The 57,671-nt window shown below is 43.9% G+C and carries 52 protein-coding genes and 4 tRNA genes (2 of these 56 running past the window's edge); 26 read left to right on the forward strand and 30 right to left on the reverse strand.

Going from position 1 to position 57,671, the window contains the following annotated elements:
• The 4 genes from trpD to recR form a co-directional block, all read right to left on the reverse strand.
• A protein-coding gene (gene trpD, locus AC59JT_RS09750; protein ID WP_497398220.1) for an anthranilate phosphoribosyltransferase crosses the window boundary here: on the reverse strand, positions 1-808 show its 5' portion. Its footprint begins 182 nt before the window's first position; only the first 808 of its 990 coding nucleotides appear in the window; its start codon is at positions 806-808; its stop codon lies beyond the left edge, outside the window.
• 252 nt (positions 809-1,060) lie between these two features.
• On the reverse strand, positions 1,061-1,876 hold the full coding sequence (locus AC59JT_RS09755; protein ID WP_497398222.1) for an SDR family oxidoreductase: 816 nt from the start codon (positions 1,874-1,876) through the stop codon (positions 1,061-1,063).
• Positions 1,860-2,696 carry a glycosyltransferase family 2 protein gene (locus AC59JT_RS09760; protein WP_497398224.1) on the reverse strand — a complete coding sequence of 279 codons (837 nt, stop codon included), beginning with the start codon at positions 2,694-2,696 and terminating at the stop codon, positions 1,860-1,862. The genes AC59JT_RS09755 and AC59JT_RS09760 overlap by 17 nt, the downstream gene beginning before the upstream one ends.
• A 3-nt stretch (positions 2,697-2,699) precedes the next feature.
• Positions 2,700-3,317, reverse strand: coding sequence for a recombination mediator RecR (gene recR / locus AC59JT_RS09765; RefSeq protein WP_497398226.1), 618 nt, complete (start codon positions 3,315-3,317; stop codon positions 2,700-2,702).
• 189 nt (positions 3,318-3,506) lie between these two features.
• Between recR and AC59JT_RS09770 the strand changes: the two genes are divergently transcribed.
• From AC59JT_RS09770 to AC59JT_RS09785, 4 genes are all read left to right on the forward strand, one after another.
• On the forward strand, positions 3,507-4,994 hold the full coding sequence (locus AC59JT_RS09770; protein ID WP_497398228.1) for a sodium:solute symporter: 1,488 nt from the start codon (positions 3,507-3,509) through the stop codon (positions 4,992-4,994).
• Positions 4,995-5,073: 79 nt separating this feature from the next.
• A complete protein-coding gene (locus tag AC59JT_RS09775; RefSeq protein WP_497398230.1) occupies positions 5,074-5,781 on the forward strand; it encodes an LOG family protein in 708 nt (235 codons plus the stop codon).
• Between the two features lie 92 nt (positions 5,782-5,873).
• Positions 5,874-7,103, forward strand: a complete 1,230-nt coding sequence (locus AC59JT_RS09780; RefSeq protein WP_497398232.1) for a TCR/Tet family MFS transporter — start codon at positions 5,874-5,876, stop codon at positions 7,101-7,103.
• Between the two features lie 59 nt (positions 7,104-7,162).
• Entirely contained in the window at positions 7,163-8,413 is a 1,251-nt protein-coding gene (locus tag AC59JT_RS09785; RefSeq protein WP_497398234.1) for a TCR/Tet family MFS transporter, read from the forward strand.
• Here AC59JT_RS09785 and AC59JT_RS09790 read toward each other — a convergent pair.
• Together AC59JT_RS09790 and AC59JT_RS09795 are read right to left on the reverse strand one after the other, a co-directional pair.
• Positions 8,387-8,983 carry a DUF502 domain-containing protein gene (locus AC59JT_RS09790; protein WP_497398236.1) on the reverse strand — a complete coding sequence of 199 codons (597 nt, stop codon included), beginning with the start codon at positions 8,981-8,983 and terminating at the stop codon, positions 8,387-8,389. The two genes, AC59JT_RS09785 and AC59JT_RS09790, sit on opposite strands and share 27 nt — an antisense overlap.
• A 15-nt stretch (positions 8,984-8,998) precedes the next feature.
• A complete protein-coding gene (locus AC59JT_RS09795) occupies positions 8,999-11,464 on the reverse strand; it encodes a bifunctional UDP-N-acetylmuramoyl-tripeptide:D-alanyl-D-alanine ligase/alanine racemase (RefSeq protein ID WP_497398238.1) in 2,466 nt (821 codons plus the stop codon).
• A 58-nt stretch (positions 11,465-11,522) separates the two neighbouring features.
• On the opposite strand from AC59JT_RS09795, the gene AC59JT_RS09800 reads away from it, so the two are divergent.
• The 3 genes from AC59JT_RS09800 to AC59JT_RS09810 all read left to right on the forward strand — a co-directional run bounded on the left by AC59JT_RS09800 (position 11,523) and on the right by AC59JT_RS09810 (position 12,354).
• Positions 11,523-12,005 (forward strand): regulatory protein RecX, encoded by a 483-nt coding sequence (locus tag AC59JT_RS09800; RefSeq protein ID WP_497398240.1) that lies wholly within the window; start codon positions 11,523-11,525, stop codon positions 12,003-12,005.
• Positions 12,006-12,128: 123 nt separating this feature from the next.
• A tRNA-Gly gene (locus tag AC59JT_RS09805) sits at positions 12,129-12,201 on the forward strand.
• Positions 12,202-12,269: 68 nt separating this feature from the next.
• A tRNA-Leu gene (locus AC59JT_RS09810) sits at positions 12,270-12,354 on the forward strand.
• A 133-nt stretch (positions 12,355-12,487) separates the two neighbouring features.
• On the opposite strand, the gene AC59JT_RS09815 is transcribed toward AC59JT_RS09810, so the two are convergent.
• Positions 12,488-13,381, reverse strand: a complete 894-nt coding sequence (locus AC59JT_RS09815) for a helix-turn-helix domain-containing protein (protein ID WP_497398242.1) — start codon at positions 13,379-13,381, stop codon at positions 12,488-12,490.
• 177 nt (positions 13,382-13,558) lie between these two features.
• Here AC59JT_RS09815 and AC59JT_RS09820 point away from each other — a divergent pair, with 177 nt between their 5' ends.
• The 8 genes from AC59JT_RS09820 (at position 13,559) to AC59JT_RS09855 (ending at position 18,195) form a co-directional block, all read left to right on the forward strand.
• Entirely contained in the window at positions 13,559-14,377 is an 819-nt protein-coding gene (locus tag AC59JT_RS09820) for an aldo/keto reductase (protein ID WP_497398244.1), read from the forward strand.
• An 8-nt stretch (positions 14,378-14,385) separates the two neighbouring features.
• The gene (locus AC59JT_RS09825) at positions 14,386-14,814 is read left to right on the forward strand and encodes a cupin domain-containing protein (protein WP_497398246.1); all 429 of its coding nucleotides are present in this window, start codon (positions 14,386-14,388) and stop codon (positions 14,812-14,814) included.
• A 22-nt stretch (positions 14,815-14,836) separates the two neighbouring features.
• Entirely contained in the window at positions 14,837-15,304 is a 468-nt protein-coding gene (locus AC59JT_RS09830) for a nuclear transport factor 2 family protein (RefSeq protein WP_497398248.1), read from the forward strand.
• Between the two features lies 1 nt (position 15,305).
• On the forward strand, positions 15,306-16,109 hold the full coding sequence (locus AC59JT_RS09835) for an SMP-30/gluconolactonase/LRE family protein (RefSeq protein WP_497398250.1): 804 nt from the start codon (positions 15,306-15,308) through the stop codon (positions 16,107-16,109).
• A 6-nt stretch (positions 16,110-16,115) separates the two neighbouring features.
• Positions 16,116-17,246, forward strand: a complete 1,131-nt coding sequence (locus tag AC59JT_RS09840; protein WP_497398252.1) for a PQQ-dependent sugar dehydrogenase — start codon at positions 16,116-16,118, stop codon at positions 17,244-17,246.
• Between the two features lies 1 nt (position 17,247).
• The gene (locus AC59JT_RS09845; RefSeq protein ID WP_497398254.1) at positions 17,248-17,637 is read left to right on the forward strand and encodes a c-type cytochrome; all 390 of its coding nucleotides are present in this window, start codon (positions 17,248-17,250) and stop codon (positions 17,635-17,637) included.
• 332 nt (positions 17,638-17,969) lie between these two features.
• Positions 17,970-18,042 (forward strand) — tRNA-Gly (locus AC59JT_RS09850).
• Positions 18,043-18,110: 68 nt separating this feature from the next.
• A tRNA-Leu gene (locus tag AC59JT_RS09855) sits at positions 18,111-18,195 on the forward strand.
• A 118-nt stretch (positions 18,196-18,313) separates the two neighbouring features.
• Here the strand turns inward: AC59JT_RS09855 and AC59JT_RS09860 are convergent.
• From AC59JT_RS09860 to AC59JT_RS09875, 4 genes are all read right to left on the reverse strand, one after another.
• Entirely contained in the window at positions 18,314-19,240 is a 927-nt protein-coding gene (locus tag AC59JT_RS09860; RefSeq protein WP_497398256.1) for a zinc metalloprotease, read from the reverse strand.
• Positions 19,241-19,409: 169 nt separating this feature from the next.
• A complete protein-coding gene (locus tag AC59JT_RS09865) occupies positions 19,410-21,194 on the reverse strand; it encodes a sugar-binding protein (RefSeq protein ID WP_497398258.1) in 1,785 nt (594 codons plus the stop codon).
• Between the two features lie 132 nt (positions 21,195-21,326).
• Positions 21,327-22,130: a response regulator transcription factor gene (locus tag AC59JT_RS09870; protein WP_497398260.1), complete on the reverse strand. Its 804-nt coding sequence runs from the start codon at positions 22,128-22,130 to the stop codon at positions 21,327-21,329.
• Complete coding sequence (locus AC59JT_RS09875; protein WP_497398262.1) at positions 22,115-25,249, reverse strand: ligand-binding sensor domain-containing protein; 3,135 nt, start codon at positions 25,247-25,249, stop codon at positions 22,115-22,117. The genes AC59JT_RS09870 and AC59JT_RS09875 overlap by 16 nt, the downstream gene beginning before the upstream one ends.
• A 222-nt stretch (positions 25,250-25,471) precedes the next feature.
• Here AC59JT_RS09875 and AC59JT_RS09880 point away from each other — a divergent pair, with 222 nt between their 5' ends.
• The 4 genes from AC59JT_RS09880 to AC59JT_RS09895 all read left to right on the forward strand — a co-directional run bounded on the left by AC59JT_RS09880 (position 25,472) and on the right by AC59JT_RS09895 (position 33,375).
• The gene (locus AC59JT_RS09880) at positions 25,472-28,531 is read left to right on the forward strand and encodes a SusC/RagA family TonB-linked outer membrane protein (RefSeq protein ID WP_497398264.1); all 3,060 of its coding nucleotides are present in this window, start codon (positions 25,472-25,474) and stop codon (positions 28,529-28,531) included.
• Between the two features lie 15 nt (positions 28,532-28,546).
• Positions 28,547-30,079 carry a RagB/SusD family nutrient uptake outer membrane protein gene (locus tag AC59JT_RS09885; protein WP_497398266.1) on the forward strand — a complete coding sequence of 511 codons (1,533 nt, stop codon included), beginning with the start codon at positions 28,547-28,549 and terminating at the stop codon, positions 30,077-30,079.
• An 8-nt stretch (positions 30,080-30,087) separates the two neighbouring features.
• Positions 30,088-31,257 carry a cellulase family glycosylhydrolase gene (locus tag AC59JT_RS09890; protein ID WP_497398268.1) on the forward strand — a complete coding sequence of 390 codons (1,170 nt, stop codon included), beginning with the start codon at positions 30,088-30,090 and terminating at the stop codon, positions 31,255-31,257.
• Between the two features lie 282 nt (positions 31,258-31,539).
• Positions 31,540-33,375 carry an SPFH domain-containing protein gene (locus AC59JT_RS09895; RefSeq protein WP_497398270.1) on the forward strand — a complete coding sequence of 612 codons (1,836 nt, stop codon included), beginning with the start codon at positions 31,540-31,542 and terminating at the stop codon, positions 33,373-33,375.
• 46 nt (positions 33,376-33,421) lie between these two features.
• On the opposite strand, the gene AC59JT_RS09900 is transcribed toward AC59JT_RS09895, so the two are convergent.
• The 6 genes from AC59JT_RS09900 to AC59JT_RS09925 form a co-directional block, all read right to left on the reverse strand.
• A complete protein-coding gene (locus AC59JT_RS09900; protein WP_497398272.1) occupies positions 33,422-33,991 on the reverse strand; it encodes a hypothetical protein in 570 nt (189 codons plus the stop codon).
• Positions 33,992-34,004: 13 nt separating this feature from the next.
• Positions 34,005-34,346 (reverse strand): HopJ type III effector protein, encoded by a 342-nt coding sequence (locus AC59JT_RS09905; RefSeq protein ID WP_497398274.1) that lies wholly within the window; start codon positions 34,344-34,346, stop codon positions 34,005-34,007.
• A 51-nt stretch (positions 34,347-34,397) separates the two neighbouring features.
• Positions 34,398-35,144: a DUF4488 domain-containing protein gene (locus AC59JT_RS09910; protein ID WP_497398276.1), complete on the reverse strand. Its 747-nt coding sequence runs from the start codon at positions 35,142-35,144 to the stop codon at positions 34,398-34,400.
• A gap of 117 nt (positions 35,145-35,261) precedes the next feature.
• Positions 35,262-35,444: a hypothetical protein gene (locus tag AC59JT_RS09915; protein WP_497398278.1), complete on the reverse strand. Its 183-nt coding sequence runs from the start codon at positions 35,442-35,444 to the stop codon at positions 35,262-35,264.
• Positions 35,434-36,606, reverse strand: coding sequence for a PepSY-associated TM helix domain-containing protein (locus AC59JT_RS09920; RefSeq protein ID WP_497398280.1), 1,173 nt, complete (start codon positions 36,604-36,606; stop codon positions 35,434-35,436). Before AC59JT_RS09920 ends, AC59JT_RS09915 begins: the two co-directional genes overlap by 11 nt.
• Positions 36,607-36,635: 29 nt before the next feature.
• Positions 36,636-39,071: a TonB-dependent receptor domain-containing protein gene (locus AC59JT_RS09925; RefSeq protein WP_497398282.1), complete on the reverse strand. Its 2,436-nt coding sequence runs from the start codon at positions 39,069-39,071 to the stop codon at positions 36,636-36,638.
• Between the two features lie 203 nt (positions 39,072-39,274).
• Between AC59JT_RS09925 and AC59JT_RS09930 the strand changes: the two genes are divergently transcribed.
• Positions 39,275-39,886: an FISUMP domain-containing protein gene (locus AC59JT_RS09930; protein WP_497398284.1), complete on the forward strand. Its 612-nt coding sequence runs from the start codon at positions 39,275-39,277 to the stop codon at positions 39,884-39,886.
• 94 nt (positions 39,887-39,980) lie between these two features.
• Here the strand turns inward: AC59JT_RS09930 and AC59JT_RS09935 are convergent, their stop codons facing one another.
• From AC59JT_RS09935 to AC59JT_RS09955, 5 genes are all read right to left on the reverse strand, one after another.
• The gene (locus tag AC59JT_RS09935; RefSeq protein ID WP_497398286.1) at positions 39,981-40,907 is read right to left on the reverse strand and encodes a bestrophin family protein; all 927 of its coding nucleotides are present in this window, start codon (positions 40,905-40,907) and stop codon (positions 39,981-39,983) included.
• Between the two features lie 18 nt (positions 40,908-40,925).
• Entirely contained in the window at positions 40,926-41,426 is a 501-nt protein-coding gene (locus AC59JT_RS09940; RefSeq protein ID WP_497398288.1) for a hypothetical protein, read from the reverse strand.
• Positions 41,427-41,522: 96 nt separating this feature from the next.
• On the reverse strand, positions 41,523-42,878 hold the full coding sequence (locus AC59JT_RS09945) for a sensor histidine kinase (RefSeq protein ID WP_497398290.1): 1,356 nt from the start codon (positions 42,876-42,878) through the stop codon (positions 41,523-41,525).
• The gene (locus AC59JT_RS09950; protein WP_497398292.1) at positions 42,875-43,558 is read right to left on the reverse strand and encodes a response regulator transcription factor; all 684 of its coding nucleotides are present in this window, start codon (positions 43,556-43,558) and stop codon (positions 42,875-42,877) included. The genes AC59JT_RS09945 and AC59JT_RS09950 overlap by 4 nt, the downstream gene beginning before the upstream one ends.
• Positions 43,559-43,570: 12 nt before the next feature.
• A complete protein-coding gene (locus AC59JT_RS09955; RefSeq protein ID WP_497398294.1) occupies positions 43,571-44,179 on the reverse strand; it encodes a DUF1349 domain-containing protein in 609 nt (202 codons plus the stop codon).
• Positions 44,180-44,480: 301 nt separating this feature from the next.
• Here AC59JT_RS09955 and AC59JT_RS09960 point away from each other — a divergent pair, with 301 nt between their 5' ends.
• Together AC59JT_RS09960 and AC59JT_RS09965 are read left to right on the forward strand one after the other, a co-directional pair.
• Positions 44,481-45,134, forward strand: coding sequence for a metal-dependent transcriptional regulator (locus tag AC59JT_RS09960; protein WP_497398296.1), 654 nt, complete (start codon positions 44,481-44,483; stop codon positions 45,132-45,134).
• A gap of 86 nt (positions 45,135-45,220) precedes the next feature.
• The gene (locus AC59JT_RS09965) at positions 45,221-46,795 is read left to right on the forward strand and encodes a carbohydrate-binding domain-containing protein (RefSeq protein ID WP_497398298.1); all 1,575 of its coding nucleotides are present in this window, start codon (positions 45,221-45,223) and stop codon (positions 46,793-46,795) included.
• A 68-nt stretch (positions 46,796-46,863) separates the two neighbouring features.
• Here the strand turns inward: AC59JT_RS09965 and AC59JT_RS09970 are convergent, their stop codons facing one another.
• The 7 genes from AC59JT_RS09970 to AC59JT_RS10000 form a co-directional block, all read right to left on the reverse strand.
• Positions 46,864-49,437, reverse strand: coding sequence for a PKD domain-containing protein (locus AC59JT_RS09970; protein WP_497398300.1), 2,574 nt, complete (start codon positions 49,435-49,437; stop codon positions 46,864-46,866).
• A 635-nt stretch (positions 49,438-50,072) separates the two neighbouring features.
• Positions 50,073-50,486, reverse strand: a complete 414-nt coding sequence (locus tag AC59JT_RS09975; RefSeq protein ID WP_497398302.1) for a DUF4890 domain-containing protein — start codon at positions 50,484-50,486, stop codon at positions 50,073-50,075.
• A gap of 4 nt (positions 50,487-50,490) precedes the next feature.
• Complete coding sequence (locus AC59JT_RS09980) at positions 50,491-50,850, reverse strand: response regulator (protein ID WP_497398304.1); 360 nt, start codon at positions 50,848-50,850, stop codon at positions 50,491-50,493.
• 135 nt (positions 50,851-50,985) lie between these two features.
• A complete protein-coding gene (gene rpmA, locus AC59JT_RS09985) occupies positions 50,986-51,438 on the reverse strand; it encodes a 50S ribosomal protein L27 (RefSeq protein WP_497398306.1) in 453 nt (150 codons plus the stop codon).
• Positions 51,439-51,532: 94 nt separating this feature from the next.
• Positions 51,533-51,841, reverse strand: coding sequence for a 50S ribosomal protein L21 (rplU, locus tag AC59JT_RS09990; protein ID WP_497398308.1), 309 nt, complete (start codon positions 51,839-51,841; stop codon positions 51,533-51,535).
• Positions 51,842-51,913: 72 nt separating this feature from the next.
• Positions 51,914-52,333 carry a hypothetical protein gene (locus tag AC59JT_RS09995; RefSeq protein ID WP_497398309.1) on the reverse strand — a complete coding sequence of 140 codons (420 nt, stop codon included), beginning with the start codon at positions 52,331-52,333 and terminating at the stop codon, positions 51,914-51,916.
• Positions 52,334-52,431: 98 nt separating this feature from the next.
• The gene (locus AC59JT_RS10000; protein ID WP_497398311.1) at positions 52,432-53,814 is read right to left on the reverse strand and encodes a dicarboxylate/amino acid:cation symporter; all 1,383 of its coding nucleotides are present in this window, start codon (positions 53,812-53,814) and stop codon (positions 52,432-52,434) included.
• Positions 53,815-53,872: 58 nt separating this feature from the next.
• Between AC59JT_RS10000 and AC59JT_RS10005 the strand changes: the two genes are divergently transcribed.
• Genes AC59JT_RS10005 through AC59JT_RS10015 form a run of 3 tightly spaced genes read left to right on the forward strand, consistent with a single transcriptional unit; the run spans position 53,873 to position 55,527 of the window.
• Entirely contained in the window at positions 53,873-54,400 is a 528-nt protein-coding gene (locus AC59JT_RS10005) for a hypothetical protein (protein WP_497398313.1), read from the forward strand.
• Between the two features lie 49 nt (positions 54,401-54,449).
• Positions 54,450-54,950 carry an RNA polymerase sigma factor gene (locus tag AC59JT_RS10010; protein WP_497398315.1) on the forward strand — a complete coding sequence of 167 codons (501 nt, stop codon included), beginning with the start codon at positions 54,450-54,452 and terminating at the stop codon, positions 54,948-54,950.
• Positions 54,937-55,527, forward strand: coding sequence for a hypothetical protein (locus AC59JT_RS10015; RefSeq protein WP_497398317.1), 591 nt, complete (start codon positions 54,937-54,939; stop codon positions 55,525-55,527). Before AC59JT_RS10010 ends, AC59JT_RS10015 begins: the two co-directional genes overlap by 14 nt.
• A 208-nt stretch (positions 55,528-55,735) precedes the next feature.
• Here AC59JT_RS10015 and AC59JT_RS10020 read toward each other — a convergent pair whose 3' ends face one another.
• Positions 55,736-56,491 carry a carboxypeptidase-like regulatory domain-containing protein gene (locus tag AC59JT_RS10020; RefSeq protein WP_497398319.1) on the reverse strand — a complete coding sequence of 252 codons (756 nt, stop codon included), beginning with the start codon at positions 56,489-56,491 and terminating at the stop codon, positions 55,736-55,738.
• Positions 56,492-56,769: 278 nt separating this feature from the next.
• Here AC59JT_RS10020 and AC59JT_RS10025 point away from each other — a divergent pair, with 278 nt between their 5' ends.
• On the forward strand, positions 56,770-57,671 hold the beginning of the coding sequence (locus tag AC59JT_RS10025) for a TonB-dependent siderophore receptor (protein ID WP_497398321.1). 1,543 nt of this gene lie beyond the right edge of the window; the window shows 902 of its 2,445 coding nt (coding positions 1-902); the start codon lies at positions 56,770-56,772; the stop codon falls past the right edge of the window.

The following is a 57,671-nucleotide window of genomic DNA, read 5'->3' on the forward strand; positions in this document are numbered from 1 at the left end:
ATATGCCTGCCGATTCGGAAACGGTACTGCCGCCTTCAATGTCTTTTTCGCTCAGCCGCTCAAAGCCTAAACCTTCAATGGTATGGATCTTTTCGCCGGCTGGTGTAAATGTCTTAAAATCGCAGGTTAATGATATTTCGTCATAACCATCCAGCGCATTTAGTATTGTATATTTTCTGTCAGATCGTTGGTACAAATAAGCATACATCCGCGCCAGCTCCAAATTATAAACACCTACCAGTTGGTTTTTAGGCCTGGCGGGATTAACCATGGGGCCCAGCATATTGAAAAAGGTTTTGATACCCAGTTCGCGGCGAATGGGTGCCACATGTTTCATAGCCGGGTGGAAAAGCGGCGCGTGCAGGAAGCAGATGTTTGCTTTATCTAAACTGCGTTTCAGCTTATCCATATCGTTGGTAAACTGGTAACCCAAATGCTCCATTACATTTGACGAGCCGCAGCCTGATGACACACCGTAGTTACCATGCTTGGCGACCTTATAACCAGCTCCCGCTACAACAAATGATGCGAGGGTAGATATATTAAAAGTGTCTTTACCATCGCCGCCGGTGCCGCAAAGGTCTACCACTTCGTTGCCCTCCAGGTCTACGGGTACGCAAAGGTCAAGCATCGCGTCGCGGAAACCTTCCAGCTCGTTTACGGTAATGCTGCGCATGCAGTAAGCCGTCATGAAAGCGGTTATTTGCGAGTTATTGTATTTGCCTTGCGATATGGCGGTTAGTATTTCTTTGGCCTCATCGCGGGTGAAAGTTTTGTTCTCAAAAAGATGGTTTAATATCTGTTTCATATCAGGGGGTCCCTAAAAGGGATTGTTTTAAAGCCTTAAACGATAATAATAAAAAAGGGTTACCTGTATGGCAACCCTTCGTTAATATCATATAGTATATGGTACGGTATTGCCTTACGATCTCTCGTTAAGCCACCACCAATTGTTATTTAAGTCTTTAATTTTCATTACGTGCAACAAATATGAATATCGTTTTTTATAAATGCAAATGGAATGTTGATTTAATCGATAGATTATGTTAATGGACCTAGACTATTTCAAAAGGGGATCTTTTTCCTTCGCAAAAACATTATACACCAGCTTATCTAAAACAGCCGGCACCAGTTTGCTTAGCAGAACAGTAAGTTTGCCCTGTCCCGTCATCACTAATGTCCTGGCACGTTGCTCTACCCCATCAACAATCAGCTTAGCTACCTCTTCCGATGTCATCATTTTTTCTTCGTGCAGGGTGCTTTCGCCTTGTTGCTTGCCTTCTTTGTTTAGGGCCGTGTTACGGATGTTTGACGCGGTAAAACCCGGGCAGGCGGTCATTACATGCACGCCGGTTTTTAAATTCTCTACACGTAGCGAATCCAGGAAACCATTCATCGCGAATTTAGATGCCGAATAGCCCGAACGTCCCGGCAGGCCCTTATAGCCCGCAATAGACGATACACCTACGACGGATCCTTTTGATTTCAGCAATTCGGGCATGGCAAATTTGGTGCAATACACCATCCCCCAAAAGTTAACATCCATTAGCTGTTTTAGTACTTCCACATCAGTATCCTTAAACAAAGCCCGCATAGAAATACCCGCGTTGTTGATCAAAACGTCAATCTTTCCAAAAGTGATTACAGTTTGTTTAATGAGGTGTTCACAATCGCTTTCGGCGGTTACATCGCATTGCACGGCAAGGGCTTTGATGTTGTATTGTTTTTCCAGCTCCTGCGCTATTTCGCACAGGGTAACGTATTGCCTGGCGCCTAAAACCAGGTTAGCGCCGCGGCGGGCAAATTCATGGGCTAAAGCTTTACCGATGCCCGAAGAAGCGCCGGTTATAATAACAATTTTATCTTTCAACTTCATATTGTGCCTGGTACAGCTGTATGCCTGCCGGTACTTTTATTTCTGGCAGTTTAAACAGGTACTTTGTGGCGAAGATAATCATAGCACCATAAAAATGCTTGATATATTGCCAGCTAAATTTAGACAGCAGCCGGCTTTTAAAGTTGATGATATATGTTTTTGGAAAATAGTAATTTTTGTAACCGGCTAAACGCATACGGTATGAAAGATCAACATCATAGCCGAACATAAAAAAACGTTCGTCAAACAAACCTACCTCGTTCAATGCCGAGCGGCGCATAAACATAAAAGCACCGTTCAACACATCGATCTCCGATGTTTGAAACTCCTCTACCCACTCTTTATGATTACGATTGGTTAAGCGCGATTTTACGAAGTGTTTAGCCAAACCGGTAAATTTAAAAAACGCTGCCCAAGCTTTGGTTAGTCCGCGTTTTGATTCGGCCAGGAAGCTACCTTGCGGACCCAACATCCTTACGCATAATCCGCTGGCATCATTGTGCGCATCCATAAACTCTACGGCCCTATCTAAAGTTTCCTTGCCGCAAATAGTATCCGCATTGACTAATAAAACATACGCGCCTTTGGACATTTGTATACCTTTGTTAGCGGCTTTGGCCACGCCTTCATGAACTGTATTAGCTATTACCTGTAATTGCGGAAACTCCGATTGGAGCATTGTTATGGAGTTGTCGGTTGACGCGTTATCAACCACAATTATTTCGTTATTGATATTGCCAGCGGCCTTTATTAAAGAATTTAACGACAGCTTAAGCAAATCACAATGGTTATGATTTACAACAATTACAGATAGTTTCATACATTACTTGGTTAGTGAATTTTCATATGGAACACGTGTAGCGATAGACCGCCCGAGGGTGATCTCATCCACATACTCCAATTCACCTCCAAAAGCTATGCCACGGGCAATGGTTGAAATACTAATGTTGAAATGTTTTAATCGTTTGTGCAGGTAGAAGATGGTGGTATCACCTTCCATAGTTGCGCTAAGCGCGAAAATTACTTCTTTTACATCGCCGGCGTTAATCCGTTCTACCAGGCTATCCACTTGCAGATCTGACGGCCCAACGCCATCCATTGGCGATATTAAGCCACCCAGCACATGGTAAACGCCATTGTACTGGCTGGTATTCTCAATAGCCATCACATCGCGGGTATCCTCTACAACGCAGATCAAACCACGATCACGCTTATGCGATGCGCAGATCTCGCATTTAGGCTGATCGGATATATTGTGGCAAACCTCGCAAAACTGTATTTCGTTGCGTAATGTCGAAATAGCGTGGCTGAATTTCTGAACGTCCTGCTTATCCTGGTTTAACAAATGCAAAACCAGGCGTAAAGCGGTTTTCTGCCCTACTCCCGGTAGTTTTGAAAATTCGGCAACGGCGTTCTCAAGAAGTTTTGAGGAGAAATTCATTTTGCGAATTTAATAAATAATGGGTAAATCGCTTAGGGTTGGCGGCAATAATAGCACGCCTCTCCCACGCGTCATTGCGAGGTACGAAGCAATCTCTACCAAGTACAGGCCAGGCAGGTTTGATTAGCAAGTGAAGAGATTGCTTCGTACCTCGCAATGACGATGTAGACCAATTAACATTATAAATATATGTCACCCGGAATATTACTCTCTTTTATTATAGGTTACTTTCTTGTCTTACTGATTATTTCGTGGCTGACATCACGCAATTCATCAGACAACGACACCTTCTTCGTAGCCAATCGAAACTCTAAATGGTATTTGGTAGCATTTGGAATGATAGGCACGGCACTGAGCGGTGTTACCTTCATATCCGTACCGGGTAAAGTTGGTGCGCCAAGCGGCGACCAATTTGCCTACTTCCAGTTTATATTGGGTAATGCGGCGGGGTTTATTGTTACAGCTACGGTTTTACTGCCTTTGTATTATCGCATGAAGCTTACCTCCATCTACAGCTATATAGAGCACGCTTTAGGCACCTGGAGCTATAAAACCGCTGCCGGAATATTTTTGGTGAGCCGTACCATTGGCTCGGCGTTTAGGTTGTATTTAGTGGTGATCGTGTTACAGCATTTTATATTTGACAGTTATGGAGTGCCATTCGCGATTACCGTGTTGATATGTTTGTTATTGATATGGGCCTACACCTATAAAGGCGGCCTAAAAACCATCATCATTACCGATAGCTTACAAACCTTATTCCTGGTATCATCGGTTTTCCTGTCGATATATTTTATCTGCGACGCGTTGAACTACAGTATATTTGAAGCTGCCGAAGCGGTTAAAAATAGCAGCTACTCTAAAATATTTTTCTTTGATGATTTCATGACCAGCAGGTTTCATATCACCAAACAGTTCATCGGCGGTATGTTCATAACCATCGGCATGACGGGCTTAGACCAGGACCTGATGCAGAAAAACCTGAGCTTAAAAAACATCCGCGAAGCGCAAAAAAACATGTTCAGCTTTATAGCGGTATTTGTGGTGATCAATATATTCTTCCTGTGTGTTGGCGCGCTGCTGTACATGTATGCCACCAAAAACGGTATCGCTGTTGAAAAAACAGATTACCTGTACCCTACCATCGCCTTACAACATTTAGGTTTGGTACCGGCCGTAGTTTTTATGTTGGGACTAACCGCGGCTACCTTCGCTACTACAGATTCGGCCTTAACCGCACTAACCACATCTTTCTGCGTCGACTTCCTAAACTTCAACAAAGGCAAGGACGTGAACAGCCCTAAAATGGTACGCACACGCCATTTGGTGCATATCGCTTTTTCGGGGTTGATGTTTTTAACGATCATCATTTTCAATTCCATTAATGATAAAGCGGTGGTAACGGCCATATTCGCGGTAGCATCCTACACTTACGGGCCTTTACTAGGCTTATACGCTTTCGGCTTGTTTATGAGTGGCCGACAGGTGCGCGATAAGCTGGTGCCTTTCATCTGCCTGGTATCGCCGGCAGTATGTTATTATTTAAGCAACAACTCATTGGAGGTATTAGGCTATAAATTTGATAACGAACTGATACTTGTAAACGGCCTGATAACGTTTATAGGGTTGCTAATAACTTCAACAAAGAAAACCGAACAAACCGCAAGCATCGCGTAAGCAAACACAACAACATTTTTATTGTATAATATAACGACTAAGGATTCTTGACTAAAGACTCCCGACTAACAAGAAAGACATGACCGGCGAAGAAAAAATAAGAAACGCTTTTGAAAACAAAAACTGGCAGGAAATTAAGGTAACCGACTCCTGGCAGATATTTAAAATAATGGCCGAATTTGTTGACGGCTTTGAGAAACTGGCCAAAATAGGCCCCTGCGTATCCATCTTCGGATCGGCACGTACCAAGAACGAGAACATTTACTACAAACTGGCCGAAGATACCGCCCGCCTGCTTACAGAGCGCGGCTACGGCGTAATATCAGGCGGCGGTCCGGGTATTATGGAGGCCGCCAATAAAGGCGCCTACGAAGCAGGTGGTAAATCAGTGGGACTAAATATCGAGTTGCCGTTTGAGCAATTTCACAACCGGTATATTGATCGTGATAAAGTGTTGGAGTTTGATTACTTTTTCATTCGCAAGGTAATGTTTATGAAATACTCGCAGGGCTTTATTGTGCTGCCGGGTGGGTTCGGTACGCTGGATGAATCTTTTGAGGCGATAACTTTGATTCAAACCGGTAAAATTGCCCGCTTCCCTATTGTGTTTGTTGGTAAAGAATATTGGGGAGGCTTGTTTGATTGGATCACCGAAAAAATGCTGGAGCAGGAGCATAACATCCACCCGGATGACATGAATTTATTCCGCGTGGTTGATACGGCCGAAGAAGCTACCGAGCACATTTTCCGTTTCTACGACAAGTATGTGCTGAAACCGAACTTTTAATCAGCACATTCTACATACAAAAGCGGCTTGTTTATACATGCCGCTTTTTTTGTTTAGGGCGAACGATAAACTATCATTACTTTTGCGCCCTTATGGACAAATCTGGCAAGACAAAAAAACAGGCTGCTTTAAGCTTCATTTTCATTACGTTATTGATAGATGTTACCGGCCTGGGTATCATTATCCCGGTAATGCCCAAACTGATAGAGAACCTTATACACGGTGGTTTGGCAGATGCTTCGCGCTACGCGGGTTTGCTGGCCCTAACCTACGCCGTAATGCAATTTTTGTTTGCCCCTGTGTTGGGCAACCTTAGCGATAAATATGGTCGCCGACCGGTACTACTGGGCTCGTTGCTGGGCTTCGGTATTGATTATTTGTTTTTGGCGTTTGCGCCAAGTATAACCTGGTTGTTTTTAGGCAGAGCAATTGCCGGTATGTTCGGCGCCAGCTTTACCACAGCTTCTGCTTATATAGCCGACGTAAGCACACCTGAAAAACGTGCGCAAAACTTCGGGATGATTGGCGTGGCCTTTGGCGTAGGCTTCATAATAGGCCCTGTAGTCGGTGGCTTGTTAGGTAAATTCAGCACACACCTACCCTTCATAGCTGCGGCCGTTTTAGCGTTGCTGAATGCTTTATACGGTTACTTTGTACTGCCTGAGTCGTTAGATGCTGCACACCGCCGCGAGTTTGACTGGAAGCGAGCTAACCCGCTTGGCTCATTAAAACAATTAAATAAATACCCTGCTGTATTGGGGCTTGCTTTATGTATATTCCTCTACTCGTTGGCCGGTCAGTCTGTACAAAACGTATGGACGTTTTACACTATTGGTAAATTTGGCTGGAACGAGGCCTGGGTAGGTTATTCGTTAGGCTTTGTAGGTTTAATGGTTGCCGGTGTGCAAGGCGGTTTGATACGCGTTGCCATACCCAAACTGGGCCAACACCGCGCCATTTGGATAGGCTTATTGATTTCTACCTTGGGCTTAATATTATTCGCGTTTGCAAGCGAAGGATGGATGATGTTTGCCTTTATTATCCCATACGCTTTAGGCGGTATAGCCGGCCCGGCGCTGCAAGGAACCATGACGCAAGCCGTACCTGCCAACGAGCAGGGCGAATTACAGGGCGGGCTAACCAGTTTAATGAGTCTGAGCTCGGTATTTGGCCCCTGGGTAATGACGTATTTGTATTATCACTTTACCAGGCCGGGTGCAGCCGTTCATTTCCCAGGCGCTCCTTTTATTTTGGGCGCGGCCTTAATGATATTTGCCACACTATTGGCAGTACGCAGCTTTAAAAAACACTCCTCTATTTAATTCATATTAATTGTAATTATTTTTAAAACTTTTTACGACTCCTAAACCTTTCAGTAAACATGGATAATCCGCCTGAAAAAAAGCGTTCTGCCGCGCTTGGGTTTATATTTATAACAATATTTATTGATGTGCTGGGTATAGGCATTATCCTGCCTGTATTTCCTAAATTATTGGAAACTTTAGGGCATATAGATATCAGCAAAGCCACCGAATACAGCGGCTATCTTACCTTTACTTACGCCTTAATGCAGTTTGTATTTTCGCCGGTATTAGGTAACCTGAGCGATAGATATGGCCGCCGGCCCATCCTGCTGGGTTCCATGATAGGTTTTGGTATTGATTATATGTTTATGGCCTTTGCCCCTACCATTTGGTGGTTGTTTTTAGGGCGAACCATAGCCGGTATTGCGGGCGCCAGCACTACCACCGCCACCGCCTACATTGCCGACATAAGCACAGGCGATAAACGCGCCGCCAACTTTGGTTTAGTGGGTGCGGCATCGGGTCTTGGCTTTATTTTGGGTATTGGTATGGGCGGTTACCTGGGCGAGATCAGCATTAAATTCCCATTTATTGCTGCCGCGAGTTTTGCTTTGCTGAACGCGCTTTACGGTTTCTTCGTACTCCCCGAATCATTGGCTAAACAGAACCGCCGCAGGTTTGAGTGGAAAAAGGCCAACCCCATAAGTTCATTAAAAGGCTTGATGCGTTACCCTGCTTTAAGCGGATTGATTGGCGCGTTTACCTTAGTTTACATCGCCCAAAAAGCGGTAGAATACACGTTGTCATTCTTCCTGATCGAAAAGTTCGACTGGTCGTTAAGCAGTATTAGTAGCCTGGGGATATTTATAGGTGTGCTGCTGGTAGCCATACAAGCGGGGCTGATCAGGATAACAATTCCGCGTTTTGGGCAGGAGAAAAATATCGTGTTTGGCTTACTGTTTTATACCATTGGCTTAACGCTCTTGGCTTTCGTAAACCGTGGCTGGCTAATGTATGTGTTTATGATCCCGTATTGTTTGGGTGGGATATCCGGTCCGGCGTTACAGGGGTTGATAACAGGCAAGGTTTCCCCACGCGAACAGGGTGAACTACAAGGCGCTTTAACCAGCTTAAATAGCGCTACTATTATTGTCGGTCCACTGATTATGAGTTTAATATTCTCCTACTTCACGCACAAACAAGCTTTGGTTTACTTTCCGGGTGCACCGTTTATTTTAGGAGCTATTTTAATGCTGATCAGTACTTTTTTAGCAGTGCGAAGTTTTAAGAATGCGCCTAAATCAGTCGAGGCCACTCACACCACCTGATATCACGAATTTCATCATATCGGCAGAATTGCGGTCGCATGGTTTTATTTTGTCTGACGGAACGATAACAACCTGCCCGGCGAAAGAATATGATAAAGGGAAGTATACAGCAACTTCTCCCGGTAATCCCAGTTTAGCCAGGTCTTTTTGCACTATAAAGCCAACCTTTTTCAAGCCGAACTCATTTACCTGCACAATTACAGCTTCGTTAAATTTCTTCTCGTCGCCCACAAAGGCTTCGGTGAGGTCTTTTATTGAGGAGTATAGGAAATTGAAGAAAGGCAGGCGGTTTATCCAGCGTAGGAACCAGCGTTTGATCGGATCGGTAATAACATTGGTTACCAGCACGCCGGCAATCAAAATCACTACAATTACGTTCAAAATACCCAATCCGGGTATGTACATGGGCTTTCCGGTTTTGCTATCCACCCAAAGGGCCTCGCTCAAATTAAGCGCGTTATCCAGGCTGGCCACTGCCCAAAATATTAAAAACGCCGCGGCACCCAAAGGCACCACCACGATCAGTCCTTTGAAAAAGTAATTTAAAAGCGCGCGTGCTATCCTCTTCATATCAGCAAAAAATTATTACTCGTAAAAATACACCCTTTTTACCCTTTGCGAGATATTTGTTAAAATTTCATACGGTATGGTGCCTATCTGCGCGGCCAGTTCTTCAATACGGTGTTCGTGGTTGAAAACTATGACCTCATCGCCGGTTTTTACATCAACCCCGGTAACATCTATCATACACATATCCATAGATACATTGCCGATGGTTGGCACTACTACCCCGTTCACCATCATTTTACCAACGCCGTTACCAAAGGCACGCAGGTAGCCATCAGCGTATCCAATGCGTACCGTAGCTATCTTGCCATCATCCACCATCACGCCCTTACGACCATAACCCACAGTATCACCGGCAGGTATCTTTTTAACCTGCGATACACTGGTTTTTAAACTGGTAATAGGTTGCAGGGCACTATCGCTGGCAGGCACGGCGGCATCAATGCCGTACAGGCCTATACCTAAACGAACCATATCATACTGCGCTACATCCCAACGACTTATGCCTGAAGTATTAGACAAATGCTTTATAATACTATAACCCAGTACCTCTTCTATTTTCTTATAGGCTTCCTCAAATCGGCGCTGTTGTTCGCGGGTGAAATCGTCGTGTTCGGCAGCCTCGCTGGCAGCCAGGTGCGAAAAGGCAGATACAATACGGATGTACTTATTTTCTTCCAGCAGATCGCATAGCATATCAATCTCGTAAGGCTCAAAACCCAGGCGGTGCATGCCGCTATCAATTTTAATGTGCACCGGATAACTTGCTATATCGTTGATCTGCGCGTAGCGGATAAACTCATCATACAGATCAAAACTGAATAATACCGGTTCCAGCTTATACAGGGTTATCTTTTCAAAAGCAGACTCCTCGGCATTTAAAACCACAATAGGCAGTTTAATACCGGCCTGGCGTAGCGAAACACCCTCATCAGCATAAGCCACAGCCAAATAATCAACCTTATTATATTGCAGCATATTAGCCAACTCAAAGGTACCACTGCCATAGCTGAATGCCTTTACCATGGCCATGAGTTTAACGCCGGGTTTTAGTTTTGACCGATAGTAGTTCAGGTTGTTTAGCATGGCGTTGAGATTGATCTCCATTACCGTTTCATGGTTCTTTTGCGCCAGCGCACGGCTTATCCGCTCAAACTCAAAACTGCGCGAACCTTTGATCAATATAGTTTCGCCCCTGAAGTTGAGTAATAATAAGTTATTCAGCAACTCCGTTGTATCTGTGTAAAAATAAGCCTCAGCCAGATCGAAATAAGCCTTCCTGGCTGCAATAGCTTCTCCCACACCAATAAACTTGTCTATTTTTTTACTGCGGATAAGATCAGCCACCTGTTTATACAACACATCGTCATTTAAACCCGACTGGTAGATGTCAGACAATATCAAAGTCCGTTTTTGATGCTGATTTTGCTGATTCAGGAAGTTAAGCGCTATCTCGAGCGATTGGATATCCGAGTTATACGAATCATCAATAATAGAACAATTGTTGATGCCGGTTTTCAACTCCAAACGCATGCTTACCTGCGTAAGGCGCTCAATACGGTCGTCAACTTCGCTAGCATCGTAGCCCATGGCCAGCATGGTGGCCCAGCAGGTTATCACATTCTCTATAGACGCCTGATCCAGGAAAGGCACCAAACACTCTATTTCCCTGCCCTGGTAATTCGCACGCAGATAGTAGTTGCGTTTTATAGCCGTTTCGCTGAAAACATACAAGTCGGCTTGCTCAAAATTGCGGCTCCAGGTAAATGTTTTTTGTGCGGGGATGCTATTTTTATAACTAAGCAGTTGATCGTAATTGTGGATCAGGAGTTCGCAATGTTTAAATAGTTTCAGCTTTTCCATCACCTTTTCTTCGGTGCTGGCAAAGCCTTCGTTATGCGCGGTACCCAGGTAGGTAAACACTCCGATAGATGGCTTAATAATGGCTTCTAAGCGTTCCATTTCGCCCGGCAAGGAAATCCCGGCCTCGAATATCCCCAGGTCATGGCTCTCGTCAATCTGCCAAACCGAAAGCGGTACCCCAATTTGCGAGTTATAGCTTTTAGGATTGCGCACAATAGTTTTATTGGACGACATGAGTTGATACAGCCATTCCTTCACAATGGTTTTGCCATTGCTGCCCGTTACACCTATGACCTGCAGATTAAACTGATCGCGATGATGGGTAGCCAAAGTTTGCAGGGCTGTCAACACGTCCACCACGACAAGGAAACTGGCCTCGGGAAGCTTAAGCTCAGGACCTTGCCTTACCACAAAATTTCGCACCCCGGCAGCGTAAGCTTCGGCAATAAACTCGTGGCCGTTGCGCCTGCCGCTTAAGGCAAAGAACAAACCGCCCGCAACTGTGGTAATACGGCGGCTATCGGTAAGCAAAATGCTGATGTTATCATCATTAACAATCTCGCCTTCGGCATTAATAATTTGCTTTACTTCTGAAATGGAATAGTGCTTATTGAATATCACAGTACTAAATTGAGTATATTTCTGTAGATAGAAGAATTTTTAACGATTTTTGACTTTAATGGACGAACCTAAAAAGCAAAAAATTACCGATGAGAAACAAGCCCTGGCCAAGGCCCAACACTATTGCGCCTATCAGGAACGTTCGCAACAGGAAGTGCGCGACAAATTGTACGAGTGGGGCTTATATAGCAACGTGGTTGAGCAAACTATATCGTACTTAATAAGTGATGGCTTTTTGAATGAGGAACGCTTCGCCAAAACTTACGCCCAAAGCAAGTTTAGGCAGAAAGCCTGGGGTAAGATCAAAATAAAACAGGGACTTAAACTAAAAAAAGTGCCCGATGTTTTGATAAAAAAAGCGCTGCTCGCCATTGACGGCGATGATTATTATGCCACCTTGCAACGCATTATCGAAAAAAAGACTGCCCTATCTACCGAAAGAGATGCCTTTAAACGCCGTTACAAGGTGCAGCAGTATGCTTTAAGTCGCGGTTTTGAAAATGATTTAATTTTAGATGTTTTGAAAGCCAGCGACTTGTAAAAAACATTACAAAAAAGTAAAAATAACATTTGCACAATATTAATTTCTCCCTATATTTGCACTCCCGCAAACGAGATAGGCACACAGCTAAAAACGAAGGCAGGAAAATATAAAAACACCAACGCGAAAGTAGCTCAGTTGGTAGAGCACGACCTTGCCAAGGTCGGGGTCGCGAGTTCGAATCTCGTCTTTCGCTCAAATCCCTTCCGCAAAGAAGGGATTTATTGTTAAAAGACCATCCCGATTAAAATCGGGACAAGCTCTGCTCAGATGGTGGAACTGGTAGACACGCAGGACTTAAAATCCTGTTCCCGTTAAAGGAGTGCGGGTTCGATTCCCGCTCTGAGTACAAACGCTCGCAAGTTGCTAAACACTTGCGAGCGTTTTTTATTTAAATTCGTATAGACTTTTTCGCCAGAACTCGTATCAGATTTTTAAATGGCGACCAGTTCACGGCGTAAAGTCCCCCCCCCGCATCCTGATCAATTCATTGAACGATATTCTAACGGCGTTCGCCCCACTTGTTTTTTAAATAACCTGGCGAAATGTTGCGGATATTTGAAACCAAGGTCAGCCGCGATCTGACTGATACTTTTGGTGCTATCGAACAATTGCTCTTTGGCGATATCGATCAACTTGAACTGGATATACTCCTGTGCTGTCTTACCCGTTTCTTTTTTGATCAGGTCGCCGAAATAATTGGGGGAAAGATTTAATTGCTCGGCGCACCAGGCTACGCCCGGCAAGCCTATGATTTGCGGCTTGTCTGTGATAAAATACCCGTTTAGCAACTCTTCGAAACGTTCAACCACCCCACGCGTAACATGATCGCGGGTCAGGAATTGCCGCTCATAAAAACGAACGCTATAATCCAGAAATAGTTCAATATTAGAAACGATGAGCCTTTTACTGTGCTTGTCAACACCTCTGTCTAGTTCATAATCTATTTTCGCGAAGCAGTCCAGCACGATCTGCCTTTCCTTTTCAGAAAGGTGTAAGGCCTCGCTGAACTGGTAACCAAAATAACTGAAATCACTCGTGCGCTTGCCCAGCCCTGTACCGTGAATCAGGTCGGGATGAAAAGCTAACACATGGCCTTTGGGTTGATAGATCTCAGGGTTGTTGATACCTGCCACTTGGCCCGGTCCCATGAAAACCAAAGTTCCTTCCTGGTAATCGTATGTTGTGCGCCCATACATAAGGTCGCCGCACTTCACATCTTTTAAAAATACAATGTAAAATCCAAAATACATTTTTGAACCAGACCTTGGATCGGCTTTAGATAAATCGACCACACTCACCAAAGGGTGCCGGGTTTCATTGTTATTAAAAGCATTGTATTCACTGATCGTTTCAAATCTCCTGATCTCGTCCATAGCAGTATTTATTTTCTTCGAATTTACGTGATTATCAACCGTATCGGTAATCCTGCCATCCAAATCAGTAATAATGGTTCAAAGTCCAGTAATCTGTATCCTATTTACAGCGCTAAAAGGCCTGACTTTTGTATCGCTATGAATATGAAAACATTAAAGTTAAACAACGGAATAGAAATGCCCATCCTTGGGTTCGGTGTGTTTCAGGTGACAGACATGGCAGAATGTGAGCGGAGTGTGCTTGATGCCATTGAAACCGGCTATCGGCTCATAGATACAGCAGAATCTTACGGTAACGAAGAAGCGGTAGGTAAAGCGATCAGAAAAAGCGGCGTAGCACGTGAAGATTTGTTTATCACCACCAAACTCTTCATTAAATCAAATGGGTATGCAGACGCTAAAACGTCCTTCGAAAAATCCCTCAAGAAACTTCAGCTCGACTACCTGGATCTTTATTTGATCCACCAGCCATTCGGTGATGTTTACGGGGAATGGCGGGCAATGGAAGAATTGTATAAAGAAGGCAAAATACGCGCCATCGGTGTCAGCAATTTTCAGCCTGACAGGTTGATCGATCTTATCATCCATAACGAGGTCGTTCCGGCAGTGAACCAGGTAGAAACGCATCCATTTCATCAGCAACATGAGGCCCAACAGTTCATGATCGACAATAATGTGCAGATCGAATCCTGGGGACCGTTCGTCGAAGGGAAGAACGATATTTTTAAAAATGAATTGCTGAAAAGCATCGGCGAAAAGTATAACAAGTCTATCGCTCAGGTTATCCTGCGCTGGCTCACACAGCGTGGCATTGTGGCGATACCCAAATCGGTTAACAAATCACGTATGGCCGAGAACCTGGATAGCCTGGATTTTGAACTAACCAATGAAGAAATGGAACTGATCAAAACGCTTGACAGCGCCACCAGCGCCTTTTTTGACCACCGGGATCCCGCCATCGTGAAGTGGCTGGGTGAACGAAAATTGAATAACTAATAGCTATTATGAAAAAAGCTTATGTTACAATGCTCTTTCTTTTTGTTGCCGTGCAATATGGCAGGGCACAAACAGCATCCAATGGCGGATTTTTCACCGGCTCTGCTACCGTGGAAAGATTTGAGACGCCTGCGAGCCTCAATTGCGGAGCGGCTAAGGTTACTTTTCAGCCCGGTGCCCGTACCATCTGGCATTCGCATGCAGGTGGCCAGTTCATCGTGGTAACTTCAGGCACGGCCTGGTACCAGGAAAAAGGAAAGTCCAAGCAGATCGTCCGTCAGGGCGAAGCTGTTGTATGCCCGCCAAATGTGATGCACTGGCATGGTGCTTCGCCTGACGGCCCCATGTCGCATACCGTAGCAACACCCAATTTAGATAAAGGCGGCGCTACAATGGGTGCGCCAGTAACAGAACAGGAATATAAAGCAACAAACTAAACGATTAAATATGAAAACAACTATGCTCACACTCCTGCTAGCGGTTACTTTGGTTACAGCAAGTTTGGCACAAACCACAGATGTCAAACCCGTTACAACCAAAGCGGAGCAGGAACTACTTGACCTATCCAAAGCTAAATGGGGCTGGATGGCCGATAAAAAAGTAGACACCCTGGCAAACTTCTTTATAGATAAAGCCACGTTCGTCCATATGGGCGGCACCTGGGGTAAAACCCAGGAATTGAATACCATTAAAGGTGGCTTCATCTGGTACAAAAAAGCCGAGGTTTATTCGGCCACGGTAAATCTATTTGGTAACACGGCTATCCTTTTCAACGACATTGATCTGGTAGCGGTGGTTGGCGGCAGAGAAGTGATCAACCCGTTTATGGTGACCGAGGTTTACCTAAAAGAAAATGGTAAATGGCGCATGGGCTCGCTTACCTTCTCACATCTCTCACGTCCTGTTAAACTAAAACCTCAAAATTAATATGAAAAAGTTACTACTATCGGCAATACTGCTGACCACTTCTCCAATGCTGTTCGCTCAGCATACCCTGGAAAAGATCTGGGAATCGGATACGGTTTCCATCAAGAGCCCTGAATCTGTCTTGTTTGATGCAGGGACAAGATCGCTTTACGTTTCGAGTATGGGCTCAGGCACTGTGGCGCAGCTCAGTCTTGATGGAAAAGTCATCAGAGGCAATTGGGCTACCGGCCTGCGTAGCAACATGGGTTCTGCCATTTACAATGGTACATTTTATACCAAAGAAGGCTCTGGCATCGCGCTGATCGATATGAAAAACGGAACCGTCATTAAACGCATTCCAATTGAAGGCGCGATGTCTTTGAATGATCTTGCCGTAGACGACAAAGGGATAGTTTATGTAAGCGATACGCGTGCGGGCAAAGTTTATAGAATTGAAGGAGATGAAGTAAGTCTGTATGCCGAGAATTTACCTGGCGCAAATGGATTGCTGCCTTTGGGCCCTGATCTGTACGTAGTAGCCGCAGCCAGCATCCACAAAGTGAATGCTAACAAAGAGGTCACTAAAATAGCTGACGGCTTTGAGAACGGCCTTGATGGGATAGTTAAGGTTGCCGATAACGAATATGTGATCAGCAACTATCGTGGCATGTTGTATTACCTGAAAGCTGATGGAACGAACCAAGTTTTGCTGGATACCCGCGACAAACGTATCATGGCTAACGACATTAGCTACGATCCTAAAACCAAAACAGTATACGTGCCGTCTTTTAGCACCCATCGCATTATCGCTTATCAACTTAAATAAAACATTATGAAAGCCATTAACCTACTTCCGATAGCCGCTATCATAAGCGGCGCCGTGTTCCTTGGTAATACAACATACAAAACAAATAAAGCGGTACCTGCCGTTACCAAAGCAAGTGCAGACCTGCCACTTGATCAGATCAAAATGCCTGCTGGTTTCTCTATCAGTGTTTATGCTGAAGTGCCGGGCGCACGATCGATGGTCATGTCGCCTAATGGTACGCTATTCGTGGGTACGCAGCGATCAGGAAAAGTGTACGCGGTGAAAGATAACAAACGCTGGGAGATCGCTTCCGGTATGAACAATCCAAATGGCGTGGCTTTGAAAAATGGCAATTTATATGTTGCCGAGATCAGCAAGGTCACTCGCTTTAATGACATTGAAAAAAATCTGGAAACACCAGGCAAAGGCGAAGTGATCAACGACAAATTCCCGACCGAATGGCCGCACGGCTGGAAGTATATCGCTTTTGGGCCCGACGGCAAACTTTATGTGCCGGTTGGCGCGCCGTTCAATATAGGTATGCCTGATGAAAGACATGCCCGGATATTCCGCATGAATGATGATGGTACGGGACTTGAAACATTTGCCACCGGCATCCGCAACTCCGTGGGTTTTACCTGGCACCCAAAAACAAAAGAGATGTGGTTTACGGATAATGGCCGTGATCAAATGGGTGATGATGTGCCGTTTTGTGAACTAAATACTGCCCCCAAAGCAGGGATGAATTTTGGTTATCCTTACTTCCATAGTGGCACCATTAAAGACCCTCAATTTGGCGGCGAGCACCAGGCTTCCGAATTTACGGCACCGGCTCAAAACCTTGGGCCTCATGTAGCACCACTTGGGTTGAAATTCTACACCGGCAGCATGTTCCCTGACGAATACAAAGAGCAATTATTTATTGCTGAACACGGCTCATGGAATCGTAGCAAGAAGATCGGTTACCGGGTTAGCCTGGTAAAAATGAAAGATGGCAAAGCGGCGGGCTATGAAACCTTTGCCAGCGGCTGGCTGGATGACGCGACTCAAAAAGCATGGGGACGCCCGGTAGATGTTTTGTTATTGGCCGACGGTTCCATGTTGATATCAGATGACGTAGCTGGTGTGATCTATCGTATTACCTATAAAAAATAGGATGCGCAACACACTACTACTGATGTTGGTCTTCCTTTTGCCAGTGATGGTAAAAGCGCAGCAATTAAGCGGCAAGACGATCTACACACAACGTTGCCAGACCTGTCACCAGGTGGATGGCGCAGGCGCTCAAAATATAATCCCACCACTTATCAAAACAGAACAAGTGTTGGGCAGCAAAGCAAAGTTGATCAACATAGTGCTAAATGGGATGGATGGAGAGATCCAGGTCAATGGAGATCTGTATGCCGGTGAAATGCCTGCGCATAGTGACCTGAAGGATGCGGAGATCGCCGCTGTGCTGACCTATGTGCGAAATAGCTTTGGTAATAAAGCCAGTGCGGTAACAACGGCCGAGGTAAGAAAGGTCCGCACCGAAAAGAAGAAATAATCAAGATTTTGATTGGATAATCTTCCCGTCGCCTATAACATTTCATGCGATTAGATGCCCTAAAAGCTTGATATCCTCTAAAAAGTAATTCGAAAGTTGTAACGTTTGGTGTACAAAAATTCAAATCGAACTAAAGCCTGGTACAAATGCCGGGCTTTTTTGTTTCGGTTCGACTCTGGCGCTGGGTACAAAACATCTCAACATAACATTACCTGTTTCTTTGCCTCATCTTAAAAATATCATTTGCAGAATATCAATTTCTGTCTATATTTGCACTCCCGCGATTGAGCAGATGGCTTGTGTGGATGCGAAGTGGGAAAATCAACACCAACGCGAAAGTAGCTCAGTTGGTAGAGCACGACCTTGCCAAGGTCGGGGTCGCGAGTTCGAATCTCGTCTTTCGCTCAAATCTTCTTCTTTAAAAGGAGATTTATTTTTAAAAGACCATCCCGATTAAAATCGGGACAAGCTCTGCTCAGATGGTGGAACTGGTAGACACGCAGGACTTAAAATCCTGTTCCCGTTAAAGGAGTGCGGGTTCGATTCCCGCTCTGAGTACAAAAGCCCCAAGCCTGGGGCTTTTTTATTTTACAAGCTTTATAAATCGCGATCAATAACGTGATAAGGTAAAAGACGCTGACGGTTATTTGTTGCTTTCCGGTGCACCATAATCATACTAACGCTTATTATTCTTATACAAGGCCTCTCTCGCTCCGCCATTTGCAAACAATGCTCTCATTCGCTCCTTCTGCCCCCTTGTAAACATATACATATTCTCATCGGCCACATAATCCATAAAATTCATGGTCATGGGGCTTGGCCCGCAATCTACTGATAGTTGAAGGCCTGTTTTAGTATATACACCACCATTAAAACAAGTAGCTATAGTTTGCCCGGCCAAAACGGTGGCGTTAGGCTGACAGCCTGGCGGCGTGTCGTCTACCTCGTCAGACGGCTGGGCGTAGATATGGTATAAATTTAGCCAATGCCCTATTTCATGTGTTGCCGTGCGTCCTAGTGTTTGGCGGTGATTCAATGGAGCTATCGTCCCAAAACACCTTGGATCAATAACTACCCCGTCAGCACCAGCTGGAGCGCCGGGTAATTGTGCGTAACCTGCTAATATTACAAACCCATTGCCGTCGCTCAAATCGGCCACCCATATGTTAAGGTACTTATCGCGGGGCCAGGCATCATGCCCGCCTTTATTGGTATGATAAAGCGGTAGTTTTTCTAAAGTATCATTTTGTGCAGTTACCCTACCGTGCCAACCCAGCAAATTACTGCGAGTACGGGTAATGCCGTTGGTGGGATTGCCGTTAGGATCAATAGAGGCCAGCTCAAATTCAATACCTACATCTGCCGCCAGGTCTTTATATACAGCCGGTACTTTAACATTATCGGCATTAAGCATTCTGAAATCTTCATTCAAAACCCGCATCTGAGATCGGATCTTTTCATCGCTGACATTAAGCTGATCGTTTGAATAAATTACATGAACAACTACCGGTATCTTGATGATATCATCCTGTTGAGATGGATTTCCAGGTTCTGGAGATGATGATTTGTTTCCCTTTTTACACGAAACAATGATTAATAACAAAAGAAAAACTACTATAAACTTCGCGGATCGATCGGGAGTGACTATCATTATACTAATTGGTTGTAAACATGATACGTACCTATCTAAGTAAATGCTACATAAAGCCGAATACAAAAAAAGGGCCACCCCATACACAGAGCAACCCTTATATAAACACATTTATGAAAGGCTATTTTATGGTCAAAGTCATCCAGGCGTTTGGTTTTAGTTCGGGGCATGAATCAATAGTTTCTTTTTGAGCCGCAAAGCTGCCGCCGGTGTTATCGGTAAGGCCCAGGTTAAATCCTATGACAGCGTTGGTAGCCGGCTTACCGCCCAACACAATCCATGGGATAGCAATTTCTTGCGTATACCCTTTGCTTGCTGTGCTGACGAAGGTTTTAACAGTAGCAGCATCGCGGGTTAACCAGTTGCCGTTGTTGCCTTCTTTAACCACCACCTTATTGTTGGCACTTACAAAAACTTTGAATACCCCTGCACCGGGCTGGCTGTAGGTTTGGGTTTTGGCGCTTACTAAAACTGTTATGCCATCACCCTCTTCTGTATTGCTTGCATTATTAACAGAAGCATCCATAACGTTAGTTAATACGTAAAGATTGTCGTTATCATAAGTGATATTGGCTTTTGCATTCGTCAGGCTTTTATGGCCTACAAAAACAGGGAAAGTGGCAGCCCAGGCGCTTTCATCAGTTTTGCCATCGATAGTTATTTTTTGGCTTACGGCATTAAGTTGGGGGATTACGTAGCCTTTTATCATCCAAACCTCGGTAGCATTACTGGCAAAACCATTGGTTGATGTTAGGGCAATTACCACATCATCTTCAATAACATTTACGCTATTCCACAAGCCCGATTTATTGCCGGGGATATTAAAGGGTACGCTTTTGCGATTGAATGACCGCGCCTCGTCTGTGCCAATTACAATTTTTTGTTCGGCATAATCCAACTTTGTCGTGCTTGCAACAGTGCGGTCATCGGTACCCTGGTAGGATAAAACTGTTTCGCCGGTTGATAGTTGCCTGATGTAAGGTGCACCGGCATGTATGTCATTGGCGAGGTTCTCTGTTAAAGCAAAACTGCGTTTATCGCTGCTGGCGGAAACTGTTGTCGCCCAATTATCGGTTAACGAGTTGCGTATGATAGTTGGTTTAAACTCGCCTCCTGCATTATCCTCTATAGCAAAAACAATGTCTTTACCATTTTTTAGCAGTAAAGGTGACGGCATACCATCACGAAAAGCTGCCCTGAAACTCGCGATCTGTGGCGCCGACCAGCTTAGTCCATTATCAGTGGAACGTACAACCGAGATATTTTGCTCGTTGGATGATTTGTATACACCTTCGTCAGCAAAGAATAGTTGTATCTCACCGCTTGGTAATTGTACGGCAGCGGGTTCCCAGCAACCGTTATTAAAGGTGTAATCGGCTTCATATACTAATCTACCGTCAGTCCAGGTAAGGCCGTTGTCATAACTTTTTTTGGTGCGTATGCCGAAGTTTCGTCCCGGGGCAATGTTAAAAGGGCGCGGGTTATACATACAGAGTATCGATCCATCTTTTAGTTGCAAAATATCAGGCACCGCCATGTTTACATCGCTAGTTTTGGCATCAACAATTATAGGCGCCGACCAGGTTGCACCTTTATCTGTACTTTTTACTACAACTACTGATCCGCCTGCTTCGTAAGTACAAATTAATGACTTATCCGCCAGTTGAATTAAACGTGAATAACCATTATAGCCTGTTGCCTGCGATATTTTTTTCATGGTACTGTAATCCCATGCTATGCGGATACCACCTGTATAATTTTGATTGGCTGTTTGTTTTTCGGGTTCTTCGGTAACAGGGGTAACAGGTTGCTCGGTATTTTTAGGGGTGGATTTTTTACAGAAGCAAAATGAACTAAAGCAGGCAAACACCAGTAAGGTATTGGCAAGTATTTTTCTCGTTTTCATAGGAATAATATCGGCCACATGGCGACCAACGTTTATAATGGTTATATTGGTTATTGTTGATCCAAATGTAACCCGTAGCCCGGTTGACCTAATCCAACTTTCGTTTCATTCTTTCCAAAAATTGTCTCAAAATCACTTTTTCAATATATATTCGGATGGTAGCATACCAAACTGTTTTAAAAAGCTACGGCCAAAATAGGTTTGCGAGCTATAGCCCACCACATCAGATATCTCGTACATTTTCAGTTCGCCTTCGCTAAGCAACTCGGCGGCTTTTTTTAACCTGGCCAGGTTTATCAGTTCGTTGGGCGACATGTCTGATATGGCCTTGATCTTACGGTATAAAGTAGGGCGGCTCATGTTCATCATACTTGCCAGGTCTTCCACCTCAAGATCTTTATTATGCAGATTTTTCAGGATATGATCATTTAACTTATCCAGGAACAGTTCATCCTGCCTGGAGTGCGCTATGGTTTTGATGTGTACCAATGGCGTACGGGCAAAATATTGCTTAAGCTTACTTCGGTTTTTTAACAAACTCTCTACCTGTGCCTGCAAAAATTCTGATGAAAAAGGTTTTTCAATATAGGCATCGGCACCTAATTCCAGGCCGGTAATTTTTGATTGCAAGGTATCTTTGGCAGTTAACAACACAATGGGAATATGCCCAAACTCGAAGCTTGATTTTAATGTTTGGCAAAGTTCAAAGCCATCAATACCATCCATCATTACATCGCTGATGATGAGATTAACTATTTGTTCTTGCAGGATACCTAAACCACGTTCGGCACTTAATGCGGTTAAAACCGTGTATTTGTCGTTAAAATCATCAACCAGCAAATCCAGTATTTCTTCGCTGTCATCAATAACCAATATGGTTGCCCGCTCCAACAATTCATTACTGTTCTCTGAGGTCATCGTCATCGTTTTTTCCATTTGCCTTCCAGGTTAAATTCAAATAAATGGTGTACCGGCAGTTTTAAAACAAAAGTGTTAAAGCCATCCTTCGGTTCGGCAATTGTCAAACTGCCGCCATGCAATTCGGTAAGTGCAAGGGCTATTGCTAAACCAATGCCCGTGCCCGGTGTATGTACATCTTCGGCCCGCCTAAAAAACGGCTCGAACACTCTTTTACGTTGTTCTGCCGAAAGAGGTTTATTATCGCTGCTCACGGCTATCTCAAATTTGTCTTCTGCCTCGTTTACTGCACTAAGCTTTAATACCACCTCGCTTTTGGCATACTTGATACCGTTATCCAACAGATTGCTTATTATTTTGGTGAAAGCTTCGGTATCCACATATGCTAATTGAATTGCTTTCTTTGGTAACACTATCTGGTATTTAAGGTTTTTATGCTCGGCAGCGGGATGAAAATTACCCCATATCTCCCGCAATAGGGCTGCCACATTAACCTTCACAAAGTTTAATGAGAAGCCCTGCGTTTCGGTACTTCTAAAATCAAGTAACTGGTTGGTGAGCGATAGTAAACGTTGCGTGTTCCGGTCCATGGTTTGCAGGCTTTTTTCAATATCCGGCAGTTCGGCAGCGCGTTTAATTACTTTATCCATCGGTGCCCTTATCAGGGTGAGCGGAGTACGTATTTCGTGCGCGACATTGGTGAAAAAATCAATTTTTGCCTGGTATATCTCCTTTTCCTTTTCGGCCTCAAATTTTTCGCGACTACGTTGATGCTGTAGCTCCAGCTTCCTTTTGTAGCTTCTGCTGATAATTACTACACAGGATACGATCAAAACAGAATAGCATAAATATGCCCATGAGCTTTTCCAAAACGGGGGCACAATTTGTATAGCCAGGCTGGTTTCGCCGGTTGTCCAATCCAGGCTGCTGTTTGATGCTTTAACTTTAAACACGTAATCGCCCGGTGGAAGTTCAGTAAAAAATGCCCGTCTGTTCTTTTTGATATAGGTCCATTGCTGATCCAGCCCCTCCATTTTGTAGGCGTACTCTATTGATCCGGGAGAAGTATAACTCAGCGCAGAAAAATCAAGACTGATGGTAGAACTACGATAATCTAACGTAATGCTATTGGTAGAAATGATTGACCGGGTAAGCGCCGATCCTTTTTGATAAACATTCAATTCCTTGTTATGAACCTGGAAACCAGTTATATATACCGGTGGTACAAAAGTATCTCGCGTAAATTTAGAGGGATCAAAACTGATCATTCCTTTTACCGAACCAAAAAAGAATTTTCCATCGGGGGCTTTGTAGGCCGAATTGTAATTGAATTGGTCGGTAAGCAGCCCATTGGATTTATCGAAGACCTTTACTTTTTCGGTACGCATATTAAATGCGGCCAAACCTCTTGAAGAGCTTATCCAAAGCTGGCCCTGGTTGTCTTCCAACAAACTGTAAAGCATATCGCTTGGCAAGCCGGTTTTGCTGTTATAATGTTTGATCAATTTACCCCACCGGTCGCATTTAAACAACCCGGATTCTGTAGTGATCCAGATCAGGTGATCGGTGCTTTCTATAACGCCGGTAACCCTGCTGCCAACTATGCCTTTAAGACCCGGAAGAGGCAGCGTTTTACCTGTTTTAAAATTAAAACAATACATACCATCGCGATACGTACCGGCCCAGATATCTCCCCGGCTGTCTTCAGTTAAAGCGGTATAAAAAGCCCGCGACGGTATCGGCATTACCTCAAACTCGTCTTTAGGCCGGTTATACTTATACAAACCTGCCGCCGTTGCTACAAGCACGCTTTGGTTAGCGGTTTTATACATGCAATAAATGAAGTTGTTTTTTAACTTGCCAGGTTCCACGCCGCCACTGTAATGACGTACTACCTTTTCGGTACGCAGGTCCATAATATCAAGCCCGTGTTCAAACGTGCCTATCCATAGTTCGTTGCCTACAGCAAGTAATCCGTGTATGTTGGAGTTGGCCAGGTTTGAGCGCCCATCCAACGGGTGATAATTCACAAACTTCCCGGTGCGTTTATCCAGTTTATTTAAGCCGGCATCTTCGGTGCCTATCCACAGGTCGCCCTTATAATCTGTACATATTTCGCGCACCGCGTTGCCGCTGATGGAGTTTTCGCCAATTTTGGGAAAGGTTTTTTCAAAGTTGGTATGCTGCGCGGGGAAGTAATTAACCCCACCAAAATAAGTCCCCGCCCATATGCGCCCTTCATGGTCTTTGCAAAGGGTGTAAACCGCATTATCCGAAAGCGAGTATGGGTCGTTGTAACGTTTCCTTAGATTGATAAACTTATTGGTCTGCTCGTTATAAATAAATAAACCCGTCTCGGTAGCTACCCAGATTTCGTTAGCAGAGAGCCGCACAAAATCACGCGCAAACACTTCAACGCCGGCATTTTGGCGATTAATAACATCGGTGTATTTGCAAAGTTTAGTGTCGAAAATTTTAACCCCTCTGCCCGAAGTACCGATATACATTTTGCCCGGTGTATCATGATATAATTTATCTATCCAACCCTGGTCGGCAACTTTAAATGATGTGAAGCTCTCCGTAACCGGCTCATATTTTTGAAGCAAGCCACGATAATGGCCCACCCAAACATCGCCATCGGCCATACATAGCGTGGTGGCATCAAACTGATCTGGATAAACGACAAGTTTTTTTTGGGAAGTGAACTTATACAGGTCACCACCTTGTACAAACCACAGGTCATTTTTTTTGTCTTTTAATATAGATTGAATTGGCCCGAGCCCCTGAGTTGGTAAACGATAGAATTTCTCGGTATCATGATTATAACGGTATAGCCCCTGCTCTGTACCAACCCATAAACCTGCTGAATCCTGGTATAAGGATGAAATAGAGTTATTGCCGATGCTATAAGGGTTACCCTGCTCCTTGCGGAAAATTTTGAAATTATACCCGTCAAAACGGTTAAGCCCATCCTTGGTACCAAACCACACAAAGCCTTTTTTATCAACCAAACTACAAACCACGGTGTTGTTTGACAGCCCGTTTTCAACCTGGTAATGGGTAAAATAGTACGGCTGGGCCACGGCCAAACGGCACAGGCAGCACAATAACATGGCTGTTAAATGTAGGTATCTCACAAAATCAGGTTAAACTGGAGGTTTATTAAAGTTAAGCTAAAAGTGAAGCATTTTAATCGTATTAACTAACCTTTTGCCCAAGGATTTAAAAATTGAGACGCAATTTATAATTATTGAAACAAAAGTTAGATAGGCCCAAAGCCACTGCCCTTCATCTTTGAAAGGTGCTGAAAACCGGCGTCCTGCCGCCCAGCAACATCCAATATTAAACTTAAAACCAATATGAAAAGAAAAGTACTTCACCATGAAGAGGGACTGTCGTGTTTCGATGCGACCCTACCTCTGCGGACGAGGACGGGCCTCTCTCCGTTTAAACTACTCATTTGCCTGGGCGCGTTTTTATTATTCGCGTTTAATGCATCTGCCCAAAGCACCGTAACCGGTGTAATTACCGGCGATGATGGCGAGACCATACCCGGCGTAAATGTATCTGTTAAGGGAACCAATACAGCCACAGTAACCGATATTAACGGTAAATATTCTATCAGCGCAGCGGCTAATGGCACGCTGGTATTCTCGTTTGTAGGCTATGGTACACAAGAGGTGCAGATAAACAGCCGCCAAACTATAGATACCAAGCTATCAAACAGCACGGTGCAGTTGAATGAACTGGTTGTGGTAGGTTATGGTACTCAACAGAAAAAAGATCTTACCGGCGCCATCTCGGTAGTAAAAGCCAAGGATATCCAGAAAAGGCAGGCCAACACGCTGGCCGAGGCTTTACAGGGCCAGGCTACAGGTATTAAAGTACGTAGCGGTGGTGGTGCGGGCTCTGAAGCGCAGATCCAGATCCGCGGTATAAAAAACTTATCAGGCACTAACCCGCTGTATGTAATTGACGGTATGATATCAACCGCCAACCGCGACTTTAACGCTGCAGATATTGAAACCGTGCAGATATTAAAAGATGCGTCGGCAGCAGCTATTTATGGTTCAAGAGCAGCGAATGGTGTAATTATCATCACAACTAAAAAAGGTAAAGACGGCCCGATGAAAATTGAGTTTTCGGGTAAATCAAGCATACAAACCATTCCCCGTTATAAACTTGCCGAAACTGACGAGTTTGCCCGCTTAAACTTTATGGCCTATGATAATGCAGGCGTAGCCCGCCAGCAATTAAACCTGGGTGTAAACACCAACTGGCAAAATGAAACCTTCCGTACAGGTAACATGCGCGATTATAACTTAAGCTTTTCGGGCGGCAACCAGGGCGGCGGATACCTTGTTTCGGCAAACTACTTTGGTAACAAAGGAACAGTGATCAGCAACGAATCTGACCGTTTAAGTTTACGTGTAAATACACAAGGCAAAAAAGGCATTTTCACCATTGGCGAAAACATTGCTATCACCCGTTACAAAGTTGACGAGGTGAATGGCAACCCTATAAACGAGGTTTTGCGTATGCTGCCAACCATACCGGTATTTGACGCGGCTAACCCCGGCGGTTATGGTTATGGTAACGAACAGAAAGCACGTACGTTTGGTACTAACCCCGTAGCGCTAGCCGACCTGAATAATACTATTAACGAAAACACCCGTATACGTGGTAACTTATTTGGCGAATTACAATTTACCCCATGGTTAAAATACCGCTTAAACTTAGGTTTGGATAATAGCTATGATCATGGTAAAAACCTGCGGAAACAAGGTAACTGGACATTGAACCAACCTTTTGACCCGGCCATACTTAACGAAAATCGTAACGAGTACATCAACACCCTGATAGAAAATACGCTATCGTTTAACAACAGCTTTGGCAAGCATACGGTGAACGCTGTGGCGGGTCAGTCATACCAACGCACACAATCGGCAAATATAACCGGTACCAAGCGTAATATTTTATATAACCCTAGTACCAATACCTATTATGATGTTTTAAACAACGGTAACGAACCACAAACAGGCGGATCAAAAAGCCGTAACGACCTGATCAGGTATTTTGGAAGGGTTGAATATAACTACGATGACAGATACCTGTTAAACGGTGTTATCTCGGTAGATGGTTCATCATTGTTTGGCCCTGCCTACAAATTCGGAACGTTCCCATCAGTATCGGCAGCATGGCGTGTAAGTAAAGAGAAATTCTTCAAATCAAATTTGATAAACGATTTGAAAATTCGCGCCAGCTATGGTAACGTAGGCAGTAACAACATTAACGCGTATGAGTACAATACGCTCATCAATACAAACTCTACCGTAGTATTTGGCCCGGGACAAACTGTACAAACCGGTGCAACCAACGTTGTGTTAGCTAACGATAACTTACGTTGGGAAACCCTGCAACAACAAAACTATGGTTTCGACGTAGGCATACTGGATAACAAAATAACGTTTAGCGCCGAATACTACATCGCCAAAACCAGAGACGTTTTGCTTAACTACCAGTTGCTATATACAACAGGTTCAAGCGGTAACCCGCGTGTAAATGGTGTATCGCTGCAAAACAGTGGTTTCGAGTTTACGGCGACCTATCGTGAAGATAGAAGCGCATTTAAATATGGCGGTAGCTTAAACTTTACCACCGTACGTAACAAGGTATTTGATTTGGGCTTTACCCAAAACAAAACTTTTGTAGGCAATACCGTAACCGAAGAGGGCCAGCCAATAGGTATGTGGTATATGCTGCAAACTGATGGCTTATTTCAAAGCCAGGCTGAAGTTGATAATTACAAAAACTCCGCAGGTAAGGTTATACAACCGGCTTCAAAACCGGGCGACATCCGCTATAAAGACAACAATGGCGATGGACAAATTACCAACGATGACAAAGTTGTGGTGGGCAACCCATGGCCTAAGTATGAGGTTGGTTTAAACCTGAACGCATCATACAAAGGCTTTGAGTTTTCGATGGACTGGTTTGCATCAGTAGGTGCTACGGTTTATAACGGTCCGCGTAGTTTGGTTGAAAGGTTTGACGATAACTCAAACTATACAGCAGGCATACAGCCATGGACGCCAACCAACACCAACACCACCGTACCGCGTGCTTATTATGCATCAACCACAAACTCACGCGGCGATACCGATCGTTGGTTAGAGGATGGCAGCTTTGCCCGTATGAAATACATTGGCATTACTTACAACCTGCCTACCAGGTTGGTTAAAAAGATAGGCTTTGAAAGGTTACAGCTAACCGTATCTGCCCAAAACCTGCTAACCATTACCAAATATAAAGGTCTTGATCCGGAGTTTAGCAACGGCAGTATTTACGAAAAAGGTGTTGACGGTGCGTCATTCCCTAACCTGAAGACCTATTCGTTAGGTTTAAATTTTGGATTTTAATCAATATTAAAAGTCATGAAAAAAAGTATATATACATTATCAGTCCTGCTGGTGTTAACTTTTGCCACATCGTGCAAAAAATCACTCCTGGATCAAAACTCACCAAACACCCTTACAAAAGAGGAGTTTTGGAAATCAGAAGGCGACGCTGTGAAAGGCGTAAACTCCATTTATCATATGTTTTATCAAACAGGTGGTTTTACCCGTTGGATGAATTTTCGGTTGGATCTTACCTCCGACGAAGGCTTTAGCAACAGCCCATGGATAGAGCTTGGCGATTGGACACGTTTTCAATACATTAATTATAACTTTTTAGAAGGTAACGTTAACACCTATACCGATTTTTATAAAGCGGTATACCGGGCTAACCAGGTGTTGGATAACGTGCCAAAAATTACCTTTACCGATCAAACCAATAAAACGCAGCTATTGGCACAGGCTAAATTTTTAAGAGGCCTATGGTATTATTATGCTGCCATTTTATGGGAGAATGTACCGGTTATCACCACATCGCAAACACCATCAGATATGCCGCCGGCCGGAACACTGGCACAGGTATGGGCACAAGTTGAAAACGACCTGAAAGATGCCACCGTTGGTTTGCCTGCCGTTTGGGCGGGTGCCGAAAAAGGAAGAGCCACCAAAGGCGCAGCATATGCCTTACTGGCTAAAGCCTATATGCAGCAACGTAAGTGGAGCGATGCTAAAACGGCGATGGACTACCTGGTTACTGGTGACGGTAAGCAATACTATGGCCTGGTTGCTAATTTCCAGGATAACTTTAGGGCCGAGAACGAGAACAATGTTGAATCTGTTTTCGAGATCCAGTTTTCTGATGCCAATAAAACAGGCGAAGGTGATGGTCAAAACTCAAACATGGGTTCAAACCGTGCACAGTTTTTTGCGCCGAGAAGTATTGGCTGGTCTGACGGACAAGCACGTTTTTGGTTGGTTAACTTGTTCAAACAAGAAAAAACCACTACCAATGCTATCGATCCGCGATTAAGATACAGCTTGTTTTACCCTACCCAGGAAGCTGATTTTGGCGACAAAATATATGGCAAAAGCTGGCAGTGGAATGCTGACGAGGCCTGGTTTAAAAAAGGATCGCGCGATTACCTGCGTACTAATGAGGATTACTTTAACCAGATCAATACCCGCTTGATACGTTATGCTGATGTATTGCTGATGTATGCCGAGTGTTTAAATGAGCTTGGCCAAACTGCTGCGGCTTACCAATATGTTGACCTGGTACGTGCCCGCTCAAAAATGGCTGCCCTGGCTGTAGCATACCCGGCAATTGGTACAGATAAGGATCTGTTTAGAGAAAGATTAAAAACAGAACGTGTATTGGAGCTATGCGGCGAAAACCTGCGCTGGGCTGATCTAAAACGTTGGGGCGAACTGGAAACCGCAGCCAATGTAGCAAAAGTAGCTTTACGCGATCCGGACTTTAATAACTTTGTTGTTGGAAAACATATTCGTTTGCCATTACCTGCTATAGAAGTGCTTAATAATACTAACTTGCGTCAAAATCCAAATTATTAAACACGATTATGAAACTACGTTTTTATTTAAGCGGCTTATGCTGCGCAGCAATGCTATTTGGCTGCAAACCTTCGGCAGAGAAACAGGATCAAGGTACGACTGATACCGTTAAGGTATGGTCTGCAACCCAGGCAAATGATTGGTATAAAAAACAGCCCTGGCTGGTTGGGTCAAACTTCCTGCCAAGTACTGCTATCAACCAGTTAGAAATGTGGCAAAAGGACACTTTTGACAAACCTACTATTGACCGTGAACTTGGCCTTGCCGAATCGTTGGGCATGAACACCATGCGTGTATTTTTACACGATTTGGCTTATGAGCAGGATTCGACCGGCTTTATTGCCCGTGTTGATACGTTTTTGCAAATAGCAGAGAAGCATAAAATAAAACCAATGTTCGTGTTTTTTGATTCATGCTGGGATCCGTTTCCGAAAATCGGCAAACAACGTGATCCGAAACCATTCACGCACAATTCTGGCTGGATACAAAGCCCGGGCCAATTGGCTTTAAAGGATTCTACGCAGTATCCTCGACTAGAGCACTATGTTAAGGCAGTAGTATCACACTTTGCTAACGATAATCGTATCATAGCCTGGGACGTTTGGAACGAACCTGATAACATGACCGGTGCATCATACCAAAAAGTTGAGATACCAAATAAAGTAGCTTTAGTATTGCCTTTATTGGAAAAAACTTTTACCTGGGCGCGTTCAGCTCATCCTAGCCAGCCGCTTACCTCAGGTATCTGGGCAGGTGATTGGTCGGCAGATTCAGTTTTAAAACCTATCGAAAAACTGCAATTAGAGCAGTCAGACGTAATATCGTTCCATAATTATGATGGTGCGCAGGAATTGGAAAAACGTATCCAATGGCTACAACGCTATGGCAAACCGCTTATCTGTACTGAATATATGGCGCGCCCTAATGGCAGCACCTTCCAAAGCTCGTTACCTGTAGCTGTTAAATACAATGTGGGTATGATCAACTGGGGGTTTGTAAACGGCAAATCGCAAACTATTTTCCCTTGGGATAGCTGGACAAAAACTTATACAGCAGCGCCACCGGTATGGTTCCATGATATATTTAATACCGATGGTACGCCTTACCGTAAAGAGGAAACGGATTTAATTACAAAAACTGTTGCTGATAAAAGAGCTGCGGATGCTAAAGGCAAGTAATAATTACTTAATAAAAATCTTTTAATAACCCACATCCCTCCTCACCTTTCTCGTCCGGGAAAGTTATAAATTGGTTGGCTCCGACATATCTGTCGGAGCCTTTTTTTGTTTTGACGTAGCACGAAAAATATATTTCAAAACGCTTGTAACATACACACAGCACCATACTCTAAATATCGATTTTACAGCCGAGGTACTACAAAAATGCTGTAATCATCGTTCCCGACCCGCACCTTAAGGGTCACGCTAAACAAAATCATTTTAAAAAATTTCTAAAAGAAAATGGAATCATTATTCACTTTTTGGTGGGTATTGCCCGTTGTGGCTGCCCTTGTACTTTACAAATTTGTGTTACGTGTATTTTTTGGTATGATCATCGTGCCCGACGACCGTATCGGCCTGGTCGTTAAAAAATTCGCCCTCTACGGCAATAGCCGCCTGCCCGACGGCCGTATCATTGCCACCAGCGGCGAAGCAGGTATGCAGGCGCAACCACTGGCACCGGGCCTTTACTGGCGCATGTGGCCATGGCAATACGCCATCACCATGGAACAGTTTACCATTATTGAACAAGGCAAGCTTGGGCTGGTAAAAGCTAAAGATGGCGCGCCGATGGACACCGGCCGTGTGCTGGGCAAACCTGTAGACTGTGATAAGTTTCAGGATGCCAAAGCTTTCCTGGACAACAAAGGCCAAAGAGGCCCTCAGGCAGCGTTCTTAACCCCGGGTAGTTATCGTATCAACACCTTTTTGTTTGAAATTGTAATGGTGCCTGTAACGCAGGTGCACGAAAATAAAGTAGGTATTGTAACCACTTTGGATGGTGAACCACTGGACAAAGGCGAGATTGCCGGTGGCCCGGTTGAAGGCCACCGCAACTACCAGGACCCAATGGCTTTTATTCAGGCAGGCGGCAAAAAAGGCCTGCAGGAAGATGTTATCCTTGCAGGTACTTATTATCTTAATCCATGGTTTGTAGTGGTTGAGCAGATAGAAATGCTGCACATACCAATCGGTTTTGTGGGTGTGGTAAACTCCTTCGTAGGCCCCGAAGGTAAGGATACCAGCGGTATGGCCTTTAAACACGGTAACATTGTGGCCCGTGGCGAAAAAGGTGTTTGGAACGATCCTTTAGACCCCGGTAAACACCCGGTGAATATTTATACGCACACTGTTGAAGTTGTACCAACAACTAACATTGTGTTAAACTGGGCCAATAGCCGCACCGAATCGCATGAGTTGGACAAGAACCTTTGCACCATCAGCGTGCGTTCATCAGATGGTTTTACATTTAACCTGGACGTGTCGCAGATCATTCACATCCCGCATAACGAGGCACCAAAGGTTATTGCCCGTTTTGGTAACATGAAGAACCTGGTATCGCAAGTGCTGGAGCCTACCATTGCCAACTACTTCCGTAACTCAGCGCAAAAAAGTGGTGTGATCGAATTCTTGACCAACCGTTCGCAGCGCCAGGAGGATGCCAAAAACCAGATAGCAACCGTGCTGAGCGCTTATAACGTTGAAGGCGTAGACACGTTGATAGGTGATATTGTGCCGCCGGAAGCCTTGATGAAAACCCTAACCGACCGTAAAATAGCCGAAGAGGAAAAAATGACCTACGAGATACAGCGCCACGCGCAGATAGAACGTAAGGAATTTGAAAGCGCCCGCGCCGGTGCTGATATGCAGCCTGAGGTAGTAAAATCAACCCGCCAGGTTGAGATAAACACCCAGATGGCTGCCGCGAAAGTGGCCAGCGCCAAAGGTGATGCCGAATCAAAAACTATTAACGCTAAAGCGGACGCCGAGGTACAAACCATTAACTCAAAAGCCAATGCCCTGGCCACCGAGGTAAACGGTAATGCCGACGCCGGTAAAATAAAAGCCATAGGTTTGGCCGAAGCCGAAGTTACCAAACAAAAAACCGAAGCCATGGGTACCGAACAATACGCCGTAGTGCGCGTAGCGGAAGCCCTGGCCCAAAACGGTGTAAAACTGGTGCCTGAAATATTGGTAAGCGGTAAGGAAGGCGGCGGTAACGGTATTATTGACGCGTTGATCGGTAGTGAAATGTTTAAGAAGTTGAAGGAGGATAATGAGAAGAAAGTGGCGTAAAATTTACTAAATAGTTAATAACCCATTGCATTTACATTGCAATGGGTTATCGCTTTAACTCAGTGCTAACATTATGTTCAAGCTCTTTGCTAACTATTTGCTTTTCTCGCTTTCTGTCGATCTTTCTTTTATTCGATTCAGCCCTAAGTATATAAGGTAACCTGGAATCGCCACTAAAATGCATGTTAGTCGACGCTAATCGCGAGCCTTGTCTTAGCATAAGGCCGTTAAAAACACAATCATCGTACGGGCACTGATGCTTAGAATATGTCCCGAAGTTTCTGTCTTTGATGCGTTTATTAGCTAAAATTGCCTGCTGGTTTCTTTTAACATCTTCCCAGGCTTTATTAACGTCTGCCTTCGTCAACTCTTGACCCAGTGTAGAAACTTCAACAAAAACCTCTGGATCTTTTAGCTGCAAAAAGTCAAAGGTTTTTTTAAATTTTGTGTGGGCGAGTTCCCTGACAGCCATCTTTTCGTCAATGTTCAAATTGTCGTTTTCGATAATAGAGCGATACAGCCCGAGCGTATTAAAATCCTCATAACTTTTATAATTCTCAATATAAAAGTCGTACTCGCCTAACGTTAATTGATTAAACTTTCGCCCTATTTTCATGATGATTAAATAACTATCTCGCCACCAAAGCCCCACCCTCAAACACGATACCATCCCAACCATTAGCCATAAACTGGCGGATATTTTGATGATCAACCGCTTGTGGCGTATCCAATACCGATTGATAATGCTCGGCAAATAACAACAGTGTATCTTCCTTGCTCAGGTTGTTAAGGTGGGCGAAAGAAAACACCTTGGCGCTGCCTTGATTTTGGGTTGCTTCGTTATAAGTTTCGCCGTTTTTAAAGGCGGTTGGGGTGTGCAGGTAGTAGTTTTCTATAAACTTAATTACATCTGCAAAAGCTATCTTATTTTGTTTCAGGTCGAAAAAAAGACCGCGTAGTTCTTCAGTCATGGTATAAATTATTTACCGCCGAAATTACGATTTAATACGCTATGGGTATGCTTATTTTTCCAAAGTTTCGCGCTTGCTCCAACATTCGTCCATCGGGCCGCCTGTTGATTTTTCGCCTTTATGGCGCCAGTCGCCGTCAACAAAAGCGTATTGAAAGTTGAGGGTTTTGCCTACACTCTCCGGTGTTTTGGTAAAGAAGTCTACGTGTTCGATGTACTTGCCGTCCTTGGCTGTATAAGTTCCGCCGCCGGCGTTTACAAACTCTTTGGTTTTTACGTTATAGGCAATCCAATGAAAGCGCGAACCCGATAGCACTTTCATCGTTCTGCGCGGAAAGAATGGTGCAGGGCGTTTGCTCACCTTATCATTCGCATAATTACCGGTGATGATCCAGGCGCCGCTCAGGTCGGTTTGTTTACCGTCGTCCGCTTTAGTCCATATTTCGTTTGAAGGTAACAGGGTTAACTTATCCTTGGCCAGTTTCATTTGTACTATCGTGATCTTACCGGTTAGGTTAGTATCAACGGTATTCCACTCCATGGTACGCATTAATTTGTCATCCTTAATGTACCACGTACCACCATACGCGCCAATAAACTTTTTACCCGGGCCATCATATATCGCCACAGAAAATACTTTATCACTCACGATCATTACCGAGCGCTTTTCGGCCGGGCCCTGCTCCCAGGCGCCTTTAATTTCTTTTGGATCAACGTCTTTAAACTTTAGTGAAGTAAAAGTGATGGTACCTGCTATAGCTACTATAGCCAACAGTAAAAATTTAAGCGTGGTTTTCATGAGCTGGTGGTTTACTTAAGCATAGCTAATTTAAAACAAAAAACAACAAAAAAGGCCTGCTATTTTCATAACGGGCCTAACACTCACAATTATATATTTATTATTTCCGGTTAAGGACTACTTAAAGGCTTTGGCTCCAAGCCTGAACATGGTATATATCGGCCACGCCAATGCCAGCCATGAAAACCAATGCCAAACACCGCCATGAGCCATAATAGCCGATATTAAACCGAACATGGTAACTACCGACAACAGGATGGGCATGCCCCATACTTTGTAAAAAACACTTTTATCGGCCATAATCTTCAGCGTTTACAAGGGTTAATGATTCTGCTTTATTCATGGCACGTGCCAGCTGGGCTGCTTTTGCTTTGCGACGGGCAATCCACAGGTACAGGCCCGTTATTAATACGATTATTGCAGCGATATCAAATATGGCCCAGATTACTTTTAAAGGCAGGCCACCGTAATCGCCGAAGTGGAAGGGTTGCGATATGAATAATGTTTTAAGATACCAAGGCAGGTCGCGGATATCGGTCAATTCACCCGTTTTCGCATCAATAAGCGCAGGTTTTATGATACGCGATGTAAGTGGCGTTACTCCTTTCATAAATACTGCATAATGATGCTGACTTGAGTACGGTGTACCCGGGTAAGCCACGAAAGAAACATCCATACCGGGCGCAGCCTCTTTAGCTTTTTCAAGGGCAGAATTTAAGGAACTGAAATCCCCGGTTGGCGCAGGTTTATCTTTATAGGCGGCTACCATTTCGGTCAATTCATTAACTTTCCAGATGCCTACCAATGGCTCAGCCAATGTATTGATAACCCCGGTTAAACCAACTACCGATGCCCAGGCCAGTGTAACTATACCCAGCAGGTTATGCAAATCCAAATAACGCAGGCGCGACGATTTCTCGGTACGTATTACACCGAAATCGAATTTCTTCATAATAGGCCCGTAAAGCACTACACCTGATATGATAGCTACGATGAACATTAAACCCATCAAGCCCAAAAACAACTCGCCGGGCAGCCCCATAAACATGTTTACGTGCAGGTAATACATCACCAGCATAAAAGTCATTTCACCGGTCTCGGCCTCCAGGAGCTTCCCGGTGCGGTCGTCCATGGTCACAAATACGTTGTCCTCGTCGGGTGCTGTTGCCGATTTGCCCATGGTAAAACCCATTCTGTGCGGCTCATCTTCATCCCAATAGGTATACTTAATAACATTCCCCGGCTTTGCGGCAAGGGCGTTACGTATTACCGAATCTTTTGATATAGCCGGCGTTCCTGCAGCCAGGGCAGGCAACGCTTTCTCATCGCCGAAGGTATGCTCAATCTCTTCGGCAAAAATTAAAGGCAAGCCCGTTAAGCAGAGTAGTAATAAAAATACAGTGCATATCAGGCTCGTCCACTTATGTATCTCGAACCACTTTTTTATGGTGGATGCTTTCATTTATTATCCCCTACCTCGTCTAAATAAAATTAAAACTTAAATGCAAAGCTTGCTGTAAAGTTTACAGGGCGCTGCGGATTTATCGACCAATAACCAATATAATATTCTTTATCCAAAATATTGTTGGCGTTTAAGGTAAATCTAAACTTGTCTGCGTTGTAAAACGCGCTTGCATTTAATAACGCGTAGCTTGGCAAATCAAACACGCCTGTTATAGTATTATCAACTACTCTGTACGCGCTTGCATAGTTTCCGCCTACACCAAAGCCAAAATCTTTCAAACCGCCGCGGGTAAATTTATAAGTTGCCCACACGTTGGCCTGATCCTGCGGACCCTGACCACCGGCTGCACGGCCCGGCTCATTGTAAAAATCGATGCCTGACGGATCGCCAACTGTTACTGTTGACTCGTTGTGGCTAAAGCCAGCTATCAGGTTTAAACCGGTAGCCGGGTTTGCGTTAATGTCGATCTCGAAACCTTTGCTGCCCACTTTACCGCCCTGGATAGTGTTATTAAAATCGGCAGGATCGGTATAAGTACGATCTTTTAATTTGATGTCATAGTACGATACAGTGGCGCTCAACCTATCCTCGAACAGGTTGGTTTTAACACCAAGCTCAAACTGATCAGCTTTCATCGGTTTGAATGATTTTACAGTACCGTCTGAGTTTGATCCCGGTTCTACGTTAAAGAATGCGTTCATGTAGTTTGCAAATATCGATACCTTATCCAATACCGGCTGGTAAACCAGGCCCATTTTTGGCGATAACGCTGTTTGCTTGTAACCGTCGCCATCAACATTAACATCGCCATGCGATACAAAATGATCGGCACGTAAGCTTAACATGGCCGATAAAGCCGGTGTAAAGTTGATCACATCTGATACATAAGCGCTGTAAGTGCTATTGCTTAATTTATTACCAAACGGCTGTGCGTTGGCCAATAAGCTATCAACAAATGCTTTGGTTGGATAGCCGCCACGATCTGGGTTAAGGCCGTAATACTTTGAATCGCCCTGTGGGGTAACTGTACGGAAATCAGCGTAACCAGAGCCATTACCAACCACGTTGCGGTTATAATAATCTAAACCTACTAACAAACGGTTTCTTAAACTACCAATTTTAAAATCGCCATTAAAGTTTTGTTGGATATCGATGGTATTGCTAGTCGAGTTTTCTTTAGTAATTGATTGTACAAACTCATTTTTACTTATAGAGTGGCCGGTAGCGTCCACTTCGTGACCATAAATGTAGCCATAGTAGCCGTCGGATTTTATCGTTCCGCGCGAAAGCACAGTTTGCGACGTCCAGCTGCTTGACAATTTATACTGCATTTGCGCCTGCAGGTTAAATCTCGGGTTTTTAATCGTTAACTCGTTACTGGTAAATGATAGCTTGTTATTTAAACCCATTTGGTTAACCGATGTATATTCCAAAGGCTCATCCATGTTATAACCGCCCCTGTTTGAGTGGAAGAATATTGGAGCGGTTGCTCTTTCCAGCTCTAATATTTCCGCCAGGAAATTAAAAGTTAACCTATCATTCACTTCATAAGTTAAGGCCGGAGCTACGAAAAAGCTCTTTTTAAAGCCGGCATCCTGGAAGCTACCTTCCGAGTGGTAAGATGTATTGATACGCAAAGCGATCTTTTCCGTTTTGCTTAAGGGCGTATTTACATCAACCGCAACACGGTTTAAACCAAAGCTGCCGGTATTGTATGTAACCTCGCCGCCGGTAGTGAAATAAGGCTTTTTAGTAACTGTGTTGATAACGCCGCCAAAGCCGTAAAATGCAGCTCCAAACAAAGTACCCGACGGCCCTTTAATTACTTGTATCTCCTCAACGTTAGCCAGATCCAACTCACCCGCGGTAAAGCCAGGTAAGCCGTTATACAATGATGGCTGTGCCTCAAACCCGCGTAGCGCGAAATAGGCAGCACCATCGCCAGATCGACCGGTTGACTCCCAGGTACGGTTAATGCCCGGAATATTACGAAACGCATCATCATAACTGGTAATGCCTTGTTGCTTGATAGTTTCTAATGATACTGAACCATAAACTTGTGGATTCTCTAAGTTCTTAAGCGGCATTTTAGCCACTACAGCATCCACTTTGTTTTTGTTGCGCGATGATATGGTTACTTCTTTTAATTGTGCCGAGCTCTCTTTCAGCACTAAGTCGGTAGTGGTAGCTGCACCGGCCGTTACGCTAATGCTTTGCTCCTGTTTTTCTAAGCCTATCAGGCTCGCAACCAGGGTATAGGTGCCCGGCGCTACGTTTCTAATTTGATAGTTACCGTTCTTATCAGTTAAAGCGCCTTTGCTGGTGCCTTGCAGGCTCACGTTAACAAACTCGGCCGGGTTGCCGTCTGATGTTTTTACTGTACCGCTCACCCTGCCGTTTTGCGCAAATGCAGCGCCGGTAAGCAAGGTAAACAATAAGGCTAGATGGTATAATTTCTTCATAATAGTATGTGATATTAGTGTGGCGCAAAAGTATTGTTTATAATCGTTCTAAACAATACTATTTATACTAAGTCTTGATAAAGTTACATTATCGACTTGTGAGACCTATGCGACATAATATTTTTTAGGGTTGATGTAGCAAAATGGTGTTGATGATCGTCTTAGGATGACAAACAACATTTTTTAATATATCTATCACAATTATGCGTTTAAAATCAGCACTTCTTTTAGCAGTAGTGGCATGCTTTACAGCCTGCAAAAAATCAGATCAGCAAGATCCAACACCAAATCCTACCGGCACCGTAAGCATCAACGGAAAAGATTATAAAACCGTCAAAATTGGTAACCAAACATGGCTGGCCGAAAGTTATGCCGGAACCGGCGGCATGGTTTACGGCCCCAATGCCAAACCAGAGTATGGTAAGTATTACACTTATGTAGAAGCCAAAGCAATTGTATTACCTACAGGCTGGCGCATACCAACCATGGATGATTACAAAACCATGGGCCAGGCAAATGGCGTAGTTTTCACTCCGGGCGTACAAAACACACCCGCCTTAAAAAAGCTAATATCGGCCACGCGTTGGACTAACGCTCAAGGCAGCAATGCCTCGGGTTTTAATGCATTTCCGGCTAATATGATCTTTCAGGGGCAGCAGTCGCCGGATGGTGACGTGGCCGAGTTTTGGACGGCTACCGGCGAAACTTTCAGCATAATGGAAGCCGGTACCAACGGAAGCAGCCTCAATGTGCAATTTTTTAGCAATAGTGCTCAACCTGAATACCGTTTCCCAATACGTTTTGTAAAAGATTGATGAGTGATCAATAGCCCTTTAAAAGGTAAAGCCCTTCCGGATATGGGTCCGGTCGGGCATTTACTCAGGGCAACTAATTCAGGTTTTTAATATTTTATAAAATATAAAACATCATGTTGTTTGATGATGCCGGTACCTGCTCGGCAGGTTTGGCGTACTCATCTTTAAGCAACTGGTGCAAATCGGCCTCAATTTTTCTACTAATGGTAGTTGTAGGGGTGTCGGTTGGCTTATTTTCAAACGGATCCTGCAGGTGGATAGCCATTTTCTCGATCAAAAAGAATGACGATGAAATAGCTACCACCAGCGGTATTTGAAATATGCCGAAAAATTCCATAATGCTGAACGGCAGCAGCATTACAAATAAAAGTACCAGCATGTGTATATACACACTATAGGTTACCGGGAACACCGTATTCTTGATCCGCTCGCATGCACCCGAAGCGTTGGAAAACCGGTTTAATGTTTCGTCCATAGCAACCTGCTGGTATTCGTTTATCCATCCCATGCGCAGTAAAAGGCGCAAGTCATTTCCATGTTGTTCTAACAGCCCCAGGGGCACATTATTCATGGGTTGGATGGCATGTCTTTCTTCCTCAGAAATGTATTTTGATAAGCCCTGGTGAGCGTTTTGGCCACGCAAGTGGTGGCTTAAGCTGTGGCACCAGGCCATTTGGCGTTTTATCAAACGTTCGCGCATGGCACGTTTATCCTCGTCGTCATAACTATTATCAACAAAGGTTAAAACCTGGCGGGCAAATGAGCGCGAATCATTAACGATAGCGCCCCAAAGTGTACGAGCCTCCCACCATCTATCATAAGCCTGGTTTGACCTGAAGGCCAACAGCAAGGATATAATGGTGCCTAGTATGCCTGGTATAGCAATAGGTATAGATACGCCCGGGAAACCGTAAGAAGTATGTGCTATGTATACTAAAGTTGAATATAAAGCCAGTAGCGCCATCTCCATCTTCACCTTGCCAATTACATAGCTTACAGGGATATTTTTTTTAAGTAGCATAGTAAACAGAATTTAAGGTTACGCATATTGCTCGGTCAGCTCGGCTTCTGCCTCGACTGGCTCTGCAACTGTTAATACAGGTTGTGGTGCAGGTTGCAATTTTTCAACTTTGATCAATAACTCCGGACACCTACCGGTTAATACTGATGGATGCACACTGGTTTTATTAAGCATCTTGTACTCGTAAACCTCTAAATGCAGTATGGCATCAACTTCGTAAGCATCCAGGAAGTTTTTAAATACGGCTACGGTGTTGCCGTAGAAAAACTCCATTTGGATATTAGCTATCTGGCTGTATTCTTTTCTCAGGTCGGCACAGGCGGTATAAAATTCCTGCGGAATGTGGCGATATTCGGCCGAGCGGCGTGAAAGCATCAACAATTCGCGCACACAATCGGTAACACCCATCATGTGTACAAACAACAGGTTTATTTCTTCGGGATAGTACTTGTCAACCAATGCCGGAACGGTCTCCAGCGATTTGGTATTGAAATCAGTAGGAATAAGAATTGTTTTCATGGCATTTAATTATTTAAAGCGTTTAATTGTTTTGATACAATTTTAGCCCGCGATAATTAAGAAGCTATGAGAGAGTTGTTAGAATGTTATTAGAATTTATTTTTTATACAATGGCAGAAAAATCTGTATTTCGGTACCCTGCCCTACTTCTGAGCGTATACCGATAGTACCCTTGTGCAGGCGAATAATATTTAGCGTAAGCGGCAAGCCTACCCCATGTCCCGAGTAATCGTGCGTGTTGGATGCACGGAAGAATGGTTCAAAGATATGTTGCACCTCGGTGGCCGGTATGCCTATGCCATGATCGGTAGCGGCAAATACGATGTTATTATTTTGCACGCTAAGCTTAACAATAACCAGCGCGTTTTGCGAATATTTACACGCGTTGCTGATGATATTGGTGAATGCCAGGTTAAGCAGGTTGCTGTTACCTAAAACATATAAATTGTCGGCCTCGGCTGGCAGATCGCTAAAATCAACTTCGATATCACTTTTGGGGATGATCTTTTTAACAGCCTCTACAGCCACCATCACCATCTCATCCATCCGTATTTGCTGCCAGGTTTGTTTCTTGCCGTCGAAACCGGTTTGCGCAAGCGTGAGCAAGCTATTAAGCATCTGTATCAGCTTATCGGTTTCTGAGTGTATGGCGGTTAAGGTATGACGCGCCTGCTCATCAATTTCCGAATGATGTAGCGCCAGTTCCAGTTCGCTGTTGATAATGGTTAATGGGGTACGTAACTCGTGCGAGGCATTACTTACAAAGTTGTTCTGCGTTTCAAAGGCTGTTTCAAGCCTGTTCAACATATTGTTAAAGGTTGATGTGAGCTCGGCTATCTCATCTTTACCGCTCAATTCATCAAGCCGCCTGTGCAGGTTATCAGATGTAATGCTATTCACTTCATGAGTAAGCTTCCGCACCGGCGCAAACATATAAGCCGAAAACACCTTTCCCACAAAAAAAGCGATGATAAGCGAACCCAAAAATCCTATCAGTAATATCTCCTGCAGGTCCTGAATTTCCTGTAATCCATAAGGGTTTTGGGCGCTAACCACCACCATGTACTTACCTTGCTCGGTAGTTACTATTTTACCGGCGTAAAACTTGTTGCCCTCTTTAATAGTAGCGCGGTTGTTGGCTATAATATCTCGGTAAAAATCGCCGGGCAGGCTGTCTCTTTTAAAATTTCCGTTTTTATCAGCTTTAATTAAGCGGTGCCTTTCGGCTTCCAGTACTTCCAGGTATTTGTTTCTAACTTCCTGGTAAGCTTTATTATTCTCGCCGGGTAGCAGGTTTACCTGGGCGGTAATATTTACGCGGGCTTCCAGGCGTTTAAAAAAATCGCGGTAGTTAAACTGGTATTCAAAGTAAAGGATGAAAGCATTAAGGAGTATTAAAATGCCCGTTGATAGCGCCAGGAAAAGTAAGGTTATTTTACTTTGAATTTTCATTCAGCATCCTTCATAATATAGCCCATGCCAAATACGGTTTGTATGTAGCGGGTTTGATTTTTTTTATCCAGTTTTTTACGAAGGTAATTTACATAAACATCAACCACGTTGGTACCCATATTAAAATTAATATCCCAAACGCTCTCCAGTATTTGTATGCGCGACAGCACTTTCTTTTGGTTTTTCATAAAGTATTCCAGCAAACGGTATTCGGTTGGCGATAGATTAACGGTCTGCCCATCGCATTTAACGATCTTGGCATCGGCATCTAACTCTACATCGCCCAATTTGTATACGTGCGTAAGGGGCTTAAAATCGGTATTACGCCTGCGTAGCAGGGTTTTAACACGGGCGGCCAGTTCGGCCATTTTAAAGGGTTTGGCCAGGTAGTCGTCGGCTCCGCTTTCCAGACCGGTAACGATATTTTCTGTCGAATCCAATGCGGTTAGCATTAGTATAGGTATCTGGTTGTCAAACTCACGTACGCGTTTACAAAGTTGGATACCATCAATTGAAGGTAGCATTACATCCAATATCAGCATTTCAAACTGATGATCTTTGATCATTTGCAAACCGGTAAGCCCATCAATTGCCACGCTTATTTCAAAACCGTACTGCGCAAGGCCCCGTTTTATTACCGACACTACATTAGGTTCATCCTCTACCAATAAAACAGCCATGCACAATTATTTTTATTTAACTTTTACTACTTTAAAATCTTCAAACACCACGTTAAAGCTTTGCTTACCCGGTGCCGCAGCAACCATGCCTATCATAGCCTTAACATTAGGTGGGAAATAAGCCAGGCGCAGCATATCAAACTTCTTGTTATCAAACGAGTATTTAATCTCAACATAATCGCCTTTGCGCAACAGTTTTAACCAAACCGATTTTGGGCTGTCATGCCTTGGCACTACCGACCAGTCGGACACCTCGCGGGTAACAACGGCGCTTACATTCTGCACGCCATCAACGTATTCAATACCGGTTTTTATCCAGTTTTTATTATCTATCCTCACCATTAAACCGGCCTGATGAAAAAGTTCGTTATAGGCACCTGTTATTTTAACACTAGCTTCAAAATTGCCTGCCTGCTCGGTATAGTAAAACGGCCCGTTATCGCGTATAAAACCATAGTGCGTTACACGCCAGTAATCGGTATTGGCATCAACCGTCATAGTAAGCGTGTTACCATTAGCGGTTGATTTTAATGGTTTACTATACCATTTCATTGCAAGCGTTTGCGCCATAGTTACGGTACTTGCTAAGGCAAATGCAAGTGTTAATAAGGTTGTTTTCATAATTGGCAAATATATTTGCTGTTATCTTCACAAAACCGCCCTGTTTATCCAACCAATGTCATTTTCGTAATTGGGCCATAAAAAGTTTTTTGGCAAAGTAAAATTTCGGCCACTAAGCGCTAAAAACTTCATCTGTTAAGGCATAAAAGTGCTGATAAAGCGCAAATTACACGTCAGATGCGCTTAACCGCTCAATTAAACTCAATAATGATTAGAAAGTTTTAAGAACAACTTAAAAAAGAAACTAATAATTAGCTATACCTAATTTTATTAGTTTTGTGAGATATCAAAATATTTTGAGATGAATACTTTATCAGAAGAGAATTACCTGAAAGCTATTTTACGTTTGTCGCAAAAATCAAACGAAAAGATAACGGCTACTGCCATTGCCGAAGCGCTGGGTAATAACGCGGCATCTGTTATTGACATGATACGCAAGATGAGCGATAAGCAACTGATAGAGTATGACAAAAAGAAAGGCGTACGCTTAACTCCGCAGGGACTAAAAGATTCTATACTCATTGTGCGCAAGCACCGCCTTTGGGAGGTTTTTTTGCTGGAGAAATTGGGGTACCATTGGGATGAAGTACATGATATTGCCGAAGAACTGGAGCACATAAGCGATGCTAACCTGGCCGACCGTTTGGATAAGTTTTTAGGGTTCCCTGAATATGATCCGCATGGCGACCCCATCCCAAAAGCAAACGGCAAACTACCTAAAACCTACACCGTAACCCTGGCCGACGCCAAAACCGGTTCGCCCGTACGTGTGGGCGCTGTGCGCGATACCAGTAACGCTTTTTTACAATACCTGTTAAAGCTGGGTATTGGTATAGGTTCGCAGATTCAGGTTATGGAAAAAATAAGCTATGATGGTTCATTGGTGATCAGAATCAATGATCAGGATAGTGTTACTGTGTCGCAAAAGTTTAGCGAGAATATTTTGATCAGCTGATCCTATTTTTATCGGTTCATTCGGGGCATTAGTCGATACCCGGTCTCATCATCGCTTAACAATAACTTAATATTGTGGAGTAATTAATGATAGCGATATTCGATAACCAATTTATCCAAATGACCACGTCTAAATTTTCGGCCTTCGTAAGGCCCTCGCTCCTGTTGAGTTTATTCATCGCGTTAAGCATAATAAGCTGCAAAAAAGGCACTAACAATAATCCTGACGATGGTGGCTCTACATCAACCACAGCTACTATTGATAGCACAGCCATTACTACGGGTACAGCCGAAGGATCGACAGAAAAAGCTGTAAATGCCGATGATTTGGTAGAAAATTCAACATTCACCAGTACAGTAACCATTGTAATGGGTACAACAGCTACCATTACCAACCCCGTAGCAAGCGGCCTGGCTATTACCCAAAGTAATGGCGATGTGGTTATAAATGCTACGGCCAGCAACGTGGAATATGTGGTAAGCGGCACTACTACCAGCGGTTCTGTAAAAATTTACAGCGATAAAAAATTCAAGTTAACACTTAACAATGCCACCATTACTAATAACGACGGGTCAGCTATCAACATACAATCGTCAAAACGCGCGTTCATCGTGGTAGCTGACGGCAGCACAAATACACTTACTGATGCTGTAACTTACGCAACATCAACCGAAGATATGAAGGGTACCATATTTGCCGAAGGCCAGGTAATTTTTAGCGGTAACGGCACCTTAAATATCAAGGGTAACAATAAGCACGGCATAGCCAGCGATGATTATGTGCGCATACGCAGCGGCAACATTAATATAACCGGCGCAGCCAGCGATGGCATACACAGCAATGACGCTTTTATTGCCGATGGCGGAACCATTAATGTTACATCAAGCGGAGATGGAATACAAGCCGAAGAAGGTTATGTGGTGATAAACGGGGGTACTTTCAATATAAAAGCTATGGATAAAGGCTTATCAGCTTCATACGATGGCACCGATGCCACCATTACACCTTATGTTACCATTAATAACGGCTCAATAACTATTAATACAACCGCAGGTGAAGGGATTGAGAGCAAAAGTTTTATGACTATTAACGGTGGCACTATTGTTAATAATAGTTATGATGATGGTATTAACGCAGCCAAAGCTATTTACATAAATGGTGGCTATGTGTATTGCTATGCTAGCAATAACGATGCATTCGACTCAAATGGTACGATAACTGTTACCGGTGGCCGCATAGTAGCCATTGGAGCGTTAGGACCCGAAGCCAGTTTTGACTGCGATGCGCGTCAATTCAAAATTACCGGCGGCACCATTATTGGTATTGGTGGCGCAACCAGCGCCCCTACAACATCAGTATCAACTATACGTTCGGTGGTAATGGGTGGTGGCAGCGCCGGGCTAATACATATTGAAGCTGCCGATGGTACCGAGGCATTAACCTTTCAAGCGCCACGTGCATACAACACCTTATTATTTGCAAGCGCCAAATTAAAAGTAAGCACTACTTACAACGTTTATACCGGAGGCAGCATTGCAGCAGGTACTAATTTTAAGGGCCTGTATAGCAGCGGCGTTTATACCAAAGACACTAAAAGCAGTACCAGTTTTACCACTACTAACATGTTAACACAAACCGGTGGTAGCATCAGCAAAAATTAAAAAATGTTATTAATGAAAAAAGCCCGGCCAATGTGAGGCTGGGCTTTTTTTATGCTGAAAACATCTGTTTACCGTATAATGGTAATATAACCTGTAGTGACCTTACGCCCGTTTTTTGGGTTGATGATGTAATAATATATGCCTGTGGAAAGATCAGCCCCACGGGTTCGTCCATCCCATGGTATGGGATACCCGACTGATGCGAATACTTTTTGTCCGTAACGGTTGAATATATCTACCGTGCAGCCGGGATAGGTGTTTAGATATTTGATATCCCAAACATCGTTTATCCCATCGCCGTTAGGCGTAAACGTATTGGGTATAACCGGAAATTTGAGTACCGTAATTAATGTCGATTTTTTAACAAAACAACCTTCGCTATTGGTAACGGTAAGGGTATAAACCATGTCAATAGCGCCCCCGTTTAGCACTGGATTAAGTATGTTTGGATTACTCAAACCCGTAAGCGGAGACCATTGATAGGTTAAGCCCTGCCCGGTAGCTTTGGCCTGTAACGTAGTGGTACCCCCTTCAAGCACGGTAAGCACATCTGGCATATCAATAGTTGGCGATGGCTTAACCGTTATTTCCCTTATCAAAGTGTCTGCACATCCCGTACTGGCGTAAGTATAAATACATCGTATTTGCCACTTGCCTACTCCTGCCGTCGCGGGATTGAACATGCGGGTGGTATTGTTTACCCCAGGACCTGAAAAAGTTATATTGCCGCTCAAGCCGTTATTACTGTTATCGTTGGCCATTAATAGCAGTTGGTCTGCATTCTGGCATATTTCGGCCGGCAAATTAAATTGCACAACCGGTGCCGGCGACACGGTTATATTATTGGTAGTCACATCAAAACAGTCATGACCCGAATACGCTATCATGTATATTTGATAGGTGCGTGCGGTGTTACCGGGTACATAAGTATGGCGGTAAAGCTTATCCTTATAGGGGGCATTATCAATTTCATTTGCTGAGGTATCGCCCTGATAATCGTAATAGATCTTTATGCGGGTAATAACGCCGAATACACCACTAACGAATGAAGTGTTCCTGAAAAAAACTTCACGACTATTACATAACGAGTTTTTGTTTAATACCTCGATGCGGGCCACGGGGTCGGACCCGTTTACGTTAAAAGTCTGTGTCAACGTCTCTATACATCCCTGGGCTGAGGTTACAGTAAGCTTAACCTGGTATGGTTTTGCTTGCGTAAATTGGTGGGTTGGATTCTGATCGTGATTTACAGGAGTACCATCGCCAAAATCCCATTCGAAGCTTAGCTGGTTAATATTTCCGCCCGGAATTGTACTGGTATTGGTAAACGTGACTTGATCTTTAATGCATGATGGCGGTATGGTAAAACCTGGTACAGGTAATGGGTGTATGGTAACCGTTTGTGACGTACCATTACGACACCCCTGATCTGTTACAACAGTTAAACTAACATTATACTGGCGCGCCGTTTTAAAAGTATGCTGAATAGGCTGATTATCATAGGCCGGGACTACCGTACCATCATCGAAATCCCATATCCAGGATTTTATGTTGCCATCCACTGTAGTTGACGCGTCCTTAAAAGTAACTGCCGTGTTAACGCATTGAGGGGGTGAATAATTAAAGTCTACCGTCGGTAGCTCCGTGATATGTATAATTTGAGGAACGGCCTCGGTCTTACAACCTGTTGAGTTGGTTACTACCAATTTAACTCTGTAATCGCGGGCAGCCATAAAAGTATGACTCGGCGAGCGCTCGTTGGAGGTGGTACCATCATCAAAATCCCAGAAACAATTATCGGTAACATCGCCGCGTTCGTCCGAGAATAACACTTCCGACCGTACGCAATTAGTCAGATTGGCTTTTATCTTAGGATCGGGAAATCCCACTACATTCACCACCAATCGATTGGAGGCAACCACACACTTGCTTTGATCGATAACATCCCTTGCACCCGATACTATGCGATAGCGATACATACCTATCGCGGGTAAGGTTTTTATTGGAAACGTGCCGGTTGTGGTTGGAGCACCCACATCTGTCCAGTCTCCATTATTTACCTGCATTTGCAATTTTTGTACATAATCTGCGGGCAAAGCGGTAGACGTTGAGATAGTCAGGTCCCTGGTAAAAGCAGCACCTTCGCAAAGGCTCACAGAACTACTCCCCGAATCGAAAGCTATGTCTACAGTTGGACCCAACGGACGAAAGGTAATATCATCAATACCAACATCATTCCCTATTCCACCCGGCGCTATGTTAGTCATTTTTAATACCAATGGCTCGGTATTGTTTGGCGCGGTAAAAGTAAACGAATACTGTTTCCAGGTATTATCTCCGCTAGTTAACGGTCCGGTTGGTCTACCCGGGCCTAGTTTAATACCGGATAGGGTTTCTACAGTAAAAACAATATCGGGCCTAACATTATTGTTAGGATTGGTAATCATGTTTTTCACCCATGCAGCAAACTGGTAAGTGGTATTACCACACAGCCCTGTTATAGACCCCTGATAAAACACGCCCGCTTGGCGACTGGCGTTTACCAACATAAAATAGCTTCTTCCGTTGCCGGTGGTGTGGTCGGTACTTAAAAACCAGCCGTTGTTAATACGGTTGCCGTTGGAGCTTGCGGTTGTATTCACAATTGCATATTCGCCATCGTCAGGCGATTGGGTTACATACTTGTAATCTGTGGTAGCCTCAGCCGGGTCAAGCGGGGGCCAAACTGCGCAATGCCCTCGCCAAAGGTGATATTGACGATAGGGTCTCCTAAACTTTGCGCGTATGCCGGCCGCACCATTATAATTAACAGAACTGCAAACAAGGCAAAAGCCTTTACGGCATTGATTATTCTGATAAGAAAATAGTGCATCAATTAGTAATTGGTTTTTCTGACCTTAAATTTATCAAAAAAACCAATTACACGGCAATAAAAATCAGCTTTTAAAGGGTTTAGAAGATGATCCACATCATATCGATGGTGATGATGACGGCTACTACCCAACCTAAAATTTTGACACTGGTTGGCGGGCCCGGATAGGGATCTTTGTCGCGGAATTCCATATAAATTAATTAGAGTTATATGGGCTTATACGGCAACAAATAACACAAGGTTATCATTCAAGTTAAAAAAATTTCAGAGAATACAAAATATAAGGCGCAGTGTAGCGCTGTATGCGTAGCACGCTACACCGCTACATTTTTTGTAGCATGCTACAAAACTCATAACCAGCATCTTATTTTCAAACACCGCCAATTACTGGTTTTGCCTTTTACGCTACTGCGGCGGTGGCGCGGGCTTGTCACCGGAAGGGTCACCGGGACCACGGGGGCGCATACGTTGTTCTATTTCGCGATATTTCTTAAATTGATCGGCGGCGAGTGCTTTTTTTATCTGCTCATCACGGGCTTTTACCAGTTTATCTACCTGTGATTTCTTTTCTATAGGTGGCGGCGTGGGTGGGCCGTCCTGCCTGCCGAGCAGCTTTTCCATGTCGGCAAAAAAGCTTTTATAGGCTTGTTCAACTTTTTGTGTTTGGGTAGGTTTAAGTGCCAACTCTTTCTCCAGGCGTGTGGTAAGCTGCTTAAGCCGCATGGCCGGGTTTGGCGGGCCTCCCGGCGGCGGGCCTTGTTGCGCCATGGCCATGGTGGCAAACATTATGGTTATTAAAAGAGTTCCGAATAGTTTCATGGTATTATTTAATATTACGGGCAATAGTTTCTAACAGCAACTCCATATTAAAAGGTTTGCCAATAAAATCATCGGCACCGGCTTCGCGGGAAGATTGCTCCACATCCTTACTGGCCGATATGATCACCACCGGGATATGGCGCGTAAGCTCATTTTGCTTCAATTGCCGGCACACTTCCCGCCCATCTGTGCCCGACATCCAAATGTCCAACAAATACAGATCAGGCAGTTCATCCATTATTAAAACCGACGAACCATTCAGCGTAGCACTTACTTCGTATCCTTCAAACTCCAATAACATTAACAACGAATCTAATATCCCCGAATCGTCGTCGGCAATCAATATCTTTTTTGCCTTATCCATTAATTTGTATCTGCATGTAAATAAAACAACCTGGGGTTGTAAAAATAATAAGGCGCTAAATTATTAAAATCTGCCAAATAAAAAACCCCGATACTTTTCAGCATCGGGGTTTTTTGTATGATTAAACTGTTGAAATTACTCAGCAGCAGGTGCTTCTTCAGCGTCAGCAGCTTTTTTCTTAGGGGCTGCTTTCTTTTTTGGAGCTGCTTCTTCAGTTGCAGCCTCGGCAACCGGAGCTGCTTCAACTTCAGCTACAGGAGCTGCTTCAACAACCGGTTTAGCGGCTGCTTTTGTTTTCTTAGCAGGAGCTGCATCTTCTGCAACCGGTGCTGCTTCAAAAGGAAGTACAGAAACGTATGAACGATCATCAGCTTTCTTTTTGAAAACTACCTGACCATCGATCAAAGCGAATAAAGTGTGATCTTTACCGATACCTACGTTTTGACCTGGATTGTGTTTGGTACCACGTTGACGAACGATGATGTTACCTGCAATAGCTGGCTGACCACCGAAAATTTTGATACCTAAACGTTTGCTATGGGACTCACGACCGTTACGTGAGCTACCGGCGCCTTTCTTATGTGCCATTTTCTTTTTTTGTTATACGTAGTACGTCATACGTAATACGTTATGTTTTCAATATTGCTACGTACAACGTAAAACGTCATACGTCAAACCTTAATTATAAAGAGATACCAGTGATCTCGATTTTGGTAAACTGCTGACGGTGACCGTTTTTCTTTTTGTAACCTTTTCTTCTTTTCTTTTTGAAAACGATTACTTTATCACCTTTTAAATGAGACACGATCTTAGCCGATACTTTAGCGCCTTTCAAATCAGAACCTAATTTGAATTTACCTTCGTTTTCTGCTAACAACACATTGTCAAATTCAATACTAGCGCCCTCGTCACCTTGTAATCTGTGTACAAAGATCTGCTGGTCTTTAGCAACTTTAAATTGCTGTCCGGCTATACTTACTATTGCGTACATGGTTTGTTATTTATGTTTTTAAAATTTCGAGGTGCAAACATAGGCAATTGCTTTTCAAAAAACAACACATTTTTACTTTTTCTGCTTACCCTCTTCGTCGGCTATTACATTCTTGATCTCTTTGATCAAACGCTGGTTGGCATCTTTCAATTTTTCAGGTCCTTCAAAAGCCTCATCAAATAACACACGTTTGGTTTTGCGCTTGTATTTAAACTCGATTAAATAGTGTAAGGAGTTTTTAGTTTCCGGACGGTCAGACAACTCTTGCGTAGGGAAATCCCAAAAACCCAGGTCGGCAGCCTTACGGTGCAGGTATAGCAGGTCGTTACTGTTTAGCTTTAAAGTTCTTTTTACTAAGGAGTCGCGGTTATCAACAAACTGGTACTCTCCTGTTTTTGAATTGTACTTGTTTACCAAACTATCGCCGGGACCATATTCAAAGCGGATACTTTCAAACTCCACAAATTTATAAGGCGCGTTTTTCACCATCATACCATAATAGTAAACGCAATACGCCATAAAGGGAACAACAATACTTAGAATTAGAAATATTCTTTTTGAACGATTTGAAGACATATTATAGATGTAAATTATTCATTATTATCCGGAAGCTCTCCTTCCCATTTACTCACGACGCCCGTAGCCATAGCATTACCTAAAACGTTAGTGGCCGAGCGGCCCATATCCAACAAAGGATCAATACCTATAATAAGGCCTAACCCAGCTTCCGGGATATTAAACATGGCCATCGTACCGGCAATTACCACCAACGACGCACGTGGCACACCGGCAATACCTTTACTAGTTAGCATCAGTACTAATAACATGGTTACCTGTTGCGCTACCGAAAGATGTATACCATACGCCTGTGCCAGGAACAACGAAGCAAAGGTCATATACATCATAGAACCATCCAGGTTGAACGAATAGCCCAGCGGGAGCACAAAGCTTACAATTTTGTTGCTGCAGCCAAAGCGCTCCATTTCTATTAGCACACGTGGATACGCGGCTTCGCTGGTTGAGGTACTGAAAGCCACTAACATGGCATCCTTAATACTGCTAACCAACCTGAAAACACGCGTACGCAATACCATAAAGCCTGCGAAGATGATCACAGCCCAAAGCACTAATAGTGAGAAATAGAACTCGCCGATGAACAATGCGTAGGTTGATAATATGCCCAATCCTTGTTTTGCTATGATAGCTGTAATAGCCCCAAAAACCGCAAACGGCGCCAACTGCATTACATAGCCGGTTATTTTTAATATCACATGAGCGATGGCGTCCATGGCTTTGATCACTATCTGGCCCATATCGCCGATCGCTGCTGTAGCCACGCCGAAGAACAGGGCGAACACCACGATCTGTAATATCTCGTTATTGGCCATCGCCTCGAAAATACTTTTCGGGAACACATGGCTGATGAAGTCTTTTAACGATAGCGCCGTTTTTTGGATGCCGGTACTCAGGTGCGAATCGGGCAGTGTAAGGTGCATAGCTTCACCCGGTTTAAACAGGTTTACCAATACCATACCCAATAGTAGTGATACCAGCGTGGCGCTCAGGAACCAGAGCAGGGTTTTGCCCCCTATCCTACCCACAGCTTTAATATCGCCAACCTTTGCCACACCTACTACCAGCGTTGTGAATACCAGCGGAGCCACTATCATTTTGATGAGGCGCAGGAAGATATCACTCAGGATACTGAAATACTGCACCTTTTCCTCGCGGGCCGTATCGTTTTCCTTGCGGATAGCGATCTGTTCGGCTTTTTGCGCTTTCAGATCTTTGTAGACAGCGGTTGTGGTATCAGTGGTCGCGGCAATTTGGGTATTAATTGTTTTGAGGGAAACCTCCGCGGCACTAATTTTGGTGTTAAATGTATTAATTACATTAACATTGTACAGATAGCCTACTATAACGCCCGCTACCAGCGCTATAAATATGTAGAGAGTTAGTTTACTTCGTTGCATTTATAAATATAAGGGGGCAAAGCTACAAAAATTACTAATTGCTAAAATATAATAAAGCATGAGCACAAGCACCTATGGCTTACAGGATATAAAAAAAGAAGTACAGCACCTTTCGGGCCCGCAGGTTACCGAGCTGTTGCTGCGTTTGGCGCGCCACAAAAAGGAGAACAAGGAACTATTGGCTTATTTATTATTTGAGGCCGGTGACCAGGCCGGCTTTGTAGAGAAGGTGAAGGCCGAGGCCGGATTTATGTTTAGTCAGCTGCCTGTGCGGAGCTATGAGTCGGCCAAATATATGCGCAAGGTGTTGCGATTACTGGGCAAGTACACCAAATTTATAGCCGCCAAGGAAGCCGAGATAGAGCTGCTTATTAACTTCTGCAACAACTACCTGCAATATGCCGACAGGCGCGCCACCTACAAACCTTTGCGCCTGATACTGACCCGGCAGCTTGAGAAAATAAAGGGCCTTATAGGAAAACTGCACGAGGATATGCAGTATGATTTTGTGAACGACTACAACGCTTTGCTAGACGACGCCGAAAAAAAATTAAGCTGGTTTAACAAGAATAGTTATGTGTTGTAACAAACGCCTTATATTAGCGTCATAATACCAAACAAACCATTAACTGTACGTGGCCGAGAATAAGGAAGCAGTATTTAAGCAGATATTTGAAGCTAATTCAAAAAAGATATACCATTTGTGCTATGGTTATACCGGCGACGATGATGCCGCTAACGACCTGCTACAGGAAACTTTTTTGAAGGTGTGGCAAAACCTTGACAAGTTCAGGAACCAGGCCATGATATCTACCTGGATATACCGTATAGCCGTAAATACCTGCCTTACCTACCTACGATCGGAAAAGCGACAAGCCAAGGATGAACTGACCGAGCTGATAGCCGAAACCAAGGTTGAAGAAATATCACACAAAAATGAGCAGGTAGCTTTGTTGTACAAGTGTATATCAAAGCTCGAAGAATCAGAAAGAATTATTATAACCATGGTACTGGATGAAGTACCCTACCCCGAGATTGCTGATATATCAGGCATATCTGAAGGGAACCTGCGCGTGAAGATTCACCGCATTAAACAGAGATTGACAGAATTATATAATCAGTATGAAAGACTTTGATCATCTAATATCAGTTTGGCAGGACCAGCCAAAGAAGGATCAGCTTTCAGTGGATGAGGTGCTGAAGCAGGCGAAGAAGGGGATAAACAGCATGAGCCATAAATTATTATGGAACATTGCCACTATGGTTATGTCGTTAGTAGGTTTATCATTAGTACTGTTATTTTTTGTATTTACCTCATGGGTAACTTATGTAGGTATGGTTATTATACTAACTACCATGGTACTTTATGTAAGCATGATGATACGCGACTACCGCTTACTAAGCGCGCAGGATGTTACTGACAACCCTACTGCTTACCTGGAAAGTATTAAAGAATACCGCCGCAACCGCGCCAAGGTTTACGGCTGGATGTATTATTTATATGTAGTGCTCATCAGCGCCGGTTTGCTGCTCTATTTTTACGAAGTATTGCAAAGCGCATCCACCGGTTTCAAAATAGCGGCGTATGGCCTTACCGGCACCTGGTTACTGTTCTGCACCTTTTACCTTAAAAACCGCTTTGTTAAAAGCGAGCAGGATAAGCTGAATTTGATCATTGACAGATTGGTTCGTTTGCAAAGTCAGTTTGATTAGAATTACAAGCAAGGTGCGCCACTTTAAAAGTGGCGCAAGTGGCGCAGTCATTTTTTATAAGTTTCTGTAAATCAAATTTTTATTAAAAAAAGCGGCGCAAAGCGGCGCACCCCGCTAATTTTATAAATTATTGAATACCAACATTTTATAAAAAATATTATATTTACGCTATCAAAAGTGGCGCACCCCAAATTCAACATTTTTAACCTTATTTCCTCGCCGCTGTTGTATCAGCATGTGCAAACTCCCGGTAGCTTTTTTTGATATACACCCACATATCATAACCCGTCATCCCCCTTGCTTCACTCACAGACGGCCGGTATTTCACCATAAAATTGCTCAGCGAATCACCTTTCAATCCCGTTAGCGCGGTTATCCGCCCTTTTGTAAATACCATATCAACATTGGTTTCCGCCTCATCCGCTAAAAGCCGCTTTTGGAGTTTCAACATCGGGTCGTTGTTTTTCTTTGATATTAAGCTAAGTACCTGCAGTAGGTTAACGCTCACCAATTCGCTCGTGTTATTGGGTCTGTCGTTCCTGGCATAGGGCGACCGGCTGATAAAAATATCCTTCAACCCCATCTGTTTATATTTAAAAACGGTGTCATACCATTTGCGGTTCAATACCGAATCGGCTTTGTAATTGCGCGTCGCCTTAATGGTAACCTTGTTCAGCATAATACTGTCGGGCTCCAAATAAACCGTTAGCTTTTTACCTATGGTTGTAATACCATATTTGTAATTTTTATAGCCTATAAAGCTTACCACAATGGTATCGCCCGGGATAATGTTAGGCAAGCTGAAGTTTCCGCCAGGCGTAGTAAGCGTAACCTTATTATCAGCCGAAACCGAAGCATACGGCACCGGCTTATTGGTTTTACCATCTAAAACCACGCCCTGCAGGCTTTGTGCTTTAAGCGCTATCGTGGCTGAAATCAAAATTAAGGTTACCAAAAACTTCATGGCGTTAAGGTTATCGGGCACTAAATTATAGCTAAAACTACCCCCTGCTCAATTTTTAACATTCATTAACGCTTCCCAAGGCGCTATCATTCAAAACATTAAGTCTTCTTTATTTTTATTTGGATTTATTATAAATAAGGATTTACTTTGCGGCATGAAAAAAGCACCCGGCTTATCATACATCAGTCTACTACTAATTTCCTTCGGCGAAAGGCCCCACAACCCTGCCGTCGAAACACCAATAACCCCATCCTTTAATTAATCAAATTCACACCAACATGGATCAAATTCGACTTATAGACACAGGTGAAAGGCAACAATCGACGCGTTCATTCAAACAACGCATCATGTTCACCCTGGCCCTGCTTGCTACCTTCTTTAACATCGCGTTAGCACAAAACCCACAAACCGGCGCTATACAAGGTACCGTTACCACATCAGATGGTAAAGCTGCCGAATACGTATCGGTAGGCATTGTAGGCACCAACGCAGGTGCATCAACCAACGATAAAGGCTTTTTCAAAATAAACCGCGTTAAAACCGGTACTTATACTTTAACTGTTACAGCTGTAGGCATTACCGCCCAGCAAAAAGAAGTTACCGTAACCGCGGGCTCAACTACCTCAGTTAACTTTTTGCTTGATGTGAGCGAGAACAAACTACAGGAAGTAGTAATTAAAGACCGCAATAATGGCATCAAGATAGACCACCCGTCACAATCGCTACGTTTGAACGAGCCGTTGCTGCAGATACCTCAAAACATCCAGGTAATATCAGGCCAGTCTATCACCGATCAGCAGATCATCAGCGCCAGCGATGGTTTGATACGTAACGTGAGCGGTGCTGTACGTTTAGAGCACTGGGGCGATATGTATACCAACATCAGCATGCGCGGTTCGCAGATCCAGGCCTTCCGTAATGGCTTTAATATTGTAAACTCTTATTGGGGTCCGCTTACAGAAGATATGAGCTTTGTAGACCATGTTGAGGTTGTTAAAGGCCCTGCAGGCTTTATGCTGGCCAATGGCGATCCGTCGGGCTTATACAACGTGGTTACCAAAAAGCCTACCGGCCAAACTAAAGGCGAATTTGGCTTTACCATGGGCAGCTATGGCTTATACCGCACTACTTTAGATCTGGATGGCAAACTGAGCAGAGACGGCAAATTACTGTACCGCTT

The organism is Mucilaginibacter sp. A3364 (genome assembly GCF_059690715.1).

Excerpts from the sequence above, each read along its gene's own strand:
- AC59JT_RS10020 (WP_497398319.1), bottom strand. The coding sequence starts at position 56,491 with ATGAAGTTTTTGGTAACCTTAATTTTGATTTCAGCCACGATAGCGCTT.
- AC59JT_RS09950 (WP_497398292.1), bottom strand. The coding sequence starts at position 43,558 with ATGGCTGTTTTATTGGTAGAGGATGAACCTAATGTAGTGTCGGTAATA.
- AC59JT_RS09930 (WP_497398284.1), top strand. The coding sequence starts at position 39,275 with ATGCGTTTAAAATCAGCACTTCTTTTAGCAGTAGTGGCATGCTTTACA.
- AC59JT_RS10005 (WP_497398313.1), top strand. The coding sequence starts at position 53,873 with ATGAGCACAAGCACCTATGGCTTACAGGATATAAAAAAAGAAGTACAG.
- AC59JT_RS09925 (WP_497398282.1), bottom strand. The coding sequence starts at position 39,071 with ATGAAGAAATTATACCATCTAGCCTTATTGTTTACCTTGCTTACCGGC.
- AC59JT_RS09915 (WP_497398278.1), bottom strand. The coding sequence starts at position 35,444 with ATGGCCGATAAAAGTGTTTTTTACAAAGTATGGGGCATGCCCATCCTG.
- AC59JT_RS09790 (WP_497398236.1), bottom strand. The coding sequence starts at position 8,983 with ATGAAGAGGATAGCACGCGCGCTTTTAAATTACTTTTTCAAAGGACTG.
- AC59JT_RS10000 (WP_497398311.1), bottom strand. The coding sequence starts at position 53,814 with ATGCAACGAAGTAAACTAACTCTCTACATATTTATAGCGCTGGTAGCG.
- recR (WP_497398226.1), bottom strand. The coding sequence starts at position 3,317 with ATGAATTTCTCCTCAAAACTTCTTGAGAACGCCGTTGCCGAATTTTCA.
- AC59JT_RS09835 (WP_497398250.1), top strand. The coding sequence starts at position 15,306 with ATGAAAAAGTTACTACTATCGGCAATACTGCTGACCACTTCTCCAATG.
- AC59JT_RS09920 (WP_497398280.1), bottom strand. The coding sequence starts at position 36,606 with ATGAAAGCATCCACCATAAAAAAGTGGTTCGAGATACATAAGTGGACG.
- AC59JT_RS10015 (WP_497398317.1), top strand. The coding sequence starts at position 54,937 with ATGAAAGACTTTGATCATCTAATATCAGTTTGGCAGGACCAGCCAAAG.
- AC59JT_RS09960 (WP_497398296.1), top strand. The coding sequence starts at position 44,481 with ATGAATACTTTATCAGAAGAGAATTACCTGAAAGCTATTTTACGTTTG.
- AC59JT_RS09770 (WP_497398228.1), top strand. The coding sequence starts at position 3,507 with ATGTCACCCGGAATATTACTCTCTTTTATTATAGGTTACTTTCTTGTC.
- AC59JT_RS09800 (WP_497398240.1), top strand. The coding sequence starts at position 11,523 with ATGGACGAACCTAAAAAGCAAAAAATTACCGATGAGAAACAAGCCCTG.
- AC59JT_RS09755 (WP_497398222.1), bottom strand. The coding sequence starts at position 1,876 with ATGAAGTTGAAAGATAAAATTGTTATTATAACCGGCGCTTCTTCGGGC.
- AC59JT_RS09870 (WP_497398260.1), bottom strand. The coding sequence starts at position 22,130 with ATGGAAAAAACGATGACGATGACCTCAGAGAACAGTAATGAATTGTTG.
- AC59JT_RS09945 (WP_497398290.1), bottom strand. The coding sequence starts at position 42,878 with ATGAAAATTCAAAGTAAAATAACCTTACTTTTCCTGGCGCTATCAACG.
- AC59JT_RS09865 (WP_497398258.1), bottom strand. The coding sequence starts at position 21,194 with ATGAAAACGAGAAAAATACTTGCCAATACCTTACTGGTGTTTGCCTGC.
- AC59JT_RS09815 (WP_497398242.1), bottom strand. The coding sequence starts at position 13,381 with ATGGACGAGATCAGGAGATTTGAAACGATCAGTGAATACAATGCTTTT.
- AC59JT_RS09760 (WP_497398224.1), bottom strand. The coding sequence starts at position 2,696 with ATGAAACTATCTGTAATTGTTGTAAATCATAACCATTGTGATTTGCTT.
- AC59JT_RS09775 (WP_497398230.1), top strand. The coding sequence starts at position 5,074 with ATGACCGGCGAAGAAAAAATAAGAAACGCTTTTGAAAACAAAAACTGG.
- rpmA (WP_497398306.1), bottom strand. The coding sequence starts at position 51,438 with ATGGCACATAAGAAAGGCGCCGGTAGCTCACGTAACGGTCGTGAGTCC.
- AC59JT_RS09980 (WP_497398304.1), bottom strand. The coding sequence starts at position 50,850 with ATGGATAAGGCAAAAAAGATATTGATTGCCGACGACGATTCGGGGATA.
- AC59JT_RS09965 (WP_497398298.1), top strand. The coding sequence starts at position 45,221 with ATGATAGCGATATTCGATAACCAATTTATCCAAATGACCACGTCTAAA.
- AC59JT_RS09895 (WP_497398270.1), top strand. The coding sequence starts at position 31,540 with ATGGAATCATTATTCACTTTTTGGTGGGTATTGCCCGTTGTGGCTGCC.
- AC59JT_RS09780 (WP_497398232.1), top strand. The coding sequence starts at position 5,874 with ATGGACAAATCTGGCAAGACAAAAAAACAGGCTGCTTTAAGCTTCATT.
- AC59JT_RS09905 (WP_497398274.1), bottom strand. The coding sequence starts at position 34,346 with ATGACTGAAGAACTACGCGGTCTTTTTTTCGACCTGAAACAAAATAAG.
- AC59JT_RS09935 (WP_497398286.1), bottom strand. The coding sequence starts at position 40,907 with ATGCTACTTAAAAAAAATATCCCTGTAAGCTATGTAATTGGCAAGGTG.
- AC59JT_RS09940 (WP_497398288.1), bottom strand. The coding sequence starts at position 41,426 with ATGAAAACAATTCTTATTCCTACTGATTTCAATACCAAATCGCTGGAG.
- AC59JT_RS09885 (WP_497398266.1), top strand. The coding sequence starts at position 28,547 with ATGAAAAAAAGTATATATACATTATCAGTCCTGCTGGTGTTAACTTTT.
- AC59JT_RS09785 (WP_497398234.1), top strand. The coding sequence starts at position 7,163 with ATGGATAATCCGCCTGAAAAAAAGCGTTCTGCCGCGCTTGGGTTTATA.
- AC59JT_RS09910 (WP_497398276.1), bottom strand. The coding sequence starts at position 35,144 with ATGAAAACCACGCTTAAATTTTTACTGTTGGCTATAGTAGCTATAGCA.
- rplU (WP_497398308.1), bottom strand. The coding sequence starts at position 51,841 with ATGTACGCAATAGTAAGTATAGCCGGACAGCAATTTAAAGTTGCTAAA.
- AC59JT_RS09840 (WP_497398252.1), top strand. The coding sequence starts at position 16,116 with ATGAAAGCCATTAACCTACTTCCGATAGCCGCTATCATAAGCGGCGCC.
- AC59JT_RS09995 (WP_497398309.1), bottom strand. The coding sequence starts at position 52,333 with ATGATGGTGAAAAACGCGCCTTATAAATTTGTGGAGTTTGAAAGTATC.
- AC59JT_RS09845 (WP_497398254.1), top strand. The coding sequence starts at position 17,248 with ATGCGCAACACACTACTACTGATGTTGGTCTTCCTTTTGCCAGTGATG.
- AC59JT_RS09825 (WP_497398246.1), top strand. The coding sequence starts at position 14,386 with ATGAAAAAAGCTTATGTTACAATGCTCTTTCTTTTTGTTGCCGTGCAA.
- AC59JT_RS09820 (WP_497398244.1), top strand. The coding sequence starts at position 13,559 with ATGCCCATCCTTGGGTTCGGTGTGTTTCAGGTGACAGACATGGCAGAA.
- AC59JT_RS09975 (WP_497398302.1), bottom strand. The coding sequence starts at position 50,486 with ATGAAACTATTCGGAACTCTTTTAATAACCATAATGTTTGCCACCATG.
- AC59JT_RS09900 (WP_497398272.1), bottom strand. The coding sequence starts at position 33,991 with ATGAAAATAGGGCGAAAGTTTAATCAATTAACGTTAGGCGAGTACGAC.
- AC59JT_RS09830 (WP_497398248.1), top strand. The coding sequence starts at position 14,837 with ATGCTCACACTCCTGCTAGCGGTTACTTTGGTTACAGCAAGTTTGGCA.
- AC59JT_RS09880 (WP_497398264.1), top strand. The coding sequence starts at position 25,472 with ATGAAAAGAAAAGTACTTCACCATGAAGAGGGACTGTCGTGTTTCGAT.
- AC59JT_RS09955 (WP_497398294.1), bottom strand. The coding sequence starts at position 44,179 with ATGAAAACAACCTTATTAACACTTGCATTTGCCTTAGCAAGTACCGTA.
- AC59JT_RS09890 (WP_497398268.1), top strand. The coding sequence starts at position 30,088 with ATGAAACTACGTTTTTATTTAAGCGGCTTATGCTGCGCAGCAATGCTA.